Source organism: Flavobacterium sp. HSC-61S13 (assembly GCF_024171535.1).
In the GTDB taxonomy this organism is placed as follows: domain Bacteria; phylum Bacteroidota; class Bacteroidia; order Flavobacteriales; family Flavobacteriaceae; genus Flavobacterium.
Genome location: NZ_JALJZV010000002.1, coordinates 1 through 57671, shown reverse-complemented (window position 1 = coordinate 57671; position 57671 = coordinate 1). Strand labels below are relative to the sequence as shown.

General features: G+C 36.7%; 51 protein-coding genes and 1 pseudogene (1 of these 52 running past the window's edge). 38 read left to right on the top strand and 14 right to left on the bottom strand.

All coding sequences use genetic code 11. The annotated features are described in order from the left end of the window. From rplE to L1275_RS02465, 29 genes are all read left to right on the top strand, one after another. Positions 1-389, top strand: partial view of a 50S ribosomal protein L5 gene (gene rplE, locus L1275_RS02605; protein ID WP_219288072.1) — the 3' portion only. Its footprint begins 163 nt before the window's first position; 389 of the gene's 552 nt are visible here — the last part of the coding sequence; its start codon lies beyond the left edge, outside the window; the stop codon is at positions 387-389. Positions 390-392: 3 nt separating this feature from the next. After that, complete coding sequence (gene rpsN / locus L1275_RS02600) at positions 393-662, top strand: 30S ribosomal protein S14 (protein ID WP_219288070.1); 270 nt, start codon at positions 393-395, stop codon at positions 660-662. A gap of 21 nt (positions 663-683) precedes the next feature. Further along, positions 684-1082, top strand: a complete 399-nt coding sequence (gene rpsH, locus L1275_RS02595) for a 30S ribosomal protein S8 (protein WP_219288068.1) — start codon at positions 684-686, stop codon at positions 1080-1082. Between the two features lie 16 nt (positions 1083-1098). After that, positions 1099-1641: a 50S ribosomal protein L6 gene (gene rplF, locus L1275_RS02590; RefSeq protein ID WP_219288066.1), complete on the top strand. Its 543-nt coding sequence runs from the start codon at positions 1099-1101 to the stop codon at positions 1639-1641. Between the two features lie 11 nt (positions 1642-1652). After that, positions 1653-2003, top strand: a complete 351-nt coding sequence (gene rplR, locus L1275_RS02585) for a 50S ribosomal protein L18 (protein ID WP_253469372.1) — start codon at positions 1653-1655, stop codon at positions 2001-2003. A gap of 6 nt (positions 2004-2009) precedes the next feature. Further along, positions 2010-2534 carry a 30S ribosomal protein S5 gene (rpsE, locus tag L1275_RS02580; protein WP_219288062.1) on the top strand — a complete coding sequence of 175 codons (525 nt, stop codon included), beginning with the start codon at positions 2010-2012 and terminating at the stop codon, positions 2532-2534. An 11-nt stretch (positions 2535-2545) separates the two neighbouring features. Then, the gene (gene rpmD / locus L1275_RS02575; protein WP_219288060.1) at positions 2546-2728 is read left to right on the top strand and encodes a 50S ribosomal protein L30; all 183 of its coding nucleotides are present in this window, start codon (positions 2546-2548) and stop codon (positions 2726-2728) included. Between the two features lie 11 nt (positions 2729-2739). Beyond that, positions 2740-3192 carry a 50S ribosomal protein L15 gene (gene rplO / locus L1275_RS02570; RefSeq protein ID WP_219288058.1) on the top strand — a complete coding sequence of 151 codons (453 nt, stop codon included), beginning with the start codon at positions 2740-2742 and terminating at the stop codon, positions 3190-3192. A gap of 16 nt (positions 3193-3208) precedes the next feature. Next, positions 3209-4555 carry a preprotein translocase subunit SecY gene (gene secY / locus L1275_RS02565; RefSeq protein ID WP_253469370.1) on the top strand — a complete coding sequence of 449 codons (1347 nt, stop codon included), beginning with the start codon at positions 3209-3211 and terminating at the stop codon, positions 4553-4555. A gap of 7 nt (positions 4556-4562) precedes the next feature. Continuing rightward, the gene (infA, locus tag L1275_RS02560; protein WP_090677799.1) at positions 4563-4778 is read left to right on the top strand and encodes a translation initiation factor IF-1; all 216 of its coding nucleotides are present in this window, start codon (positions 4563-4565) and stop codon (positions 4776-4778) included. 12 nt (positions 4779-4790) lie between these two features. After that, positions 4791-4907 (top strand): 50S ribosomal protein L36, encoded by a 117-nt coding sequence (gene rpmJ, locus L1275_RS02555; protein ID WP_219288054.1) that lies wholly within the window; start codon positions 4791-4793, stop codon positions 4905-4907. 2 nt (positions 4908-4909) lie between these two features. Next, positions 4910-5284 (top strand): 30S ribosomal protein S13, encoded by a 375-nt coding sequence (rpsM, locus tag L1275_RS02550; RefSeq protein WP_253469368.1) that lies wholly within the window; start codon positions 4910-4912, stop codon positions 5282-5284. A gap of 8 nt (positions 5285-5292) precedes the next feature. Then, a complete protein-coding gene (rpsK, locus tag L1275_RS02545; RefSeq protein ID WP_253469366.1) occupies positions 5293-5676 on the top strand; it encodes a 30S ribosomal protein S11 in 384 nt (127 codons plus the stop codon). Between the two features lie 86 nt (positions 5677-5762). Next, the gene (gene rpsD, locus L1275_RS02540) at positions 5763-6368 is read left to right on the top strand and encodes a 30S ribosomal protein S4 (protein WP_219288050.1); all 606 of its coding nucleotides are present in this window, start codon (positions 5763-5765) and stop codon (positions 6366-6368) included. 25 nt (positions 6369-6393) lie between these two features. After that, positions 6394-7386, top strand: coding sequence for a DNA-directed RNA polymerase subunit alpha (locus L1275_RS02535; protein ID WP_253469364.1), 993 nt, complete (start codon positions 6394-6396; stop codon positions 7384-7386). Between the two features lie 31 nt (positions 7387-7417). Further along, positions 7418-7903 carry a 50S ribosomal protein L17 gene (gene rplQ, locus L1275_RS02530; protein ID WP_253469362.1) on the top strand — a complete coding sequence of 162 codons (486 nt, stop codon included), beginning with the start codon at positions 7418-7420 and terminating at the stop codon, positions 7901-7903. A gap of 129 nt (positions 7904-8032) precedes the next feature. Then, a complete protein-coding gene (gene carA / locus L1275_RS02525) occupies positions 8033-9151 on the top strand; it encodes a glutamine-hydrolyzing carbamoyl-phosphate synthase small subunit (RefSeq protein WP_253469360.1) in 1119 nt (372 codons plus the stop codon). A 204-nt stretch (positions 9152-9355) separates the two neighbouring features. Continuing rightward, positions 9356-10645 (top strand): phosphopyruvate hydratase, encoded by a 1290-nt coding sequence (gene eno / locus L1275_RS02520; protein WP_253469358.1) that lies wholly within the window; start codon positions 9356-9358, stop codon positions 10643-10645. 331 nt (positions 10646-10976) lie between these two features. Beyond that, positions 10977-12260 (top strand): citrate synthase, encoded by a 1284-nt coding sequence (locus L1275_RS02515; protein ID WP_253469356.1) that lies wholly within the window; start codon positions 10977-10979, stop codon positions 12258-12260. Between the two features lie 207 nt (positions 12261-12467). Beyond that, a complete protein-coding gene (locus tag L1275_RS02510; protein WP_253469354.1) occupies positions 12468-13382 on the top strand; it encodes a dimethylarginine dimethylaminohydrolase family protein in 915 nt (304 codons plus the stop codon). Between the two features lie 27 nt (positions 13383-13409). Beyond that, a complete protein-coding gene (gene ctlX / locus L1275_RS02505; RefSeq protein WP_253469353.1) occupies positions 13410-14345 on the top strand; it encodes a citrulline utilization hydrolase CtlX in 936 nt (311 codons plus the stop codon). A gap of 196 nt (positions 14346-14541) precedes the next feature. Then, positions 14542-16692, top strand: a complete 2151-nt coding sequence (locus L1275_RS02500; protein ID WP_253469351.1) for a TonB-dependent siderophore receptor — start codon at positions 14542-14544, stop codon at positions 16690-16692. Position 16693: 1 nt separating this feature from the next. Then, complete coding sequence (locus L1275_RS02495; protein WP_253469349.1) at positions 16694-18118, top strand: HmuY family protein; 1425 nt, start codon at positions 16694-16696, stop codon at positions 18116-18118. A gap of 385 nt (positions 18119-18503) precedes the next feature. After that, positions 18504-18965, top strand: a complete 462-nt coding sequence (locus L1275_RS02490) for a PH domain-containing protein (protein ID WP_253469347.1) — start codon at positions 18504-18506, stop codon at positions 18963-18965. A gap of 134 nt (positions 18966-19099) precedes the next feature. After that, positions 19100-20725, top strand: a complete 1626-nt coding sequence (locus tag L1275_RS02485) for a S41 family peptidase (protein WP_253469345.1) — start codon at positions 19100-19102, stop codon at positions 20723-20725. A gap of 501 nt (positions 20726-21226) precedes the next feature. After that, the gene (locus L1275_RS02480; RefSeq protein ID WP_253469343.1) at positions 21227-22348 is read left to right on the top strand and encodes a calcium:proton antiporter; all 1122 of its coding nucleotides are present in this window, start codon (positions 21227-21229) and stop codon (positions 22346-22348) included. 177 nt (positions 22349-22525) lie between these two features. Beyond that, positions 22526-24904 (top strand): hypothetical protein, encoded by a 2379-nt coding sequence (locus tag L1275_RS02475; RefSeq protein ID WP_253469341.1) that lies wholly within the window; start codon positions 22526-22528, stop codon positions 24902-24904. A 1-nt stretch (position 24905) separates the two neighbouring features. Further along, positions 24906-25721, top strand: a complete 816-nt coding sequence (locus L1275_RS02470) for a DNA alkylation repair protein (protein WP_253469339.1) — start codon at positions 24906-24908, stop codon at positions 25719-25721. Positions 25722-25891: 170 nt separating this feature from the next. Beyond that, on the top strand, positions 25892-26899 hold the full coding sequence (locus L1275_RS02465) for an LLM class flavin-dependent oxidoreductase (protein ID WP_253469337.1): 1008 nt from the start codon (positions 25892-25894) through the stop codon (positions 26897-26899). A gap of 313 nt (positions 26900-27212) precedes the next feature. On the opposite strand, the gene L1275_RS02460 is transcribed toward L1275_RS02465, so the two are convergent. After that, positions 27213-28418 (bottom strand): aromatic amino acid transport family protein, encoded by a 1206-nt coding sequence (locus L1275_RS02460; protein ID WP_253469335.1) that lies wholly within the window; start codon positions 28416-28418, stop codon positions 27213-27215. A gap of 176 nt (positions 28419-28594) precedes the next feature. Here L1275_RS02460 and L1275_RS02455 point away from each other — a divergent pair, with 176 nt between their 5' ends. Continuing rightward, positions 28595-29032, top strand: a complete 438-nt coding sequence (locus tag L1275_RS02455) for a Fur family transcriptional regulator (protein ID WP_371923415.1) — start codon at positions 28595-28597, stop codon at positions 29030-29032. A 114-nt stretch (positions 29033-29146) separates the two neighbouring features. Here the strand turns inward: L1275_RS02455 and L1275_RS02450 are convergent, their stop codons facing one another. Continuing rightward, positions 29147-30118 carry a YpdA family putative bacillithiol disulfide reductase gene (locus L1275_RS02450; protein ID WP_253469333.1) on the bottom strand — a complete coding sequence of 324 codons (972 nt, stop codon included), beginning with the start codon at positions 30116-30118 and terminating at the stop codon, positions 29147-29149. Positions 30119-30442: 324 nt separating this feature from the next. Here L1275_RS02450 and brnQ point away from each other — a divergent pair, with 324 nt between their 5' ends. Continuing rightward, positions 30443-31756: a branched-chain amino acid transport system II carrier protein gene (gene brnQ / locus L1275_RS02445; protein WP_253469331.1), complete on the top strand. Its 1314-nt coding sequence runs from the start codon at positions 30443-30445 to the stop codon at positions 31754-31756. Positions 31757-31871: 115 nt separating this feature from the next. Here the strand turns inward: brnQ and L1275_RS02440 are convergent, their stop codons facing one another. Both L1275_RS02440 and L1275_RS02435 read right to left on the bottom strand, forming a co-directional pair. Beyond that, entirely contained in the window at positions 31872-32813 is a 942-nt protein-coding gene (locus tag L1275_RS02440; protein WP_253469329.1) for an MBL fold metallo-hydrolase, read from the bottom strand. 51 nt (positions 32814-32864) lie between these two features. Further along, the gene (locus L1275_RS02435; protein WP_253469327.1) at positions 32865-33953 is read right to left on the bottom strand and encodes a lipase family protein; all 1089 of its coding nucleotides are present in this window, start codon (positions 33951-33953) and stop codon (positions 32865-32867) included. 837 nt (positions 33954-34790) lie between these two features. On the opposite strand from L1275_RS02435, the gene L1275_RS02430 reads away from it, so the two are divergent. From L1275_RS02430 to L1275_RS02420, 3 genes are all read left to right on the top strand, one after another. Further along, positions 34791-35132 carry a helix-turn-helix domain-containing protein gene (locus L1275_RS02430; RefSeq protein ID WP_256499777.1) on the top strand — a complete coding sequence of 114 codons (342 nt, stop codon included), beginning with the start codon at positions 34791-34793 and terminating at the stop codon, positions 35130-35132. Positions 35133-35171: 39 nt separating this feature from the next. Next, entirely contained in the window at positions 35172-35432 is a 261-nt protein-coding gene (locus tag L1275_RS02425) for a hypothetical protein (protein WP_253469323.1), read from the top strand. 215 nt (positions 35433-35647) lie between these two features. Further along, positions 35648-36454 (top strand): hypothetical protein, encoded by an 807-nt coding sequence (locus L1275_RS02420; RefSeq protein WP_253469321.1) that lies wholly within the window; start codon positions 35648-35650, stop codon positions 36452-36454. A 72-nt stretch (positions 36455-36526) separates the two neighbouring features. Here the strand turns inward: L1275_RS02420 and L1275_RS02415 are convergent, their stop codons facing one another. The 10 genes from L1275_RS02415 to L1275_RS02370 form a co-directional block, all read right to left on the bottom strand. Then, positions 36527-39343 carry a carboxypeptidase-like regulatory domain-containing protein gene (locus L1275_RS02415; protein WP_253469319.1) on the bottom strand — a complete coding sequence of 939 codons (2817 nt, stop codon included), beginning with the start codon at positions 39341-39343 and terminating at the stop codon, positions 36527-36529. Positions 39344-39348: 5 nt separating this feature from the next. Further along, positions 39349-40380, bottom strand: a complete 1032-nt coding sequence (locus L1275_RS02410) for a hypothetical protein (RefSeq protein WP_253469317.1) — start codon at positions 40378-40380, stop codon at positions 39349-39351. Next, positions 40373-41170, bottom strand: coding sequence for a molecular chaperone (locus tag L1275_RS02405; RefSeq protein WP_253469315.1), 798 nt, complete (start codon positions 41168-41170; stop codon positions 40373-40375). The genes L1275_RS02410 and L1275_RS02405 overlap by 8 nt, the downstream gene beginning before the upstream one ends. An 81-nt stretch (positions 41171-41251) precedes the next feature. Continuing rightward, the gene (locus L1275_RS02400) at positions 41252-41794 is read right to left on the bottom strand and encodes a hypothetical protein (RefSeq protein ID WP_253469314.1); all 543 of its coding nucleotides are present in this window, start codon (positions 41792-41794) and stop codon (positions 41252-41254) included. A 128-nt stretch (positions 41795-41922) separates the two neighbouring features. Next, positions 41923-42738, bottom strand: coding sequence for an AraC family transcriptional regulator (locus L1275_RS02395; protein WP_253469313.1), 816 nt, complete (start codon positions 42736-42738; stop codon positions 41923-41925). Between the two features lie 355 nt (positions 42739-43093). Then, positions 43094-43315 (bottom strand): hypothetical protein, encoded by a 222-nt coding sequence (locus L1275_RS02390; protein WP_253469312.1) that lies wholly within the window; start codon positions 43313-43315, stop codon positions 43094-43096. A gap of 136 nt (positions 43316-43451) precedes the next feature. Then, entirely contained in the window at positions 43452-49715 is a 6264-nt protein-coding gene (locus tag L1275_RS02385; protein WP_253469311.1) for a hypothetical protein, read from the bottom strand. Positions 49716-49721: 6 nt separating this feature from the next. Further along, positions 49722-50333 carry a phage tail protein gene (locus L1275_RS02380; RefSeq protein ID WP_253469310.1) on the bottom strand — a complete coding sequence of 204 codons (612 nt, stop codon included), beginning with the start codon at positions 50331-50333 and terminating at the stop codon, positions 49722-49724. Between the two features lie 50 nt (positions 50334-50383). After that, a complete protein-coding gene (locus tag L1275_RS02375) occupies positions 50384-50995 on the bottom strand; it encodes a phage tail protein (RefSeq protein WP_253469309.1) in 612 nt (203 codons plus the stop codon). Between the two features lie 25 nt (positions 50996-51020). After that, positions 51021-51545: a phage tail protein gene (locus L1275_RS02370; protein WP_253470017.1), complete on the bottom strand. Its 525-nt coding sequence runs from the start codon at positions 51543-51545 to the stop codon at positions 51021-51023. A gap of 416 nt (positions 51546-51961) precedes the next feature. Between L1275_RS02370 and L1275_RS02365 the strand changes: the two genes are divergently transcribed. From L1275_RS02365 to L1275_RS02350, 4 genes and pseudogenes are all read left to right on the top strand, one after another. Further along, positions 51962-53410 (top strand): LuxR C-terminal-related transcriptional regulator, encoded by a 1449-nt coding sequence (locus tag L1275_RS02365; protein WP_253469308.1) that lies wholly within the window; start codon positions 51962-51964, stop codon positions 53408-53410. Between the two features lie 753 nt (positions 53411-54163). Beyond that, positions 54164-55057: an AraC family transcriptional regulator gene (locus tag L1275_RS02360; RefSeq protein WP_253469307.1), complete on the top strand. Its 894-nt coding sequence runs from the start codon at positions 54164-54166 to the stop codon at positions 55055-55057. A gap of 373 nt (positions 55058-55430) precedes the next feature. After that, positions 55431-56123: an AraC family transcriptional regulator gene (locus L1275_RS02355; protein WP_253469306.1), complete on the top strand. Its 693-nt coding sequence runs from the start codon at positions 55431-55433 to the stop codon at positions 56121-56123. A gap of 679 nt (positions 56124-56802) precedes the next feature. Then, positions 56803-57671, top strand: a pseudogene (locus L1275_RS02350) (hypothetical protein); the annotation flags it as partial.

Here is a 57671-nt window from a genome sequence, read left to right as displayed (position 1 = left end):
ATGCAGTAGAAGAATTAACAAAGATTACGGGCCAAAAAGCAGTAGCTACAATCTCTAAGAAAGACGTTGCGGCGTTTAAATTGAGAAAGGGTATGCCAATTGGAGCAAAAGTAACTTTGCGAGGAGAAAGAATGTATGAGTTTTTAGACCGTTTGGTTACTTCTGCATTACCACGTGTTAGAGATTTCGCTGGAATCAAATCTGATGGATTTGACGGAAGAGGAAACTACAACTTGGGGGTTACTGAGCAAATCATTTTCCCAGAAATCAACATCGATAAAGTAAACAAAATCGCTGGTTTTGATATCACTTTTGTAACTTCTGCTGAAACAGATAAAGAAGCCAAATCATTACTAGCTGAATTAGGACTACCTTTTAAAAAGAATTAAGTTATGGCTAAAGAATCAATGAAGGCCCGTGAGGTTAAAAGACAAGCATTAGTAGATAAATATGCAACTAAAAGACAAGCTCTTTTAGACGCTGGTGACTATGAAGGGTTACAAAAATTGCCTAAAAATGCTTCTCCAGTTCGTTTACACAACAGATGTAAATTAACAGGAAGACCTAGAGGGTATATGCGTCAATTCGGACTTTCCCGTGTCACTTTTCGTGAAATGGCAAATAATGGATTGATACCTGGAGTAAAAAAGGCAAGTTGGTAATTAAGATTAAAGGTAAATAAAATGTACACAGATCCAATAGCAGATTTTCTTACAAGAATTAGAAACGCAGTACGTGCAAATCATAAAGTGGTTGAAATACCTGCTTCTAAATTCAAAAGAGAAATCACAAAAATATTATTCGATCAAGGATATATCTTAAGCTATAAATTCGATGACAGTTCTGTACAAGGAACCATCAAAATAGCTTTAAAATACGATAAAGACACGAAAGAGTCTGTTATCAGAGATATCCAAAGAATTAGTAAACCAGGTTTGCGTAAATATGCCTCATCAGCAGATCTTCCTAGAATCTTAAATGGTTTGGGAATTGCAATTGTTTCTACATCAAAAGGTTTGATGACTGGAAAACAAGCCAAGCAATTGAATGTAGGTGGTGAAGTAGTTTGTTACGTATACTAATATAAAAGACTTAGAAATGTCAAGAATAGGTAAAAATCCAATAACAATCCCAGCTGGTGTAACTGTAACGGTTAACGAAGACGTGGTTGTTGTAAAAGGAAAATTAGGCGAACTTTCTCAGAAAATAGTAGATATTTCAGTTAAAGTAGAAGACGGACAAGTAATCGTTACGCGTGATTCAGACGCTAAAGATCTAAGATCTAAACACGGTTTATATAGAAGTTTAATCAACAACATGATTGTTGGTGTATCAGAAGGTTTTACAAAATCACTTGAATTAGTAGGGGTAGGTTACCGTGCATCTAATCAAGGTCAGAAACTGGATTTAGCATTAGGTTTTTCTCACAACATCCTTTTGGAAGTTGCTGCAGAAGTAACTGTTGAAACCATTTCAGAAAAAGGTAAAAACCCTATTATTAAATTAACTTCTTCTGACAAACAACTTGTAGGACAAGTTGCTGCAAAGATTCGTTCTTTCCGTAAACCAGAACCTTACAAAGGAAAAGGTGTGAAATTTGTCGGAGAAGAACTAAGAAGAAAAGCAGGTAAATCAGCTTAAAAATTAAGACTATGTCATTAACAAAATCTGAAAGAAGACAAAGAATTAAATTCAGAATCAGAAAGATTGTAAGCGGTACTGCTGCTAAACCAAGACTTTCTGTATTCAGAAGTAATAAAGAAATCTATGCGCAAGTAATAGATGACGTAAACGGAGTGACTCTAGCTTCAGCTTCTTCAAGAGAAGCCGGGATAACAAGAGGCACCAATATTGAAACTGCTGCATCTGTAGGTAAACTTATCGCAGAGAAGGCTTCTAAAGCAGGTGTAGATGTTATTTCTTTTGATAGAAATGGTTATTTATACCACGGACGTGTGAAATCATTGGCTGAAGGCGCTAGAGAAGCTGGCTTAAAATTCTAATTAGTTATGTATCAAAATTATAAAAACGTAGAATTTGTAAAACCAAGTGGTCTTGATTTAAAAGATCGTTTGGTTAGTGTAAACCGTGTTACTAAAGTAACTAAAGGAGGAAGAGCTTTCGGTTTTTCAGCTGTAGTTGTTGTAGGTGACGAAAACGGTGTAGTGGGTCATGGTTTAGGTAAATCTAAAGACGTTTCTGAAGCAATCGCGAAAGCGGTAGAAGATGCTAAGAAAAACTTGGTGAGAATTCCTCTAAACGGTCAAACTATTCCTCACGAACAAAAAGGGAAATTTAGTGGAGCACGTGTATTTTTAATTCCAGCATCTAAAGGTACAGGAGTTATTGCAGGTGGATCTGTTAGAGCCGTTGTTGAGTCAGTAGGAATTGGAGACGTTTTGTCGAAATCACAAGGTTCTTCTAATCCACACAATGTGGTAAAAGCAACTTTTGACGCTTTATTACGTCTAAGAAGTGCTTCTACGGTTGCAAAACAAAGAGGGATTTCATTGGACAAAGTATTTAAAGGTTAATTTTGAGAGATATGTCAAAAATTAAAGTAAAACAAGTAAGAAGCCAAATCAATTGTCCTTTGTCACAGAAGAGAACATTGGAGGCTTTAGGACTTCGTAAGTTAAACCAAGTAGTGGAACATGAAGCTACAGGTGCGATCTTAGGAATGGTAAATAAAGTTCAACACTTAGTTTCTGTAGAGGAAATTAAATAATTTTGTAAAGTATGAATTTAAGTAATTTACAACCAGCGAACGGTTCAACCCACAATCAAAACAAACGAGTTGGTCGTGGGGAAGGTTCAGGAAAAGGAGGAACTTCTACAAGAGGACACAAGGGAGCTAAATCGCGTTCTGGTTATTCTAAGAAAATCGGTTTTGAAGGAGGGCAAATGCCACTTCAAAGACGTGTACCTAAATACGGTTTCAAAAACATCAATAGAGTAGAGTACCAAGCTATCAATTTAGATAGATTGCAAATCTTAGTTGATAATGGAAGCGTTACAGATACAGTAGACTTCTCACTTTTAGTGGATCTAGGATTGACTTCTAAAAATGGTTTAGTAAAGATTTTAGGTGGTGGAGAACTTAAAGTTAAATTGAAAGTATCTGCCCATAAATTTTCAGCATCAGCTAAAGAAGCTATCGAAGCTGCTGGCGGTGAAGTTGTAACTTTATAAAATCTTAATAAACAGGATGAAGAAGTTTATAGAAACATTAGCCAGTATTTGGAAAATTGAAGAGCTAAAAAATAAAATTTTAGTAACTCTAGGATTGTTAGTTGTGTATCGTTTCGGTACACAAATAACACTTCCGGGTATTGATGCAACGAAATTACAAGCTTTGTCGGCGCAGACTGACCAAGGAATCGGTTGGTTGATCAATGTTTTTACAGGTGGTGCATTCTCGCAAGCATCTGTATTTGCATTAGGTATTATGCCTTATATTTCTGCTTCCATCGTCGTTCAGTTGATGGGAATCGCAGTACCTTATTTGCAGAAATTGCAAAGTGATGGGGAAAGTGGTAGAAAAAAGATGAACCAGATCACCCGATGGTTAACCATCGGTATTACCTTGTTGCAAGGGCCTAGTTATATCTATAACTTGTATTTACAATTACCACCAGATGCCTTTTTACTAGGTTTCAATTCTTTCTCATTCTTGTTTTCTTCTGTAATTATATTGGTTACCGGGACTGTCTTTGCAATGTGGTTAGGAGAGAAAATTACAGATAAAGGTATCGGAAATGGAATCTCTTTGTTGATTATGGTCGGAATTATTGCAAGACTACCAATGTCTTTCATTCAAGAATTCCAATCGAGAATCACCGATAACAACGGGGGTCCAATGGTGTTAGTTATTGAAGTAATTATTTGGTTATTAATTATTATTGCTTGTATTTTACTAACTCTCGCAGTTAGAAGAATTCCAGTTCAATATGCTAGAAGAAGCACATCAGGCGATTACGATCAAACGATGTTAGGAGGAAACCGTCAGTGGATTCCACTTAAACTTAACGCTTCTGGTGTTATGCCGATTATTTTTGCACAAGCAATCATGTTTATTCCAGCTGCAGTAGCCGGTTTATCAACATCAGATACTGCACAATCCATCAGTTCTACATTTCATAATGTATTCGGATGGCAGTATAATTTACTTTTTGCACTATTAATCATTATTTTTACTTACTTTTACACCGCAATTACAGTACCTACTAATAAAATGGCTGATGATTTGAAGAGAAGTGGTGGTTTTATACCGGGTATTCGCCCAGGTGGAGAGACTGCAGACTTCTTAGACAAAATTATGTCATTGATTACTTTTCCGGGTTCTCTATTTCTTGCATTGATTGCTGTGTTCCCTTCAATCGTCGTGAGTTTATTAGGAGTTCAACAAGGATGGGCAATGTTCTATGGCGGAACATCGCTATTAATTTTAGTAAGTGTTGCTATTGATACGATTCAACAAGTTAATGCATACCTTTTAAATAAGCAGTATGACGGGTTGATGACAAGTGGTAAAAATAGAAAAGCAACCGCTTAATTTTTTTATGGCAAAACAATCAGCAATAGAACAAGACGGAGCAATCATTGAAGCATTGTCAAATGCAATGTTCCGCGTGGAGTTAGAAAATGGACATATTGTAATTGCTCATATCTCCGGTAAAATGCGTATGCATTATATCAAATTACTTCCTGGTGACAGGGTAAAATTAGAAATGAGTCCTTACGACTTGACTAAAGCAAGAATTACTTATAGATATTAAAGGCTATTAAAAATGAAAGTAAGAACATCAGTCAAAAAAAGAAGTGCCGAGTGCATTATAGTGCGTAGAAAAGGAGTACTTTACGTGATTAATAAAAAGAATCCTAGATTTAAACAAAGACAAGGATAGTTATGGCAAGAATCGCAGGGGTAGACATACCTAAACACAAAAGAGGAATTATAGCTTTGACCTACATCTTCGGAATTGGAAGCAGCAGAGCTAAAGAAATCTTAGAGAAAGCTCAAGTTAGCGAAGATAAAAAAGTTCAAGATTGGAATGATGATGAGATCGGAGCAATCCGTGAAGCAGTATCTTACTTCAAAATTGAAGGTGAACTTCGTTCAGAAGTTTCATTAAACATCAAACGTTTAATGGATATCGGATGCTACAGAGGAATTCGTCATAGAACTGGACTTCCTTTAAGAGGTCAAAGAACTAAGAACAACTCTAGAACAAGAAAAGGTAAAAGAAAAACTGTTGCCAACAAGAAAAAAGCAACTAAATAATAAATAATATGGCTAAAGCGAATACAAAAAAACGTAAAGTGCTTGTTGAATCAACAGGTGAAGCTCATATTAATGCAACTTTTAATAACATCATCATCTCGTTAACTAACAAGAAAGGTGAAGTTATTTCATGGTCGTCTGCAGGTAAAATGGGTTTCAGAGGTTCTAAAAAGAATACTCCGTACGCTGCCCAAATGGCTGCTGAAGATTGTGGTAAAGTTGCTTTAGAGGCTGGATTAAAAAAGGTAAAAGTTTACGTTAAAGGTCCTGGAAATGGTAGAGAATCTGCTATCAGATCACTTCATAATAATGGAATCGAAGTAACCGAGATAATCGATATTACTCCAATTCCTCATAATGGATGTCGTCCTCCTAAGAGAAGAAGAGTTTAATTTTATAGTATAACCCAAAGGTAGGAATAGATTATCGGAGGATGAGACCTGAATTCATAATCCCTACCTTTTTTTAATTTTTTGAAATGGCAAGATATACTGGTCCAAAAACAAAGATTGCTCGTAAATTTGGCGAAGCAATATTCGGAGATGACAAATCTTTTGAAAAAAGAAATTACCCTCCTGGGCAACATGGTTTAGCAAAAAAAAGAGGTAAGAAATCTGAATATGCTATCCAGTTGATGGAGAAACAAAAAGCTAAATACACTTACGGTATTCTAGAGAAACAATTCAGAGGGCTTTTCCAAAAGGCTTCTGCTGCTCGTGGAGTAACTGGTGAGGTATTAATTCAATTATGTGAATCAAGATTAGACAACGTAGTCTTCAGAATGGGTATCGCTCCTTCTAGAAGAGCTTCACGTCAAATCGTTTCACACAGACATATCACTGTAAACGGTGAATTGGTAAACATTCCTTCTTACCAATTAAAACCAGGTGATAAAGTTGCAGTTCGTGAAAAATCAAAATCTCTAGATGCTATAGAACGTTCGTTATCTAATTCTAGCGCTGTTTATGAATGGATTACTTGGAATAATGAAACAAAAGAAGGAACATTTGTATCTGTTCCTCAAAGACTTCAGATTCCTGAAAACATCAAAGAACAGTTAATCGTAGAGTTGTACAACAAATAATAATTGACATTCAGTCGAAACAAATATGGCAATATTTAATTTTCAGAAGCCCGATAAAGTTATCATGATTGATTCGACCGATTTTAAAGGTAAGTTTGAATTCAGACCTTTGGAACCGGGATACGGATTGACAGTTGGTAATGCACTAAGAAGAGTTCTTCTTTCATCCCTTGAAGGATATGCAATTACATCAGTTCGTATTGAAGGTGTTGATCATGAGTTTTCTAGCATTCCAGGTGTAGTTGAAGACGTTACTGAAATTATTCTTAACCTTAAACAAGTACGTTTCAAACGTCAAATTGAGGATATCGATAACGAAGCCGTTACCATTAACTTTTCAGGTAAAGAACAATTAACCGCAGGTGATTTCCAAAAATACATCTCAGGTTTCCAAGTTCTTAACCCGGATTTAATTATCTGTAATGTAGATAGTAAAATTACCATTAACATGGAATTGACTATTGAAAAAGGAAGAGGTTATGTTCCTGCAGAAGAAAACAGAAAACCAAATGCACCAATAGGTACGATCTTTACTGATTCTATTTATACTCCAATTAAGAATGTTAAGTATACGATTGAAAACTATCGTGTTGAACAAAAAACCGATTATGAAAAATTGGTTTTTGATATCATCACTGATGGTTCCATTCATCCTAAAGACGCATTAACAGAAGCAGCAAAAACACTGATTCATCACTTTATGCTGTTCTCTGATGAAAGAATCACTTTAGAGGCCGATGAAATTGCTCAAACTGAATCATATGATGAGGAATCATTACATATGAGACAGCTTCTTAAAACAAAATTGGTAGATTTAGATCTTTCAGTTAGAGCATTAAATTGTTTAAAAGCGGCTGAAGTGGATACATTAGGAGATTTGGTTTCTTATAACAAAAACGACTTAATGAAGTTCAGAAACTTTGGTAAGAAATCTCTTACAGAATTGGAAGAGCTCGTAGCTGTTAAAGGATTGAACTTCGGTATGGATCTTTCCAAATATAAATTAGATAAAGAATAAACTAGACTTTTAGTCTAAATTCTAGAAAGCAATGAGACACGGAAAAAAAATAAATCACTTAAGCAGAAAAACCGCACATAGAAAATCTATGTTGGCGAATATGGCTTGTTCATTGATAGAGCACAAACGCATTAATACTACCGTAGCTAAAGCAAAAGCGCTTAAACAATTTATCGAGCCTTTGGTAACTAAATCAAAAACTGATGATACTCATAATCGTCGTGTAGTTTTTTCTTACCTAAGAGATAAAGATGCAGTAACTGAACTTTTCAGAGAAGTTGCTCAAAAAGTTGGAGATCGTCCAGGTGGATATACTCGTATTATCAAGTTGGGTAACCGTCTTGGAGATAACGCTGATATGGCTATGATCGAACTAGTAGATTTCAATGAAATCTATAACGGAGGAAAAAGAGAAGCTAAAAAAGCAACTACTCGTAGAGGTAGAGCTAAAAAAGTAGCTGACGTTACAACTCCAGAAGCAGAAGCTACAGAAACTTCTACTGAAACTAATGAATAATACTTACAATTATAAAATTGTAGTTATATAATATTCTTTTAAAAGGACACACTTTCGAGTTTGTCCTTTTTTTTAGACCTATTTTTTAATTTATTTATTTTACATTTGCCAACTATACAACACATCACAATGGAATATAATAAAAGAAATAGCGCTGTTCTACTCTTAAATGATGGAACAGTTTTTTATGGTAAATCAATCGGTATTGAGGGAACTACTTTTGGTGAAATCTGCTTTAATACGGGAATGACTGGGTATCAAGAAATCTTTACCGATCCTTCTTACTTCGGACAAATCATGTTATCGACCAATGCTCATATCGGGAATTACGGTGTCAATCCAAATGAAGTTGATTCTGATGGTATCAAAATTTCAGGTTTGGTTTGTAAAAACTTTAGTTTTACCAATTCCAGACCAAACTCTAATGCTACCTTACTGGAGTATCTTACCGAAAATAAATTAGTAGCGATCTCCGATGTTGATACACGTGCATTGGCTAGTTATATTCGTGATAATGGGGCAATGAATGCAGTTATTTCAACGGATGGTAAAACTGTGGAGGAATTGAAAGAACTTCTTAAAACAGTGCCATCTATGAATGGACTGGAGTTAGCTTCGAAAGTGTCTACTAAAGAACCTTATTTCTTCGGAAATCCTGACGCTACCTATAAAGTGTCTGCTTTGGATTTAGGGATCAAAACCAATATTCTTAGATGTCTGGCTGAAAGAGATTGTTATATCAAAGTATATCCATACAATACTCCATTTGAAGATCTGGCACTTTTTAATCCAGATGGATACTTTCTGTCTAATGGACCTGGTGATCCAGAGCCTTTGCATGAAGTTAAAAAAGTGGTAGCACAAACTATTGATTCGGGTATTCCTGTTTTTGGTATTTGTTTGGGTCATCAATTGATTGCATTGTCACAGGGAGTTTCTACCTATAAAATGTTTAATGGTCACCGTGGGATCAATCATCCAGTTATGAATGTATTGACCAATAGAGGGGAGATTACTTCTCAAAACCATGGTTTTGCAGTAAATAAAGAAGAGGTTGAAAATCATGCAACGCTAGAGATTACACATTTACATTTGAATGACCAGACTGTTGCTGGGATACGAGTAAAAGATAAAGATGTTTTCTCGGTACAGTATCATCCAGAAGCCAGTCCAGGTCCTCATGATTCGCATTATTTATTTGATCAATTTGTCACTAATATGAAAAATAAAAAAGACGCTAAATCTTAAATTGTATAGCGTTTTTTATAAATAAATAGGGCTCCCTTTTTTAGGGGGCCTTTTTTATTGAAACAGTTCGCGGTCTACTGTTTACCAATCACTGCAAATAGTCTTTTTTTGATGTGAATATGATTTTAAAATTGTAAATATTTCGTAAATTTGTAGAAATATGCTTTTTAAGTCTAACTATACAACACACACACAAAATTAATCATGAGTACAATAGTAAAAATTCATGCACGTCAAATTTTAGATTCCCGAGGAAATCCAACAGTAGAAGTAGATGTAGTCACAGAAAATGGTGTTTTAGGTAGAGCAGCGGTTCCTTCAGGAGCGTCTACTGGAGAACATGAAGCCGTTGAATTGCGCGATGGTGGGAAAGCCTTTATGGGTAAAGGAGTATTGAATGCCGTAGGGAATGTTAACGAGTATATCGCAGCAAACCTTGTTGGGATGAATGTTTTTGAACAAAATGCTATTGATCAATTGTTAATTGATTTAGATGGTACTCCAAACAAAGCTAATTTAGGAGCAAATGCTATTTTAGGTGTTTCATTAGCGGTTGCTAAAGCGGCAGCTAATGAATTGGGATTGCCTTTGTATCGTTATGTGGGTGGTGTTTCTGCAAATACACTTCCTGTTCCGATGATGAATATCATCAACGGTGGTTCTCATTCGGATGCGCCTATCGCTTTTCAGGAGTTTATGATTATACCGGTTAAAGCAGCCAATTTTTCTCAGGCTATGCAGATGGGAACAGAGATTTTTCATCATTTAAAAATGGTTTTAAAAGATCGAAACCTGAGCACAGCTGTTGGAGATGAAGGTGGATTTGCACCGACTTTAGAAGGCACAGAAGATGCTTTGGATTGTATTAAACAAGCTACGGAAGCGGCAGGTTATACTTTCGGTGGTGATATCAAGATTGCCTTGGATTGTGCGGCATCGGAGTTTTATGTAAATGGTAAATATGATTATACCAAGTTCGAAGGGGCTCAAGGGAAAATTCGTACATCGGAAGAACAAGCTGATTATTTAGCGCTTTTGACTGAACAGTATCCAATCATATCTATCGAAGACGGTATGCAGGAAGATGATTGGGCAGGATGGAAATATCTGACGGATAAAATAGGACATAAAGTACAATTGGTCGGAGATGATTTATTTGTTACTAACGTTCGTAGATTAAAAAGGGGAATTGATGAAAACATCGCGAATTCTATTTTGGTTAAGGTAAACCAAATTGGAACGTTAACGGAAACTATAGCAGCTGTAAACATGGCGCATAATGCTGGATATACTTCGGTAATGTCACATCGTTCTGGAGAAACTGAAGATAATACGATTGCTGATTTAGCGGTAGCTTTAAACTGTGGTCAAATTAAAACGGGATCGGCTTCGCGTTCTGATCGTATGTCTAAATACAACCAATTATTGAGAATTGAGGAAGAACTGGCTGAAGTAGCCTATTATCCGCAGGAAAAAGCATTTAAAATAAGATAATATATAATTCAAAGAGTAACTAAGAGGCCCGATAAAATGATTATCGGGTTTTTTAGATTCATTAAGTTTCAAACTTGGGTGGTAATAATTGGCAAAAACTCAAAATTTATGCACCTAAAAAACACATATGTTAAAAAAAAAGTTTTATTATTGCTTATATGTTACTTGGCGTGATAAAATTAGAAAGTGCTTAAAATTGTTGAGAAATTAAAAAGATAATAATTAATTAACTTGTAATAAATAAGATTATTTGTTATCTTTCCTTTTATAAATTACACCTAATTTATTAAATTCGCAATCAGCAAAATAAAAAATAAAAAACAATAATAATATGTCAAAAACTGCAATATTAGAGCTTGATGGCAAGAGATATGAGTTCCCCATTTTCGTCGGATCTGAAAATGAGGTAGCCATTGATGTTGAGAAACTTCGTGCTCTTACAGGAGCGATTACATTAGATCCGGGATTCAAAAACTCAGGATCTTGCAAAAGTGAGATTACTTATTTAGATGGAGAAGAAGGAATTTTAAGATATAGAGGATATTCAATAGAAGATTTGTCAGCCAATTCTAATTTTCTAGAGGTATCTTATTTGGTGATTTTTGGAGAATTACCTACAGCAAAACAACTCAAGGATTTTGAAACAGATATTAGAAAATACACTTTAGTAAATGAAGAGATGAAAGGGATCCTTGATGGATTTCCAAAACATGCTCACCCGATGGGAGTATTGTCTTCATTGACTAGTGCATTAACTGCTTTTAATCCAAAAGTAGTCAATGTAGAAAGTGAAAAAGATATGTACGATGCAGTATGTAAAACTATGGGTAAATTCCTAGTTATTGCTACTTGGACATATAGAAAAACCAAAGGATATCCTTTAAACTATTACGACAATACTAAGGGTTATGTGGATAACTTCATGCGTTTGATGTTTGAATTACCAACAGAGCCTTATGAAATTGATCCGGTTATAAAAAACGCGATTGATAAATTGTTTATTCTTCATGCAGAACACGAACAAAACTGTTCGACTTCTACGGTAAGAATGGTTGGATCATCACATGCGGGATTATTTGCTTCTATTTCAGCGGGTGTTTCTGCGCTATGGGGGCCACTTCACGGTGGAGCTAATCAAGCTGTATTGGAAATGTTGGAGGAAATCCAAAATGATGGTGGAGATGCTGAAAAGTATTTGGACAAAGCAAAAGACAAAAACGATCCTTTCCGTTTGATGGGATTCGGACATAGAGTTTATAAAAACTTCGATCCACGTGCTAGAATTATTAAAAAAGCCGCAGACGAAGTATTGGCAAAATTAGGTGTTGATGACCCGATTCTTGCGATTGCTAAAAAATTAGAGGAGAGAGCTTTGGAAGATGAATATTTCAAATCGAGAAGTTTATATCCAAATGTTGATTTCTATTCCGGTATTATTTATAGAGCCTTGGGAATTCCAACGGAGATGTTTACAGTGATGTTTGCTATCGGTCGTTTACCAGGTTGGATAGCGCAGTGGAAAGAAATGAGAGTAAACAAAGAGCCTATTGCAAGACCGCGTCAGGTATATGTAGGAGAAACTTTGCGTTCTTATAAAAAAATGGATGATCGTTAATCGATACTATTACTATAAAAAAAAGCCATCCATCGGATGGCTTTTTTTATGATTTACTGATACGAAAGCGAGTTTATGCCTTCGTTTTTTTATGAATTTTACAAGTTTTCAAAATTCCAATCTGATTACTCGTAACTAATTACGGTTTAATGTTTACCGATTCCCGAGTTCGATTTACTTTTCTTATCTTTGCTAAAACAAAATGTTATGCTGAAACTAAACGTACAAAACGAAACATCCAGACTGCGGACAGTGGTCCTTGGAATTGCAACGAGCAATGGACCCACACCCTCAGTAGATGAAGCCTATGATCCAAAATCATTAGAGCATATCATTGCAGGAACTTATCCTGTAGAAAAAGACATGATTGTCGAGATGGAAGCTTTTGCTAAAGTTTTTGAAAAATACGAAGTAGAGGTTTTCAGACCGGAATTAATTACGGATTACAACCAAATTTTCGCTAGAGATATCGGATTTGTTATTGAAGATAAATTCATCAAGGCGAATATACTACCTGATCGCGCTCGCGAATTAGAAGCTATTCAATATGTTATTGATCAAATAGATCCCCGAAACGTTATATCAGCACCCGAAGCATTTCATATGGAAGGTGGCGATGTGATGCCTTGGAATGATTATATATTTGTAGGTACTTATAAGGGTAGTGACTATAAAGACTACATCACTGCGAGAACGAATATGGAAGGCGTACAATTTATTAGAGATTTATTTCCCAATAAAATTGTCAAAGAATTTGACTTAGTAAAGTCGAAAATAGAGGCGAGAGACAATGCTTTGCATTTGGATTGTTGCTTTCAACCGGTTGGAAAAGACAAGGGAATCATCTATAAAAGTGGATTTAGAGAAGAAGCAGATTATATGTTTTTAGTCAATTTGTTTGGAAAGGAAAACCTGTTTCATATCGATAGAGAGGAGATGTATAACATGAATTCCAATGTGTTTTCAATATCGCCGGAGGTGGTGGTTTCAGAGCGCAACTTTACGCGTTTAAACAATTGGTTGCGCAGTAAAGGATTTACCGTAGAGGAGATTCCATATGCGGAAATTGCTAAGCAGGAAGGATTGTTACGTTGTTCCACTTTGCCGTTGATTAGAGATTAAGTTTAAAAGATATTTATAGATAATAACATGAGCCAAACGACCAATACCATATTGATGATACGCCCAGTAGCTTTTCGTATGAATGAGCAAACAGCTGTAAATAATTATTATCAAAAAGTTTTAGATCACACCACTCCGGCGACGGTAAATGCGAAAGCTCAGGCGGAATTTGATGCCTTTGTTGCGAAATTGCAAGCTGTTGGAGTAGAAGTCATCGTGGTAAACGATACTTTAAGCCCAGATACACCGGATAGCGTTTTCCCAAACAACTGGATTTCTTTCCACGATAGTGGGGACGTTGTTTTATATCCGATGTTTGCTGAAAATCGCAGATTAGAGCGCAGAGAAGACATATTAGATATTTTAGAAGAGAAGGGATATCCTACTAAAGACATCATGGATTATACATCTGCAGAAGAAGATGGTATCTTTTTGGAGGGAACGGGAAGTTTATTGATCGATCGCGAAAATGAAAAAGTGTACTGTGCTTTATCGCCTAGAGCTGATGAAGAATTGGTGATTGAATTTTGCGAAGATTTTGAAATGGATCCCGTAATTTTCGAAGCTTACCAAACCGTTAACGGGGAGCGTAAATTAATTTATCACACCAATGTGATGATGTGTTTGGCGGAAACTTTTGCGGTTATTTGTTCGGATTGTATTGACGACAAGCAAGAACGTAAAATCGTTTTAAAACACTTGAAAGAATCCGGTAAAGAAATCATCACCATTACGGAAGAACAGGTAAACTCCTTCGCTGGAAATATGTTGCAGGTAAGAGGGGCCAATGACGAGCGTTTCTTAGTGATGAGTACTTCGGCTTACCAATCTTTAACGGCGCAACAAATTAAAGCGATCGAAAAGCATTGTAAAATCATTCACAGCAGTTTAGATACGATCGAAGCCTGTGGTGGAGGTAGTGCGCGCTGTATGATGGCAGAGGTTTTCTTGCCTAAAAAATAGAGCAAATCATTTATATTTGTTAAAAGCGGTGCGCAAGCTACCGCTTTTTTTAGTGTTGATAAGTCGGTTAAAAATTATCGAGAAAATAACTATTTAAAACTAGTATAAATAAAATTAATACATATATTTGCAATTAAGAATAAGTCTAAATAAGAAGACCGAAATACTGTCTTTAGAATAAACTTTAAGAAGAACTATGTTTATTAAAAATATAATTGCCACTGGATTTTTGACTGTACTGGGATTACAGGTTCATGCACAACAAAAAGACAGTATTTCTACTATAAATAACCCTTTGGGGGAGATTGTTATTTCTGGACAGTTTAGTCCTCAATCGGTTAATAAGTCGATCTATAACGTTACTGTGATCAGCAGAGAGATGATTGATAGACAGGGTGGAAATAACCTGGCTGATGTCTTAAATCAAACTTTAAACATCAATATTATTCCCAACGCATCTACAGGAAAGTCTGGAGTTAAGCTTTTTGGTTTGGATTCTCAATACTTTAAAATCTTAGTCGATAACATTCCTTTAATCAACGAGGAAGGATTTGGAACGGGCTCTGATTTGACGCAGATCAATTTGGACGATATCGCTCAAATTGAAATTGTAGAAGGTGCTATGGGGGTTGATTACGGTGCCAATGCCGTTACGGGAATTATCAATATCATCACCAAAAAGAGTTCTCAATACAAATGGGAGATTACCCCAAGTATTCAAGAAGAGAGCATAGGTAATGAGTACAACTTAAAAGATAAAGGACGTCATATACAATCTATTAAAGTAGGTCGTAAATTTTCGGATAACTTATTCGCCAGTGTTAGTTATACACACAATGATTTTAAGGGGTTTTGGGACGACCGTCAGGGGGAATATCACGCTTTAAATGATAATAAAAGAGGTTATAGTTGGTTGCCAAAAAACCAACACAATGTCAAAGGGTTGTTAAACTATTATAACGACCATTATAGGGTTTACTATAAGTTTGAGTTTTTTGATGAAACGATGAAGGATTTCAATTCCATTGTACATCCTAACCCAAATTCGGCTACAGGTACGGCAGATCCTTATTCAGATGACGCTATTCACAATCCTAGACGATTTTTCCATTTATTAAATGCTTCTGGTAGGGTTCGAGATGCTTTTAATTTTGATGTTTCCTTATCTTATCAAAAACAAGAGACAACTGTTGACGCTTATAGATACAAAATATTATATGATGAGAAGTATAGCGAAAGGGAATTTGTGACAGAGAGCAGAAATGGTTATTATTCTAAGGGATTGTTTAGTAATTTTATTAACAACGACAAAATTGATTTTCAGGCGGGTTATGAAGTATCTCAACATGAAGGTTTTTCGTCCTCTCTCGGTTCTTTGTCTACAGAAAAAAAAGATGTAAGTAAAACCTTAGGGAGTTATGATTTCTTTGCTTCATCAGAGATCAATCTAACTAATCGCTTTTCGCTACGTCCAGGATATCGTGCTATGACTTCGAACCTGCTACCTACTCAACATGCAGCGAGTTTGACGGCTAAATATCTATTTAACCAAGGTTATGAATTGCGTGGACATTTAGGCATGTCTCCTAGGTTACCTAACTTTGAAGAATTATACACCTATATGGTTGATGTAAACCATAATATTCAAGGAAATGCAGATTTGAATCCCGAGAAAGCTTGGAATACCTCTTTGAATTTAAAAAAGAATTTTATAATCGAAGAGTCTTTTGAAATGGAAAATAATTTATCCATTCGTGCACTTGTAGTTAATGATTTGATTGATTTGATACAAATGGATGAATCTCCTAAAGACTATAAGTATGAAAATTTAGAAAAATATCAGAATTATAGTTTTACCTATAATAATAATATGCGTGTAGGTAATTTAACAGCTGGGCTTGGTTTTACATATGCAGGTATGATTAAAGAAATGCATAAAGCTCCAAAAGGTGCTACGGATAAAATGTTGTTTTCTGGACAACTAAATGCCAATCTAAGCTATTTGCTTCCACAAACCAATACGAGTTTTTCTGTGTTCTTCAAATATAATGGACCAGAGTATAAATTTACCACTGCGAGCTCTTCAATTCCCGTAGATCCTTCTAAGCCGTTAGTGTATGTTAAGGGGAAACAAAGTCCATATTCTTTGTTAGATTTTACTGTACGTCAACCTTTCTTGGATAAAAAGTTTACGGCTACCATTGGTGTGCGTAACCTATTAAATGTGAAGGAAACTAAAACAACAATTAGTTCTGGAGAAGCGCATTCAGCAGCTGCACCAACTCAGTTGTTAGCTTATGGAACCAGTGTATTTGTGAAAATTCAATACTTTTTAAATTTTAAATAAGATGATTAAGTTTTATAAAATAGCCGTTTTATTAATGATATTGGCGATTGGTTTATCTAGCTGTGAAAAAGATCATGAGGGACAAAAGCGAATTTTTGTCGTGGCATTTTCCGATCCATTTACGAGCTATTCCAATATTAGCGATCAACGTGAAATTGGATTGGTTTTTTCAAAGAAAGCAGAATTTGATGGAGTGGTTACTATTAAAGTAAGTGATGAAAATGCAGCATACGGTATTGATTATAGTACTTTACCTGTAATAAATAATACTAATGAATTTCAATTACCCATTAAGGCGGGTTCTCAGGGTACGGAATTTGTTTTTAAAAATCTGATTTATCCCTTTGATCGGGAAGATAAAACCATACAATTTGAAATTGTAAAGATTGAATATCCCGAAGTTTCTTTTATTCAAGGAAATTCGCGTACGATGATTTCATTTGCAGCTTCTTTAGGAGGGGTAATGGCTCCGGAAGTAGGTGGTGCTAGTCAGCCCTTTCAAGTTTATGTTGAGTTGAGTAGCGGCAACGAGAAAAAAGTTGCTAGGAGTTCTTGGGATTTAGCCTTCGCCAGCGGAGCCGATCGGGTGAAGTTAAATGGTTCGATCTATATGGCAGCCAAGAAATTGAATACCAATGATATTGATCAGGTTAGCCAAAGTCAAGTTAGTGGTTTCTTTACTCAAGTAGCTGTGGGAACTTTTGATCCTACCAATGAAAATTATGTCGATTCACCTACCGGTGATATTACAAAAACGGCCATAGCAGAGATTAAAGAGAATGATGCTGATAACGCAGTTTATTTGGTTAATTTGGGGTTTGAACCCGGAAAACTAGTAAACCCCTCTGGTGCAGACGTAGCAGGAGATCATAGAGGGTGGAAAAAAATAAGAATTTTAAAACGTGATAAGGGTTATTTATTGCAATACGCCAATTTAGATGATACCACCCATAAAGAAATTCTGATTGCCAAGAATCAAGCATATAATTTTAGTTTTTATTCTTTAAAAACAAATTCTGAAGTATCGGTAGAACCAACTAAAGAAAATTGGGATTTGAATTTTACGGTATTTACCAACATCATTGCTGGTAGTGGTTCCTATGGATATTCTGACTTTGTCAGCAATAATACACTTGGACAGGTAAAGGTTTATCCAGTTATCGTTTCAGCAGCTAATGAAAAAGAGCTAGTTGAAAAATTAAACTATACTTATAAAAATGCTCAAGTTGATCCAAGTAAATTCTCGAATGATCAAAGAATTATTGGAGCCGATTGGAGAGATGTATTTACGGGGCAAGCCTTTAAAGACCGATTCTTTGTCTTAAAAGATGGGAAGGGGAATTATTACAAAATTAGAATGTTATCAATGTTAAATGAAAATGGGCAAAGAGGTTACCCTAAATTTGAGTATGAATTGATGTTATAAATTGATAAAGAGCTATAAATATCGGCAAAGAGGATGTTTCGAATACTAGTCGAACTCGAGCCGATTTTAAAATAAAAGTGAAAGTACAAATAAGCTTATTATTTGTTGTTCATTGAGTTGTTAGTTTATTTTTGTTTAAGGACTCCGCCATGCGGAGTCCTTTGTTTTTATAAGGTATTTTGATTGTTAGCATCCCTCTGCGCTTGCTTCTACCCAAGCGAATGTGCTTGTAACAACAGTCCGGTAAGGGGATTATAGAAGCCGATAAACAACGGCAATTCTTAAAATAAAAATGTTAAAATTTTTATTATGTTTTTTTATTCGTGTTTTATTGTTAATATTTGATTAATAATAAACACAGTTTGCGAAATATGCAAATAAACAGATGAAATCGACCACCTTAATCCGGAAATATCCCGCCAAAAAGGGTAAGTATTTGTATTTTATCGCGGTATCGCTTTTGTTACCGCTAATCTACATATGGTTACTGAGTTTTCAATTTAGAGAATTGATTCCTTTTAGCGCCATCTGTTTCATTCCTTTTCTATTGCTATTTTGGATTTACTGTACAACTTCCTATCAAATTGTTGATCAACAGATCTTTTATCGCTCTGCTTTTTTAAGAGGGGACCTTGATATCCATACCATTACAGTTATCGAACTAATACAACGGCCAAATCAAGGAATTCGTCCGGCTTTAGCTTCCAAGGGAATGATCATTCACTATCAGGATAGTCAAACGGTATTTTTGGCGCCGAGACAGCCCAAGAAATTTTTAAAAAACATTTTAAAAATAAATAATAGTATTACTGTAATTAGGAAGTCACGCGCTTTGCAAAGCGAATAAACCCAACCTTCTACCCTAATCCTAATTGCTAAACCAACGATATGGACATACTGCAATCATTTGCCTCACGAAATTCAACTGCCATGGCAATAAAATAGTACCCAATAAGCGTTAAAACAATAAACCACTTCTACATGAAATTAAGAATAATTTTTTTATTGACCATTATTGGTTCTGCTTCTTGGGCTCAAAATAATACTGAAAATACCGCCACCCTAATTCATATGTGGGGTTTTTTAAAGTACAACCATCCGATGGTGGCTAGTGGTGTGTTGGATTGGGATTCAGAGTTTATTCAAAAACTAAATAAAATTGAACAAAGCCCAAATGATAAAGTGACCAATGAAATATATTTGGATTGGTTGAGCAAGCTTAAAACACCTGCGCCTTGTCTGAGTTGTCCCAATGTAAAAGTGAGCGATTATTCGGGCAATGCAGCTACGGATTGGAACAATCATGTTGCACTTAGCGCAGAAGTAAAAAGTCAATTGAACTACATCTTAGAAAACCGGAACATCGGTAAAAATTACTATGTTCAATTTCATCAAAAAACCAAACTACCGTTATTTAATAACGAACGAAAGATCACGGCTGATGGTTTGCCCAATTCGCAACAGCGGCTTTTAGCTTTAGCGCGATATTGGAATGCTATACAATATTTTTATCCGTACAAACATTTAATGTCTTCCGATTGGAATCGTGTTTTAGTGGAAACCATTCCGCTTGTCCAAGCGGCATCCACGGAACTAGAATTTCAAGCGGTTCTGGTTAAAATGAACAAAGAACTCGCTAATAGTAATGCCTTTGTTGCGTCGGAATTAATCTTTGAAAAAATTGGAAGAAAGAAAGTACCGTTCAAAATCGAGAATATTCAAGACCGTTGGACTGTAGTGAAGTATGAAAATGATTCCTTAGCCAAACTAGGCGCTTTGCAACTCGGTGATGTGATTGTTCAGATTGATGGAGCAACGGTTGATCAATGGGTTACAGACAAGGAAACTTGGATTTCAGCATCCAATACACCAAGTTTAAAAAGTTCGCTAGGTGCAACGTTACTAAACGGTGAAAGCGATACGGTAAATCTACAGCTAATGCGACAAGGTGTAATAGTCGACCTGACACAAAAACGATTTGCTATAGCGGATTATTATTGGGACAGCGAATCCGAACAAAATCAATTGGCTTGGAAAATTATTGATGATAAAACAATATGGTTGCGCGTCAAGGACTTAGGTTTTGATCAAGTCAATACCTTTCAGACCGTTGCTACATCCAAGCGTAATTTGATCTTGGATTTACGCGATTATAAGGTGCCATCGGGTTTTAAATTGGCGGAATTTTTGGTTCCTCGTTCCAAAGCATTTGCCCAGATGATAGAGCCGAACACTTCTTATGTGGGAAAATTCGATAAGGTTGTCCGAAAAAATGAAATCCCAGCGGTGAAAAAGTTTTTTACCGGGAATACGTATGTGTTGATTGACGAGAAAACCAGAGGGCAAGCGGAATTATTAAGCTTGTTGTTTAAAGGGAGCGATAGAATTACCTTGATAGGTAAGGGCACCTCAGGTACGGTCGGATATACAACCAAACTCGTTTTGCTAGGCAGTATCGATGTCTTCTTTACCGGAGTTGGAGTTCAAAATGCAGAGGGTGGAGAGGTGCAACAAAAGGGGATCCAACCAGATATAAACTTGGAGATTCCTTTTGCTGATGAAACCCAAATTGCCGCCGATATTCTGCAGGTGGTGCAAAAGCCATAAGGCATTCTCTGGAATTTTAATGAACGACTTAACCACACAACTAGAAACAACTTGGCTGATAGGGAGCACTTGTAATTTACAATACCTCTTTTTAGTGAGTAAGTCGTAACTGTCGATCGGGAAGTCTCGAATTCTATCAGATATAAAAAGCACTGATTTTGTAATTACAGGTCAAAATCAAATTTCTCATGGGTTTATGTCAAGTAGGCTATTCTATTCGATTTTGAAAACCTATTTTGTTTTCGGAATCATTAGTCGTTGATTGAAAAATAATTACAGTCTTTATAAGAGTTTATAAAGAGTATTCCTAAAATGTATTTTTTTTATTAAATAGCTTGCTTATTTTATTCTTCAAATTAGGAATAATGCTTTAAAAAGTTAAATTTACGTCGTTTTATATTAAAATTTGAAATGGAATAGGATATAAATGCTGGTTTTCTAGTAAATAATGTTATTTTTGTTTTTTTACAACATATCATCCTTTTAACCTAACTCATTTATATGCAGACAAAAAACTTTTTATGTAGGAATTTCAAAATTGACTTACCAATTTGGTCGATTTTATTCCCCATCCTAGCCTTATTTTTAATTAGTATTAAGGGATTTTTCCCAGATTCAAACTTGTTTTTGATCGCCTTAGGGTCCGTATTAATATGCGCTGTTTTAGCAGCGGTACACCATGCCGAGGTAGTTGCCCATAAGGTGGGAGAACCTTTCGGAACTATTATTTTAGCCTTGGCGATTACGGTTATTGAGGTTTCTCTAATCGTGTCGATTATGCTTTCAGAGGGTAACGATCAACCTTCCTATCTAGCAAGAGATACCGTGTTTGCTGCCATCATGATTATACTTACCGGAATTATTGGACTGTGTTTACTAGTTGGTGGTGTTCGCTTTCGCGAGCAGAACTTTATTAAACAAGGGGTTAGTACGGCCTTAATCACCTTGATTGCTATTGCTGTTCTTACCTTGGTTTTACCAAATTATACCACCACATTAGCCGGGAATAGTTATTCCAATAGCCAATTGATTTTTGTCGCTATTATATCACTGATCTTGTATGGAGGTTTTATTTCCGTACAAACGATCAGACACCGAAATTACTTTTTACCTGAAGAAACAGCTGCGACAACGGATTCTTCGGAGCTCCATGTTGCACCACCTAATACCATTACTACGGTTTTAGCCTTGGTATTGCTTTTAATCGCCTTAGTGGCTGTAGTATTGTTGTCTAAAACCTTATCGCCAACCATTGAAGCATTTGTTATAGAAATAGGGGCTCCAAAATCGTTAGTGGGGATTATTATTGCGACAGTGATTTTATTACCAGAAGGTCTAGCGGCATATAAAGCGGCACGAAAAGACCGTTTGCAAACCAGTCTTAATTTAGCATTGGGATCTGCCTTGGCATCCATTGGATTGACCATTCCTGCAGTAGCTGTAGTATCATATTTTACAGGGATGACCGTAGGTTTAGGTATTGATGCCAAATCAACCTTATTACTGGGATTGTCACTGTTCACGGTTTACTTATCCTTAAACTCGGGTCGAACCAATATTCAGCAGGGAATTGTGTTGTTGGTTTTGTTTGCGACCTACTTATTTACTACTGTAGTGCCTTAGTAAAATTACTGAGAAACAGTGTTAAAAACAGAAGAATAAAAATTAAAAACAGGCAGTATGCCTGTTTTTTTTATGTTTTTTTTTAAAAAAGTATCATGTAAAATTTATATATTACCTTTATACTTGATTTTTTTTTCACGTAGTTTTTTATAAACATTTAAAAACGAATTAACCATTATGAGTGAGGTACAACTCAAACTAGCAGAGGTTAAAGATTTATATAGTCAGCTTCAATTTTTAGAAGAGGATACACAAGTGTCTGATGAGGAAAAGATATTGATTTTTAATCAAAATCAACTCCTATCGGAACAGATACTCGTTGCCATAGAAGAGGTGTTGTCCAATGATGCAAAGCAGTTAGAAGCTTTGTTTTGGAAGGTTAAAATATTTAATGGACCCTATTTTAATGATGTTTCGGTGATGTTGAATACCACCGAACAAATTTTAGACAGTACAACAGATCGCGAACAAAAAGTAGAAGCATACGATTGGAAGGCTTGGATATACTCGGAGAAATTGGAAATGAAGGACCGCGCAATTGTAGCTTTAGAAGACAAATTAATCGAGATCTCCCAAGTTCAAAACAAGCGTTCCTTTCAAGATACTGAATTTGGAGATACCTATTATCGTTTAGCAACGATTTATGAACAGTTGGACAAGGAAGAAACCGCCGCAGATTATTATTTGCTGTCGCATCAACATACGCCAAATCATTTTTATCAAAGTTATCACGGCGGTAGGCTCTTGCTAAAGCAACACCGATTCGATGAGGCTTTTTTACTGCTAGATGCTTATAAATCGTACTATCCTGGCGAGGCTACCATCGTTTTTGCAAAAGAAATACAAGAATTATTTGATCGTGGTTTGTTACACAAACATTGGAATCTGTTTCGATTGTTTTTTAATATTGGAATGGAATTCTATACAGAATTTGGTGTCGCTACAGTAAAGGAATGGGGGCAGAAGTTTTTGCCTTTAATCCTAAACGAGATCGATCAAAATCCTTCGAATCAAATAGCCTGGAGAATGTACGGGAGTCATTATTTGTTGATTGAAAAAAACAGCAAAAAAGCCTATGAAGGTTATACACAGTATTATCACATCATACAAAAGATCTCGGATTCATTAGCCAGTACCTATATAGTGCTTTGTGAAAAACTAAAGATTTCTTTAGATCACTTTGATTATCCCATCGAATTAGATGGCTTAGATGGCTATGCCATACATGTAGCATTATTGGAAAAGGCTACAGATTTAGCCGAACACGGTGAAAATGAGAAAGCCATATATTTTTATGAGCTCTCCGAGTTTTATGGAAGGAAAGCTTATGTGGCCTATGATGATTATTTCACTCACGGTATCGGCTCTTCTAGTAATAATAGTCCTCATGAATTTGCCCTATTGTGCAATAATCTAGGAGTAGTCATTAAGACCTTGATCGAATTAAAGGTAGACGAAGAGTTGGATATGGATCAAGCAAAATTCGCTATTGCCCTACATAAAAGGGGGTATGAGTTAGCTCCATTTTGGGAAAACTTAGCCAGCGGAATTGCTGTTTGTAAACTTGCCAACGATTTCGAACAGTTGGAAGCTTTTTCAATACAGTTGCTAACTTATTATGAGACTTATTCCGTCTATTGGTTTAACGTGCAGTTAAATCGCTTAAGGGCATTTTTAAGTAAAGGTGATTTTGATCGGGCTGAAAGTTTCTATTATGAACTTAAAAACGGTTTTGAAGCCAGTGATGATGAAGATGAGGATAAAGTAAGTGAAATGATCGATATCGCATTGGAATTCATTACTTTCATCAGATATGAAAACAAGCAATATCAGAAAGCTATTGATTTGGCGAATGAATTTTTTGATACGCCTATTTACACTAAAATGCAGGAAGAGAAAGCTTTTTTGTATTGGTGGTATAATTTGGGGTGGGCTTATTACAAATTAGGTGAACTAGATACCGCACAGAAATACTTTCTTAAAATGAAGGAGGAGTATGGGGATACCGAGCAATTTCAGTCGGCTTTAAAAGACCTGCCCAGTGAATTTGATTTGGAATCGGGCAGTGTAAAGTCTAAAAAGATTAAAGATTTTTACAGACAGCGACAAGAAAAGGTTTTTGATTTTGCGATTACGGATAAAACTAAAAACCACGAAGCGCATTTGAAGCAAATTATCGACTTGTTCGTCGATCAGGAGGATCCCGAAGCAGAAGCTTGGATTGAAGAGAATATTCACGTGCATTTGATTGGAAAAACACAACGTGAAGCTCCCGATACGCAAACGTGGGATTCGATGTTGGATTTTTATTTCTTAGAACAGAATGTCACCATCCGTTTTAATTTGGTTGAATGGACGGAAACTAAAAAGGGTTTCTTTGGATTTGGAACTCAAGAAAAGAAACGCAGTAAGATGTATGTGTTGTTTTATCATTTTAAGGAAGATGAAGAACATATTTTGCCGATTGACTTTGATTTGGAATCGGAATATTATCAGAGAAAAGCACAATATTTGTGGAATCAATGGGCTACTAACGCACTTAATTTAAAAGAATAAAATGACTACAGTTGAATTATTAAATCGCAAAGGAGCGACCAAAGGTAATTTGATTCCGGATGCGGTTTTGCAAATGCTGAATCAAGGCGAGATTGAAACAGTCAATTTGATCGAATGGTCAGCTATAGATCACAAACAGTTGATTAATAATGTTTTTCCACAATTGGGATTAGGCGCAGAAGTGCCGCAATTGATAAATGTATTGGATGGTATAGATAAACCATCTGTGATGAAGTGCGTAGCTGCGGTAGGAAATTATTTATCGGCATACGGTATTAGAAACAACAATTCGGAGCAACTGTATTCCTTATTTAGTACGCATAAATCAGATTCTATACGCTGTTATGCCTGTTATATCATTGCTTTAAATAACGATTTAACCCTTGTAGAACGCTTGGAGCTCGCGAGGCCACTAATTGCCGATGCGAATTTTGGTGTGCGAGAAATTGTATGGATGGCATTGCGTCCAGAGTTGGTTAAGCAACTTGAAGAAATAATTGTCTATTTACAACGTTGGACAACAGATCCAGATGAGAGGATACGCAGGTTTATCACTGAAGTCACTCGTCCTAAAGGAGTTTGGACTCAAACGATAACTGCCTTAAAAAACAACCCTGAACTAGCATTGCCGCTTTTGGAAGCTTTAAAAAGCGATGAGTCTTTGTATGTTCAAAACAGTGTTGCTAATTGGCTCAATGATGCGAGTAAGTCGCAACCGGAATTCGTAAGCTCACTTTGCATGCGTTGGGCAAACGATTCGAATTCCAAGGCCACCCAATACATTGTAAAAAGAGCTATGCGTACCTTAAATAAGTAGGCTGCATTTTAACTTTTTTAGGTATATAAAATTCGTGTAAAGTCGAGTTTGTTGCCGTTTTGATATCTTTTAGAATTGGGGTTATAGATAAGGTTAATGCTGGGGTCGAGCAAGCTCAAATCCAAGAAATTTCGTACCTTTAAGTATTGAATAACTCAGCTTTTAATTTCATGAAAAGATATAAACCACTAGGAGATATTCCCGTTTCGGTTTTGGAACTGGCCGTAATCGGAGTAGATATCACCACTAAAGAAACTTTAAATAATAGTTTGAATTTGGCGCAACATGTTGAGGCCTTAGGGTATCGGCGTTTTTGGGTAGCCGAGCATCACAACATGCCTTATATAGCCAGTTCTGCCACGGCTGTTTTAATAGGGTATTTGGCTCAGGGAACCACTACTTTGCGCGTCGGTTCCGGAGGTATTATGTTGCCTAATCACGCGCCTTTAGTTATAGCGGAGCAATTCGGAACGCTCGAATCACTTTATCCAAATCGAATTGACTTGGGCTTGGGAAGAGCACCGGGTACCGATGGATTGACGGCTATGGCTTTACGACGTACTCACGATTTATCGGCCAACTACTTTCCAGAGCAAGTTGCGGAATTACAAGGTTTTTTCTCTAAAAATAATGCCGATGCGAAGGTACGTGCTTTTCCAGGTGACGGACTCGAAGTGCCGCTTTGGATTTTGGGATCGAGTACAGATAGCGCTCATTTAGCAGCAAAATTAGGATTGCCATATGCTTTTGCCAGTCACTTTGCGCCCGAACAAATTCAAATGGCATCGCAAATATATAAAAGTGAATTTCAGCCTTCGGACAAATGGGAGGAACCCTATTTCATGGCTTGTGTTAATGCCATGATTGCTGATACGGAAGAGGAAGCCAACCGATTAGCCACTTCTTTATACAATATGTTTTTGGGTATTATCCGTAACGATCGCAGACCGATGCAGAAACCCGTAGATTCTATGGATGGACTTTGGAGTGAACAGGAGGAAAATATGGTCTATCAAAAGTTGGCCTGTACTTTTATTGGTACCAAAGACAGTGTGAAACCCGATCTTCAAAGGTTTTGCGACGTTTTAGAAATCGATGAATTGATGATAACGAGCCCTATATATGATCATCAAGCACGATTAAAGAGTTTTAGCCTGTTTAAACAAGCGGTGTCTTAAGATTTGCGCAGATACGCAGATACGCCGATGTGCCTATACTTGAGTGTGCGTATTCGCGTATGTACGCATGTGCCTATAGGCTTTTAGTTGCTGATACGCCGATGTGCCTTTACTTGGGTGTGCGAATTCTCGTATCTGCGAATGTGCCTATAGGCTTTTAGGTGCTGATACGCAGAAGTTCCTATACTAGAGTATGCGTATTCGCGTATGTGCGCATGTACATATAGGCTTTAAATGCTGATACGTAGTTGTGCCTATACTTGGGTGTGCGTATTCGCGTATCTGCGAATGGGCACATAGACACATAAGCATCTTAGCCTACATTAGGGATTTTACCTGCTGCAATCAAAACTTGTGTGCCCAAAATAATTAGGGATAGTAAAGCAATTCCCGAAAAACTGATTTTCATACCCATTGATATTTTTTCATTAGCCTGCTTTTTGGCTTTAATCAGCATCCATACAGGTAAGATCAATGACAATACAACCAATGAAATAGAAGCATAACTCAAGGCGAGTATAAAGCCCTCTGGGTAAAATAAGGCAAAGCCCAATGCGGGTAAAAACGTTAGGGCTATGGCGGAATAGGAGTTGCTGATCCATCGGGTACTTTTGCCTAAATCCTTAATATAATCATATAGGGCGAGAGCCACACCGAGGAATGAAGTCAGTATAGCTGCTGCTGCAAATACATTGACGGCTATGTTGGTTACTCGAGCATTGGATATTTCTCTAATCGCCAGTATTAATCCTTCTAGGCCAACGTTAGTTTGTAAAATCGACATAAATATCCCGTTGTCAATACTTCCTAAAACGGACAATTCCCAAATTAAATAAATGACTAAAGGAATTAAACTTCCAACAATCATGACGAAACGCAATTGCTTGTAATCGCCTTTCAAGTAGTTCACCAAACTTGGGATGACCACATGAAATCCGAATGAAGTGAAAATAACCGGTACAGCGGAGAAAATCAAGGCGCGTTCAACGGGCAATGTCATGAGGTTTTCTATTTTTACAAACGGAAGTAATGCCACAATAACGATCACTAAAAAAATCAGCTTAATAGTAAAAATCCATTTGGTTGTAAAGTCGACTAATTTCGTACCTAACGATACGATACCACCAAATAAAAATGTAAATAACAAAGCCGATAGGGTCGGAGATAAAGTGATTCCGAGCCACAGCTTTAGATTGGTACTGATAATGGCTCCTCCACCTGTGATATAGGCAGAAATCAGGGCGTACATCAAAGTGAGCATACTCAAAGCGGTAATAAAGGATCCGGTTTTGCCTAAGTATTTCTTAGTGATGGTATTTAAACCGGCATCGTGCGGGTTGTATTTGTATATTTTCACAAAAAGCAAGGCGGTATAACACATCGCTAACCAGATTAAAAATAAAACGATACTGATACCACCGAAACCAACACCAGCTGATATGATTGGCATGGCAAGCATACCACCTCCGATGGCTGTTCCTGCTACGATTAAAATACTTCCAATAATTTTGCTACTCACGAGGATTAATTGTAATTTGATATGAATATTTGACTTATAAAAAATAAAGGTACTTTTTTTAAATTAAGAATGAAGTCTAAGCCTACTTAAAATAGAGAAATAATCAAATAGATTAGCCATTACAGGCTTAATAGTAGTTTTGCAGAGTGAATTTTAATAATTAAAATCAACCGAGTGTGAATAATAATAAATTACAGTTAGAGGCTGAATTGATATCAAAAAAAATTAACCCTACAGCCATGCGTATCTTAGTTTACGAATATTTAAAAACTCAAGCGGAGGCTGTGACTTTGGCTGATATTGAAAATAGTTTCGAGCAATCGGATCGTGTGACTCTTTATAGGACTTTAAAAACATTTGAACAAAAGGGGTTAATTCACAAAATAAGCACGGGTATAGGAACTCAATATGCTTTATGTGATGTGGATTGTTCTGAAGACAAACATCGAGATACTCACGTACATTTTATATGCAATCAATGTAAAAAAACGATTTGTTTAACCCACGTCCAGATTCCAAAGATTGTGATTCCTCCGGGCTTCCAGTTTGATGAATATGAGGTCCTTGCCAAGGGCATCTGTGAAGGATGTATGACAAATTCCAAGCCGATCTAATCCAGTGCAAATATAGATTTGGATTGAAGAGGTTAAGTCGGATAAAGTCTTAGGTCAATAGTAGCTGCCATTGCTTTGGTGGCGGTCTTTATTTTATTCAGTGCTTTAGGTTTATTACAAGGTGTTTCGACTGATGTGTTCTACTATTTTAACCGCGTGAATTCGGGAGTTTTCAATAAACCATTCATGAGTGTCTAGACCACCACAAACCACGCCTGCCAAATACAACTGTTCGATATTGGTTTCCATAGTTTCAGGATTGTAAACGGGGATTTTGCGATTATCATCGCTAAAGGCGATACCGATGCGTTCTAAGAATTCGATATTAGGACGATATCCTATCAAAGCCAGTACAAAATCATTCGCTATCGTTACGGAGGCTTCTGGTGTTTCGAGGATAACGGTCGTAGGGGTGACTTCCTTTAGTTGGCTATTGTAATATACTTGAATAGATCCCTCGGCTATTCGGTTTTCGATATCTGGACGCACCCAGTATTTTACATGACTGCCAATGGTTTGATCTCGGATCACTAAGCTTACTGATGCGCCTTTGCGATAGCACTCCAAAGCAGCATCAACCGATGAATTGCTCCCACCGACAACAACGACTTTTTGGCGAGCAAAATAATGAGGATCTTTATAATAGTGATTGACCTTAGGCAGATCTTCTCCGGGGATGTTCAATAAGTTTGGGATATCGTAAAAACCCGTTGCCACAATAACATGATGTGCCTGATACAGACTTTTAGTGGTTTGTATATTAAATGAATTCTCAATTTTGGATACAGTAAGAACCTCTTCAAAAAGGTTTACACGAACTGCTCTCGATTGAACGATACGTCTATAATACTCTAGAGCCTCATTGCGCTTAGGCCTATTTTCAGTACTGGTAAAAGGTATTTGATCGAGTTCTAGTAATTCAGATGACGAAAAAAACTGCATATGGATCGGGTAGTTGTATAGGGAATTAACCAGACAACCCTTTTCAAGAATTAAATAGTTTAGATTTTTTTTCTTGGCTTCTAGCGCACAAGCAATGCCAATTGGACCGGCTCCAATTATAATGATATCGTAAGGGATTTGCATAAATAGATTGTTGATTTAAAACCCTATAGAATCAAAAATCGTTCCCATAATACTTGTGTAGAAATTATTCAGCTGTGTATATATTGGATTAATCCGGCAGAATTTGTGGTATTTACAAGCTAAATTCCGAGATAAGGTTATATTTGTAAGCGGAACAATATTAATTATGGTGTAAAATCACGCTATAAATTGAATTTGCTGCAATACAAATTGGCTACAATACGCTAGTATTGAGGTATGCTGTATGGATAAAATAAATATAATGACTTAGATTGAAAAACAGCGTCTACTGTTTTTTTGAGGTGTCTATAAATACAATTTTAAATGAGATCAAAAAGGATTATCGATTCCATAACTATTGGATTTGCTCTATTTGCTATGTTTTTTGGCGCAGGGAATTTAATACTACCGCCTACATTGGGTTTAAACGCTGGTGAAAACTGGTTGGCTTCTATTTCAGGATTTAGTTTAACAGCGATTTTGGCCCCTTTTTTAGGGATTTTAGCCGTTTTGTTCTCTGGAGAAACCTTTACGGATTTGGGTTCGAGAATCAATAAGTACTTTGCCGTTATTTTGGCGATAGTAATCATGTTGAGTATTGGGCCATTGGTCGCTATTCCGCGTACTGCTGCAACGACATTTGAAGTGGGTGTTGTGGCGCTAGCTCCAAATTTTAGCCCGATTATTTCTTCTATTATTTTCTTTGCAATAACACTAGTATTGTCAATATCCCCTTCCAAAGTAGTCGATATCATCGGTAAGTTTTTAACCCCGTTGCTTTTAGTGTTGCTAAGTATCTTGGTGGTGGTTGGAATATGGAATCCTCTGAGTACCGATTTAGAGACGAGTACATCCTCTGGTCAAGCTTTTTTGGATGGATTCCGAGAGGGGTATCAAACCATGGACGTATTGGCTTCGGTAATTTTTGCGAGTATTATCATTTTGGCAGCAAAAGCGAAAGGATATGTGTCGGCTAGTGAAAAAACCAAGATTACGATGGCCGCGGGATTGATTGCTATGTTTTGTTTGCTGTTTATTTACGGGGGCTTAGTCTATTTGGGAGCAACTTCAGGCTATGATGCTACAGAAGAGTATAGACGTGCAGACTTGTTGTTGTATATCTCTCAACATGTTTTGGGCAAAAGCGGTACAGCGGCCTTGTCGTTGTGTATTGCCTTGGCTTGTTTGACGACGGCTATTGCATTAACCTGTGCCGTTGGAACCTTTTTTAGCGGTTTGACCAAAGGTAAATTGAGTTACAAAGTTGTGGTAATTGCAACTTGCGTGTCTTCAAGTATATTAGCTGTTAGGGGAGTAGATGAAATCATTGATTATGCATTTACGTTTTTAGCGGTTGTATATCCAATTACCTTAGCTATGGTGTTGTATGTGGTTTTATTTGGAAAAATAATTTTCCGTAGAGCGCCTTTTATCGGTGCTGTTGGTGCTACTACGGTTATTGCCTTGCTAGAATTCTCTGAGCGTTTTGGTTTTCAGAAAGAAAACATCGGTATTTTTAAATCCTGGATTCCTTTACATCAATATGAATTAGCTTGGGTAGTGCCATCGTTGATTTCCTTTGGTGTTTTCTATTTGGTAGATTTGTGGTTATTTCCGCAAGGAACTAAAAACGCCTAAAGATTATTGTAAAATACGGAATTCATGTTTTTTGTATCAAGGTACTACTCCCCGTTAAGGGGAGTAGATCTTCAGTATGGAGTATACTTAGTAAAGTTTTCACTAGGTAATGGACTTATAATACCATTTTTTGACCTTGGATAGGGAAAATAAAATCGAGTTGTAAGGGGTTGTTTTCGTGCAGTTCCTTTTTAATTATTTCGATTTGATCGCCACCAGGTTTTAAATGCGTAATAATTATTTTAAAATTTTTAAGTCGACCTTGTCCTGTGGATTTTTCCAATTTTATCAGTTCTTCAACTAATAGTTTAGGGGTTAAGTGACCGTATAGGGCAGTTTCTGGTTGCTTGTTGGGAAACGAAACCTCTATCATAATCGCTTTTAGTTTGTTTTCTTTAATCAGTGGCGCAATATGTTGCCACAGTATGGCTAAGTTCTCGGACTTCTCAATCCTGTCTGCACCGGTATCTCCTAAATATAAAATAGCCTCATCTGCGCTGTTTTGAACTAAAACGGCCGCGCTTTTACTAAAAGTGCCGTGGCTCAATTCAAATCCAGTAACGCGTAAGGAAGTATTTTCGACCTGTTGTAACTTATTTTTTTCTAATCGCTGATAACTGTATTTGTTCAATATAGGACTTTCCCCTTCATTAGCGAAGTTTGACCAAGAGGCGTTCGTGAAATAATTGTTTTTCAAAACGTCGATTACATAGGGGAACGCATAGATGTTTTTTTTGCTGTCTTCTGGTGAATTGATAATCAAACCCGATAAATGATCCAAATGACCATGGGAGATAAAATACCCTTTGATATAGGATTTTAAAACGGTTTCGTCAGTTACATCAAAAGTATTTTTGGAAATGGCTACACGAATACCAGCACGTATTGTACCGGCATCAAGGGATAGAAATTCGTTTTTGTCTTTTTCACCGATCAAATAAGCAGAGAGGTTGCTTTCATCTCCACCGCCATAAACTCCCAAAGGAATTAGGTCAAAAGATTGAGCCCAAAGTAAGTTTTGTGAACAAAGTAATAGTGTTAATAAAATCTTTCGCATGTTTTTTTTTCAAAGTTATTACAATTCAAGCAATTCTTACTGATGAGGTACTTATTTCTGTTTTAAATACAATTGCTGAGCCAAATACAAATAAGCGCGGTAGTCGTGATTGGTAAATGACTTTTCTGGGTCCTGAGGAAATAATTTGTAGTAACCTTCATCGGGAATCAATACGCGTATGGCTCCCGTTCGTACATAATTGTTGCTCGGAAAATACTGGGGTTCATGCAACTCGGGCAATTGTTTTTGAATTAATTTGAAAACATTTTTCCCCAATAATTTCTCCATTTTACGCTGACTTTTTTTGGTGGGTTTATCGATTTGATTGTAAAAATGCCGTAACACCAATTTTTTAGCCAGGCCTTGTTCTGCAATTAGACCTTGAATAAGAGGAAAGGGGTTGAGGGGATTGAAGTCTTGGGTGGTCTGTATGGAGAAGGGCATTTCTGGAACCCAGTCTAAGGGATTGACAACGCTAAAAGCCCAGCCATCTTGCGTTGATTTTTCAAATTCGTAGGCATAAAAGAGATTCCCCGGTTTGGGCGAAGCGGAGGCATAGGTCTTAAATTGAATGTCCTTCGCTAGCTTTCCACTTGTTTGAAACTGTCTTAATTCGGAGGTTATTAAAAAGCTAATCGGACCACCTTGGCTGTGTCCTGCGATATAAAAATCACGAATTCCCTGTTGATAACACGAATCGATTTTGGATTTTATATCGGGCAATAAAAAAGCGGTGCTGATCATCCAGCCTGCGTGCACAGCGGCATTCGGATCCGTTGAAAGCTGATACGGAAATTGAAGATCATTAGAAAGTGTTAATACACCAGATGCCGGTATCATCGCCTCATAAGTGTTAGATAACCAACTAAGCGAAGATTGTACCGAACCGCGTATCGTGATGGCGGCCTGATTTTTATCGTTTATCCATAAAGACCATTGATTGTCGAAGCCTATTTCCTTAGACTGATAAGCGAGTTTATATAAATCAGGTATTGGAACAATATCGGCAGTTTTGGACTCGTTTTTTTGAGCTAGCAAGCTGAGTAAATCGAAAAATTCCTTGGCATCAAAACCAGGAGTTATGTGTTGAGCACTAAGGAGATTGGTGCTCAATAGTAGGATAAGAAAATATTTTTTCATAGGTAAAACTTCATTACGTCAGATAAATATATGACAAAATCAACGTTTTTTAGGGGTATCACACAGAGATCTGTGGATAAATACAGCTGGTAGCTTATTTATATTAAACTATGTTTATTTGTAGTGTCAATTTCAGCAGTAAAACGGTATATTGTTTGTAAATAACATCAAATTATCACAATTAAATAAATAAAAACTACACATCCTGTGTTAAAAATAATATAAAACACAAAAGTGTAAAAATATTATTGTATATTTTGGCAGTTTTTACAGAAAAACTGTTTTATTTGTATAATAAAATTTAGTATAGAACTTACGGAATTATAATTTTTACTTGAGAATTATACAAGTTCCTTGCTAGCTGATTTTATTTATTAAAATGGTTTTATTAAGTATTCGTTCCCCAAACTGTTTTTTTGTGGAAGTTACATTTGAGGTCTTTTTATAAGATAAATGTTTTTAATTGAACTTCTTCGGACTGATTTGAAATAGCCATTCCATGTTTTTTTGTGCTGTTTTCTGTTTTTTGATCGAAAAAAACTAAAATAGATGTGACTTTTTGTGATTTAGGGGTCTAATAGAGAAGAATACCTATAAGATTTGTAATTGCTTTTTTTTAAAAACTGCTGTAAAAAATAATTGGTATATTTTTTGAATAATACATATAAGAGTGCACAATTTTACTAATCGTATAGGTGTTTTTAAAAAATTAGTTTGATTTTTTTTGTAGCAAGGTAAATACAGTTTTACGTTCAATTTAAAGCAAATAAAATTTATGGGTGTGAGGGCTTCGATTTTTATCAGGAGTTAGTGTTTAACACAAATTGAGAATACAAAATGCTAGATACAAATATTATTTTAAAAAGACTTAAATCGCTTTTAAATGTTAAAACTGACTTACAGTTGTCTAAAATTTTAAAAGTTAAACCCAATACTATTTCCTCTTGGAAAAAGAGAAACAGTATGCAATTTGAATCTGTTATTGATGTCTGTGAAGTGCATCATATAGATTTGAATGACTTGTTATATGGTGTAAATAAATTAAGACCGCAATATAATGCAGTAGAGGGAAAAGACAAAATCGGAGTTAGAATGATTACTTCTGATTTACAGTTTCAATATGTACTTGAGGCTAAAAAAATCCTACCCACCTTATACTCTTACCATTTTCCTTTTTGAGATCAATGTGAGGTGGCATTTCAGGTGATTAGTGAAAACATGACTCCAACGGTTCGTGTGAGTAGTTTTGTAATCTGTCAAAAGGCAAATATAGCCAACATGACAGAAGGTACAATCTATGTATTAGTGGATGACCACAAGGGAATATTTGTGCATCGCTTTAAAACCGTGCTCAATGATGACGAGTTGCTGTTTACAAACGATAACTCGTTTTTCAACGATAAGATTTATCGTAAGGACAGAATTGGCGAATTGTGGGAGGTTAAAGGAGCCTTTCTGGCTAATTTACCCTCCTTATAGAAGAGATAGATCAAAATTATTAAAAAAAGCTGAAACTGTTAATTTCAGCTTTTTTTGTAGCAAAGATTTCTTTGTTTTTCTGCAAATAGGATGGGGTTTGAAATTTGATGATTTTCATTTTTGGGGCATATAAAAATACTTTTGTGTATTTTTTGCTAATAAGTTTTTTAAAACGGATAATTGATTAAATTCGGTTCTTGTAAAAATTTGTTAAAATGAGGTTTATTTTTAGTGTTATAATAGGTGTATTTGGTTTATTCGTAGCTCAGGCACAATGTAAGGAAACCATTTCAGGTGACTTTCAGACGAAAGAATTTAGTACTCCATGTCCAGTTTACAATTTTGCGTTTCAAGGTGAAAAAACCAGTGACTGGATGTCGGCAAAAGGTCCTTTGGACATCCTAATGGTCGAAGCTGAAATTCTGCCGGTTAAGGATGATTTAGAAAAATATATAAAGGATTATGTTGGAGATGCCTTTTTTTCTAAAATGCAGTTTAAATCCGTTGATATCAGCAATTATGACAGTATTGTAAAATTTGACGGACGGTATCCTCCCGTAGATATGTATGCTTGTAAAGCCAAATATTTTTTTTATTACTATTACCTTCCCAGACCCGATATTAAATATTGTATCGGCATTGCAATCGACGACAATAAAAGAATAATTTCAGGATTTAATTTTCCCGATGCAGCGCATTATCTGCCTGAAGATCCTATACTCGATTACTGTAAAGTCATGGAGATTGTTAAACAAACCGGAACGAGTATCGAACCTATCGAGTCGGTTTCCTTTGATTTCGATGTCGAGAAACAACAGTTTCTTTGGTGGATTAAACAAAAGATTGTCCATCCAAAAGAAGGGAGGAACGAACGAAATGAAATCAGTATTGAGGCGGCAGATTCCAAACAAGTTGTCTCCTATATGAAAGTAATATTACTCGATGCTCATGGCAATCCCGTTAAAAAGAAAGAAGAGGAAATAAAGAAAACCCCTTTAAAAAAAATAAGAGCTATGCGATAAGGTGTTTTACGCGTAATTCGTGTAAAACCGAATAATCGTGTTTTCGAATATAGCACGCAGCAGTATTAGAACTTATTGTCCGAAGCGTTTGATTTCTATTTTTCGTTCTTTAACCTTTAAAATAAGCGGGTCAATAATCTGTGATTTACCTTTGCTGACAATAATAATTCGTGATTCTTCTTCGGTATATACGTTCTTCGGTAATTGCGAAATATCGATTTGAAGCTGATACGTCCCGATCGGTAAATAGGCGATAAATTCACCTTGATCATTGGTTTTAAAAGTGAAAATTTGACTTTGCTGGTTTGTGAGTGTTACGGCTAGACCGGATTTAATACCACTGACTTCATATTGGAGCTTAGCATCGTAAATATATTCAAATTTGCCTCGAATGTTTCCGGTTTCCTGTAGTGGTATTGCGAGTTCTGTGGACTTGGAAACCAAGTTTAAATCGTATTCTTTTGCCATCCAGTTTTTACCTTTAACCGATATATGGTAAGCTCCATAAGGTACAGCGCGGTATCTTACCATACCGTCTTTTTGGGCAACAAAAGCAGATTGGTTGATCATGATTATACGATCGACTGCGGGCTCGTCTCCTTCATCATAAACGCCATTGGTGTTGCGATCGTAATAACAAAAGATCTGTATGTTTCCTTTTTTTGTATTTGTCGTTGTAGCGCTGTTTGGCAAAGCTTGTGTAATCCCTGCTTGCAAAAAAGTATTATGAGTTTGGAACGATTTGTTTTGATAGTGGTATTGATTTAACGAAACAAAGAAGCTGGTTTTTTTAAAAGCTTTCCATTCTGTCATTCCTGCTAACATATAGCTTTTTCCTGAAAACGAATCATAATTATAAAGGCCGTTGAGTTGAATGGTCAAACGATCATTCCAGAATGATTTTCGATAACTTGGCATGACTGAAAAACGATTGATTTTTTCATCCGAGTCAAATGAATTATACAAACCCTCTGCCAACATAAAATTGCCCTCTTGAATAAAAGCACTTAGCTGAAAACCTTGATAGCTCCAGGATAATTGCGTTTTATGGATAAACTTGTTTTCCGTTGAAAACGGATACTGGGCGATACCTTGAAAAAGGGATAAAAATACCTGATGTTGATGGTTTTTACTGCTCCAACTTGCCGTTTCGTTGATGGAGGTCGATCGATAACTCAGATTTTGATAGGTTGAAGTATTTAAAGTCAGGTAGCGTCCATTTTCAAAATTGACTTGTGGAATAAAACTCAATCTAAATTGGGCGGGCAAAGAAAAATTAATCCCGAGTTCTGCTCTAAAATTTTCGGAATTGTTTTTGTAATATATTAATGGATCGATAAAGTCTGGATTGTAATTATAAAAATTTACACCGACCCACATCATACTTCGTTCAAAGTTTTTTGTGATGCGTTCATCTAACAGCAAAGCTCCTTTTCGAATTCCTGGATAATACCCACTACTGTAAAAATTAGTACTGCTAAAATGATAAGTACCCGTTTTACCTTGCAGGTTGGCGCCAATTGCTATGGAAGGTTTGTACGGTAGGTTGTAATTTGTGAGGGAGGCTCCCGTTAATCCTTGTCCAAATCTAAAGTCGTACTTCCAATTGGAATTTGCGGTCCAAACCAAGTTATTCATCAGCAAATAACTGTCAATACCATAACTTCTATCGAATATAAACGAACTGAACAAGGTTGTTTTTTCAGACAAGCTGAATTTGTTTTTAGCAAAACCGGCAATGCCTTGTGTGCTCCAAGGCGAGGTGCTGATCAGGTTGTATGATTTATCCATAAAACCCAATTGTAATTCCTTAGTTCGTTCGTCGTTTGCGGTATAAACTTTCACTCCTCGGCCCGATAGATTTATCTCAAGATCATTCTCTTGTAGGTTTCCCAGTTGTATGCCTTTTCCATTGGCTTCATACTGAATCCAGGTGTTGGTAAATAACGGCAGTTCTGACGTTTTATTCCATTGTGTACCATCTAGGCTAATAGCTAATTTTCCCTTGTTTAGTTGTATTTCGTTTTTGCCGTAAATGGAGTATGATGGATTATTTCCAGTAAGATCTCGTGCACTTAAAGTAATTTTATTGTCGTTCCAAAAGTCGTTGGAATATCCGTTGTTTGTCGGATTGATATAACGCCGATCTCCTGAGGCATTTTGTACGATAGTAATGGCATTACCGATAAAGTCATTGTTTTGATCTAAAGCGGCTACATTGACGGTGAAGTATTCCAAAGACATTAATTCCTGATCGATGATTTTGCTAAACCGCACTATAGTGTCTGAAAAGGGTTTTAGTTCTATTTCTTTGTTTAAGAGCGTGTTCTGAAATTGCATTTTCGGAAAAGACGCCGTTAATTTAATTTTTTCTATTTGATTCCCGTTGTTGTACACTCGAGTATTAACGCGGATGGAATCGCCGATTTGGCGCATCATCAATTGTGCGTCATCGGATAAGATGCGCAGCTGCCTTTTTGATGATATAGTAATTAGTGTCGTAGCACTTTGGATCACTTGGTTGTTTGAATCAAGTAACCTATAGGTTACGGATGAATTACCAGCTGCATGTAGTTTGTCTACCCAGATTTTTATCGGTAAAAACGAAGAAGCACCTGCCTCCAATGTGATGGATATTGGACCGGGATTTACACGGTTCAAATGGATATCAGAGTCGACGGTTAACGTCCCTGTAAAACGGGTGTCAGTAGTGTTCTTTAAGGAGGTAACCAACGATAATAAAGTTTCGTTTGAAGCGACGATTTCATTATCTGTTTTTAGGGTTATTCCACTTAAATTGGACGATTGCCCGCAGGTCAAGGCATAGATTCCAAAGAATAATACAGTCCATGCAATCTTAGAGGAGCGCGCTTTTAGCAGTGCAAACATAGGTGTTATTGTGGCGTTAATGTATAGATTAACGTAGTGCTATAAGTATCTGGCTTTACTTCTAAGAGGCGTTGATCTCTGGCTTTTGTCCAGTACTTTAAATCGAAATACCGTGCTTGCTTTGCAGCAGCAGGACTTTGGTAAAGTGTCTGGTAATAACTGCTTAATTCCAAGTTGCCCAATGTTCCACTTGTTTTGCTATCAATCAAAGAAAGTTGAATAACACTGATTGGAAGCTCGGACCTACTTGCGGTGAGTTGATTACTCGTCGAGCGAACTTGTATCGAATAGGGTGTCGAAGAAATCACTTTTAAGGCATTATTATATTGCACTTTTACACCGTTGACGTAGTCAGCTAGTGTATTGAATTCGAGAAAACTATTTCTGGAATTGATGGAGGTCTCTATGCTATAGGTGTTTTCTATCGGTGGATTGTCAGAAGGTACTATCTGCAAATTATAATTGTTGATGGTGCCCTGGTGTACAATTCCTCCAGCTGCATTTTTTAACGTGATGACACAATGGAAAGGGTAGGATTGCCAACTTTTTAATTCTTGTAAATAAGCTCCTCCCTGTATGATAATGTCATAAACAATTTTAATTTGGTTATAGGTGCCTGCAGGTGTTTTTAGTTTTAACGGAGAGTTCTGAATCAAATTGACATCAGATAACTGCATGATAATTGGATTCGGATCAGCTCCTATTGAAGTGATCGATGGTGTCACACCCTGAATACTGCCTTCTATATGATTGATGCGCATGGCGATTTTGTCAAAAGGAAATGTTTTGCCCTCCGAGTTTCTAATCGGACTGCTAACTCTAGCAGTCAGCGTCCAGTTTTCTAAATTGGAATTGCCATTCAAATTAACTTGCACCGTGGTCCAATTCGATGCTGTAACACCATTATAACTGTTAACACTGATATAACCATCAGAATAGGTGTTGATGTCGATCTGTGCTTGTACGCCAATTGTAAATAAAAAGTGGGAGAATATAATATACCACCCAACTTTAGTAGAAAAGCTGCTGTTATTCATGAGTAAAGCTTAATTCGGCCATTTTGATAGTTGCATTTTCACCATAATTCAACATCGAAGTAGCGATGTATTTCCCCTTTTCAAGTCCAGCTGGTAAGGTGATCACAACCTTTCTTTGATCTTTCGGAATGGTATAAAATACCGTATCGGGAAGACTTATTTTTTTTCCGGTTTCTTGATTGATTAATTCGCAAGTTAAGGTACCGTCGGCCCAGATATTTCCAGTGTTGTCAAAGTCTAATATAAGATTCTCTTTGTCGTAAGCAAAATTTTGAATTTCCAATTCGGGTAATCTCGCCCCAGGAAAACGCTGGTATATTTTAATACCCGTACGAACTGATACTTTAATATTGGTACCGTGTTCGTTAACGGCATCCTCGGGATTGATTTGAGTGATATACAGCATTGCTGTATGAACGGGAATGGTTGTGCTGAGATTGTTGGGAATCGAAACAATCAATTCCATCTCATAACTTTCGCCCGGTGCTAAGGAAAAAAAAGACTGCGGCGCTATCGAAATCCAGTTCGCACACGAATTGTCTCTCGTTCCAGCATCATAAATCACATTATTGCCCAACTCGTCATAACTCCAGTCGTTTAATGAAACGGCTAAGTCTAAACGCGAGGTTTTGCTCGGGTTGCTAACCAATACTTTTTTGCTTTCACTTTGCCCGACCGCTACCGTAAAATAGTTTCTTGGAGGACTTACCGACAAGCCCGACTGTGCGTATAGGTTGCTACAAATAATAAGCAATACCGCCAATATGGAAAACCTTTGAGATAAAATCATAAGACTAAGGTATAATAAAAAGAGCAATTAGAAATACTATTCCTAATTGCTCTTTTCTATAAATAATAACGGGATCTTTTATTATTGAGCTTCAATAGTATAAGTTACAGTAGTAGTATATACCGTTGGGCTTTCCACGTTGAAATATTTGTTAACATACTTTCCTCCACCTGCAGCGGCATAGTTGATGTTAAAACTTTTGTCGATTCCTCCAGTAGTATTCGTGATTAACGTCTTAGGCGTAGTGGATAAACTTACAGCACTTAAAGTAGAACCAGCAAGTGGTGTTGTTGTACTTAAAGTTGGTGTAATTACGATATCTGTTGCATCAATTTTTTCACTGATTCCAGTATGTGCACTACCTAAAGTTGGTGAAGCAGATTTTACTTTTACTGCAAAGCCACCGGTGCTATAAATACTGATGTGATCCACCTGATCTAATTTTACTCCGTTAGAATAATTTTCTTTCGTAGCGTAATTCAAATCAACGATTTTTTGTGCAGGGTTGATCAAAATAGTTTGAATTGGGCGCAAAGTAACTTTTAAAGTTACATCTTGTGCAAAAGCTTGATTATTAAAAGCTACTGTAGCTAATAATAGGCATAATAGAAGTGTTTTTTTCATTTTTTGTCGTTTTTATGTTGCTCCGTGGTGTGTGATTTGAAGCGATGCAAATGTAATGCGACTTTTTAAAAACGACTGATGAAAAAATACAATTAGAATATGATAAAAATCATTTTTTTTAAGGTGTTTTAAAAGTATTTAGCACGAAAATCCGAAGGAGATTCTTGGGTGTAATTCTTAAAAAAAGAACTAAAATTAGTCTCTTGACTGAAGCCCAATTCGATGCAAATCTCCTTAACGGACAGGTCTGTATTGACCAATAAAGTTTTAGATTTTTCGATCAAAATATCAATCAATAGGGACTTGGCTGTCTTTCCAAACACTTTTTCTGTAGCTTTATCTAAACTGCGTTTTGTGATGTTTAAACGATCGGCATAATAACCAACATTCTTTTCATCATTGATTTTTTCTAAGGCCATTTTTTTGAAATGGGTCGCTATTTTAAACTCAGAAATGGCATGGATCGGTTCTTGTATTGCGGTATCGTTTTTCTCTAAACCGTTTAATAAGATGCGTTCGACTATATTATGTGCAATATTTCTTTTAACCGGATTGACTAATGAAAGCTCTTCGGGATCCTGTAAATATCTAAAATAAGCGTTTTTAAAGACAGAGATTTTATCGATGAAATTTTCAGCAATATAGTATCTGTCATTATTCACAAATAGCGGGTTGTTTTCCAATTGGTGATTTTCTATCTCCGTACGACTATAAAAAATACTGTTGAATATCAGCAAATAAGCATGTTTGTTTTTCTTGTCTATAAAATGATGTAGTTGGTTTGGCCCAATAAATAAAAAATGATTCTCAGGAATGGTGATGAGGGTATTATTGATGACGTGATTATATACCTGTTTTCCCGTCCAAAATATCGAATAACACGGCCAACGTTGAGGTTGTACCACCTCGGGATATTTTGCTATTAACGTATCTAGACTTAACAAACAAATATTTTTTAACTGGCTGATAAATTCAGGATGGGGGATATGGATGGACATAGTTAAGCAAAACGCCGTTAATTGACGTTGTTAAGATTTTGTGATTATAAGGTATTTTCATGCAAATATATTTTATTTAAATGATATTTTGTTAAATCTGTATGTATTGGTAACGTTTTTTTTAAATATACCGTATGGTTTGTCAGGGTGTTAAGAACTGTTTTTTACAGTTAATTAGTCACTTAATTCTAAAATTGAGATAATTTTTAGTATTTTATTTCGAATTATACTCTTAAGTAGTATAAAATCCTAAAAAAAAACCTTAGACGTTTTAGGTCTAAGGTTTTTGTAAAAAAGGTACTTAATATTCCGATCTGCGTGGTTTCTTTTTCTTCTGAGATTGCTTATAAAACCAGAATGCGGCGATTACCACGGCTAAGACGATAAAATGAGGGATATAATCATCAATAGGTACTGGTGGTTCATCGGGTTCTCCGTTTGGATTACCCGGTTGTGCATAAGCGCTTAGAGTAGTAGCTATGACAATTGCAGGGAGCAGTAAGCTGTTTAGATATTTTTTCATATTTATTATTGGTTTTAAATGAATAGCTGTGGGTTGTTTATCGGGTCAATTTTTTAGTTAAGCCTTGCCGCGTTCTGCTGGTCTGGTTCTTGATTTTAAAACCCGTTGCTCGTCAGAGCAACGGGATAAAGTGACTCTAATTTTTTACTTTTTTGTATAAAGTTTGGTTCCCCATCGTTTGGAGTTTGATAAGCAGTATTTGCTGGTTGTTGATCACCGGTAAGACATAATTTTTAGCATCGATTTTTGTCGATTTAAACAGTCGTTTTCCCAGCATATCATAGACTTCGATATGTTGTATATCAAAACCAATACTCTCGATTTGGAAGACATCTCCTTTTTTATAGGCCAACCAATCGCTAACTTCTTTGTCTTTAGGTTGATCGATGGCGAGTTTCGGCGACGCGTACACAATCTCAAAACGCTGGTTAAACACACCACTTTCACTGCTAAAAGCGTAGTCGCCTAAAGTAAGGTCGTGTTCGGTATTCAATAGCTTATCCAATAAAATGATACGTTGATTTTGTTGGAACAATCCATCAACATGATTGATTTTTACACTGAAATTCCCTGCTTCAACAGCTTTAAATCCAAGAGCTACTTTGTCTGTATCGGTAAAAGGTAAGCCTTTACCTTGAATGACATAAGCGGTTTGGTCTTGATCAATCAAAGTGTATAGAGCCGTTCCTTCATGACCAAATAGCTTAGCGTCTTTTCCGTGGTCAAAAGCGCTAGAGGCACCATCGAGATAACCGACCAATATTTGGTTGTACAATTCTTTGGTTTTATCGTCCTTAAGGTCAATCCAATATCTGTGACGCTCTACAAAAGCGGGTTTCATCATCGCTCCGGCAGTATTCACACGCATGCTATTGTTGAATTCAATAGTGCTAGCTAGAGTCTCTAGTATAAAACCTTGTCCTTTTTGTACTATTCCTGTTGGAATCACACCATTACCAGAACTCGTTGAGCCGGTGCTGTTGTAGCTGGCATAATTATTCCCAGTATAAGCTCCGTTGACATACGGATAGGAATTGGTATAGAAATAGGCCGTCGCGTTATAATCGGTTACGATAGCAGATAAATCTAAGGCAGATGGATACGGATTACCAATAGAGGTAAAGTCTGCTGCATACGTGTTTACCGATATCGGTCCGTTGTTTAACACCCCTTTAAATTTCCCTGTATAACTTAACGCGTTTGGTAGGGAGTTGTAGTAGGTGTTTGGTGCTCTAAATAAATAACCATAACCCACTTCCATGGTTGAACTGCTGGAAAGCGTGCTGTTATCAATCGGAGATTGATTGACTAATTGAACGCTTCCTTTATAAGTAAAGATTCTATTCTTTACCGTTTCAGGTGAAAATCCAAATACATTTTGTCCACTTACAGGTGACGACCATAAAGTATAGTCTAACCATTTCATCGGTGTACTGTTGCTAATTACTGTTGCGATACCCGAATTGGCAACGTTTTCAATTTGCAATAAGTTGGCTTTGTCCTCGATAATCAAGTCAGCGCCTACTTCAATGTCTACGCGGTGATTAACGGTTAAGGTATGTCCAGATTTGATGGTAACCTTGGCTTTGTTTTCTACGGATATTGAACAAGCTGTTAAGTTTGCTGTAGAATTGAAATCAGCTTCGAAAACCGCTCTATATTGCAAGGAGTTTGGACTTCCATTACTCCATGCTGTGCCGTTCCATACTGTGGTCAGCGCATAGGAAGCGATGGTTATCTCCTTAACAGTTGTACATTCATTAGCATCTGTGATGGTCACGGTATACTGTCCAGCTGCTAGATTTGAGGCCGTGGCTTCAGAGCCACCACTAGGTGCCCAGAAATAGGTGTAACCCGGTGATCCTCCACTAACGAGTACGGTAGCCGAGCCGTTGGCTTCGCCCAGACAACTTACATCGACTTGTGATGCTGTAACCGTCAATGCACTGCGTTGAGATATATCGACACTGGTGCTAGTAGTACAACCTTTGTAGTCCGTAACAATTACTGTATAGGTAGCTGCTGTTAAGTCAGTGATGGTTGGTGTTGTAGCACCATTGGACCATAAGTAAGTATAAGGCGCTGTTCCTCCAATTGAGTTTACGGTCGCAGTACCTGTGGCTGTGCCATAACAAACGATGTCGGTTTGTGTCGTAGATGGAATTAACAGCGAAGGTTCTGTAATGGTAAATGATGTACTACGAGTACAACCCTTCGCATCAGTGATTTCCACCTCGTAAGTACCGGCACTTAGTCCTGTAGCCGTTGGTGTAGTCGCGTTATTTGACCATAAATAAGTATATGGAGTGGTTCCGCCAGTCATGGTAACCGTAGCCGATCCGTTTGATCCACCATAACAGCTCACATTAACTTGTTTTTCTAAAAGCGTTAAGGGTATAGAGCCTTCAATGGTAAAGCTTCTAGTGATACTACATAGATTGGAATCAGTTATAGTCACGGTATAATTACCTGCGGTGAGACCTGTCGCAGTAGCGGCAGTTCCGCCTGTAGGATACCAGGAATAGGTGTAAATTCCCGTTCCTCCTGTAGCAGTGACTGTAGCAGTTCCGTCAGACAGGGCATTGCAACTGACGTTAGTTTGCGAACTCGTCGCATCGAAAGTCTGGGGCTCTGTAATATTAAAACTTCTCGTGATTTGACAATTGTTGGCGTCCGTGATGGTTACTGTATAATTTCCAGCAGTTAATTCGGTCGCATTGGCGCTAGTTCCACCTGAAGGAGACCAGGAATAACTGTATGTTCCAGTTCCACCAGAAACACTTACGTTAGCTGATCCGGTTGCAGCACCAGCACAACTAATATTAACCTGACTTCCAGACGTAGCCAAAGGTGAAGGCTGCGTAATGGTCATGTTAACCGTGATAGAACATCCGCTTGCATCGGTAATCACTACATTGTAATCACCTGCAGTTAAATTAGAGATGCTTGGTGTGCTTGCGCCAGTATTCCATAAATAGGTATACGGAGCAGTACCACCACTAGGTGTTACAGCAGCAACGCCGTTGTTGTTTTCACTACAACTAACCATTGTTAAAGTCGAACTAGCCTCTAAAGGCGCTAGGGGTTGCTTTATAAGAAAGGAGGCCGTTTTTGTACATCCATTACCATCGGAAATGGTTACATGGTAGTTTCCTACATTCAAATTGGAAATTTTTGACGTGGTTGCTCCATTAGACCACTGGTAGCTATAAGGCAATCTACCTCCGCTAACCGATACTTCTGCAGTTCCGTTTGCCGCTGCATAGCAATTGATATTAGTGCTGGATTCGGTAACTAAAAGCGGCTCAGGTTCGGTGATGCTAACCGATTTAGTAGTTGTACAAGAATTACTATCCGTAATGGTTACGGTGTAAGTGCCTGCTCTCAGTCCTGTAGCTGTCTGTAGATTTCCTCCAACTGGAGCCCAAGAGTAACTATAAGGCGGTGTACCTCCGGTGACATTTATAGTTCCTGAACCGTTAGAACCTCCGTTGCAACTAACATTGGTGTGGGTTTCTGTTACTGCCAGGGCAGTTGGTTGGGTCAGCATTATGGTTTTGGTAACGGTACAGCTATTGAAATCGGTGATCTCGACACTGTATTGTCCTGCTGCTAGTCCAGAAATAGTTTGTGAGCTTGCGCCATTAGACCATAAATAGGTATATGGTGCTGTTCCTCCTGTTGGGGTTACTGATGCAATACCTGTAACTCCATTAAAACAAGCTAAATTGGTTTGACTAGTAGATGCATTTAAAACCGTAGGCTGCGTGATAGTGAAAGTTCTAGATATTTGACATCCATTGGCATCGGTTGCCGTTACGGTATGGAAACCAACAGTCAAACCTGTAGCGGTATCGCTAGTTGATGAGCTGTTGTTCCAAGTATAGGTGTAAGGGCTTATTCCTCCTGAAACTACAACGGTTGCCGTTCCGTTAGAACCACCATTACAACTTACGGGTCTAAAACTTCCGGTTGTTGTCATAGCGCTCAACGGCTGTGTTAGGGTAATAGTTGTAGTAGCTGTTCCGCCAATAGCATCAGTAACGATCACTGTATAGCTGCCCGAACCTAAACTGGATCTCGTAGCAGTTGTTGATGATCCGTCTAGCCATTGATAGGTGTATGGAGCAATTCCTCCAACAACGGTTGTAGTAAGAGCTCCTGTAAGCGTACCATGACACTGGATATGGGTTGGGTTTAGAGTAACTGCCAATGGAATAAGTGGGATTTGAAGCTCATAAGCGCCCAAGTCAATATTCGCCTCGCTCAAACGAGCAAAATTCCCTAAATCTCGATCGTTTTGCAGGTTACCACCGGCTGTTGTATAGTAAATATTATTACCCTTATCTCTAGCAGGGCTGGCCATTTTTAAACTAAAATCGTTGTTTGCCGCATTAGTAAACTGTGGGTCGACATTCCAATTGCCTGTGAGCACATTTTTTGTGATATTGTTAAGCGCTATAAAATTGACAGAAGTGTCTAATCCTGGCCCCGTGGTATTATCCCAAATGATGCTGTTGTAGATTTGAGTAGCCGGTACAGATGATGCCATCGTACCTTGAAAGGCTGTTGTACCTCCAGAGGTGTTTTTAGTGATCACCGTGTTGGTGATTACTGTGGTAGATGCGTTACTATTTAATACAGCATACAAACTGGATACCGTATTGTTATAGATCGCACTGTTGATGATATTAACAGTAGAAGTGTCAATAGAAAAACCTGCAATGTTAGTGGCAGTATTATTTCGAACCTTACCGTTCTTAAAGGTAAAGGAACTGTCCTTAATATAAGCTGCTGCTCCGGTTCCTTTGTTTTTTTCAAAGACGACGTCCAGGAGTTTCACATTGGAAAATACAGCATGCATTCCAGCTCCTGCAGTTCTAAAAATATTCCTTGTGTTTATTGCCACAGCTCCTGTTGTTCCAGTATTTCCTCCGCTAATGGTAAAGCCATCCATGGTAAAAGTGGAATTCACTGCAGTAACCACGTGATAGGTGTTTTCTGTATGATTATCAAAGCTTTCCGCAAGATCATTACCTAGTAAATCACCGCTCAATATCGTTTTATTACTATTCCAAATTCTGTCGTTTACCGTGTTTTCTGTTCCGACAAATCCTCCAAATAGGTTGATGTTGTTTTCAATGTAAAACGTTTGATCTCTAGAAGTAGTTGGCACGTTACTTAAGTCTAAGTCGGTTAATTTGTATTGGGGGAAATAGGTGCCTGCGGCAACCCAGATTTGAAGTGGATTTTGTGCAGTCCAAAGATTTTTGCTAGCATTATCTCGTGCCCATGCTAAGGCATCGGACAATTCCCCTATCGCATTATTCCAACTATCACCAGTACCGTTTGAACCTTTTTTTACAAACAGTACTTTATTGCTGTTCGGTGCAAAATTGAAGTCTTTTATGGAACGAATGCGGTAATTTCCCAAGTCACTGAAGTACAGCTGTGAGTTGGCATATAATAGCCCGCTTGGGCCCTTAAGGTTGGCCAGTTCTGGGGATCCATTATCTCCAGAAAAGCCTTTAGTTCCCGTACCGGCATAGGTGGTATGTACACCGCCGGCCGTAATTTTGCGAACAACGTGTTTTCCTCCTGCACTCACATAGATGTTGTTTAGCGGATCTACCGTTACTCCGTTACATCCTCCCAAACCGTTGCCAGTAATGTTGGTTGTACCGTCTCCAGCTACATTGGAAAGCTGACCGTTGTTCAAATTCACTTTGCGGATGCGTCTATTGCCCATGTCGGCTATGTAAAGATCCGTGTCTTTGATAAATAAAGCAGTAGGGGAATTTAACGCAGCGGTTGCTGCTTGATTGTCCGCAATGTTAAATCCCGCTATGCCTGTACCGACATAGGTTGTATGAATGCCTGTTGCAGTGATTTTCTGTATCGTATTTTTTTGACCGGTGCTGACATAGATATTTTGATTGCTGTCTACAGCTACTGAAACGCATCCACCGAGTCCATTAGTTGTGGTGTTTTCCGTGCCATCTCCGGCTACCGTAGTAATGATATTGGTTGCCAAATCAACTTTTCGAATGCGTCGATTGCCTTGGTCGGCAATATACAAGTTGTTATTCTGTATAGTAACACTTGATGGTGCATTAAGCGTGGCTGCATTAGCGAGCCCAGTATCACCACTATAACCGGCAATTCCTGTACCTGCAAATACCGTTTTTTGCTGAGTGGGAGTAATTTTTAAAATGACGTGGCTACCAGCCGTTGCCAAATAAAAATTCCCATCAGTGTCTTGGGTAATACTAGTTGCAGATCCTGTAGACTGATTGGTTATAGCGGTATTTCCATCACCCCAAACCGTATTGATTTTATACTGCGCTTGCAGTAGAAAAGGCAATAATAATCCTAAAATTAAATAGTATATTTTTTTCATAATCGATTAATTATAGGAGGGATAATATCCTTGTACGGCAATTATATAACTAAGTGCGATATAAGGTTGCAAGTTATTGATCGGTGTTCCGGAGGCAGGGGAACTAACCGTTTGCGGGCTTAGTGGTGTTGTAGGCATAGCGGTCGAATAACTCGCATCTACCTCGTTCAAATCAAGTGTTTTTCCTGTTGCCAAACTGTTTCCTGCTGCGATGTTGGTGTCTCCAGGACCGTTATATACTTTTAACGTGTGATTGTGATAGGGAAGGTTGGATTGAACTAGGGTGATGGTTTCTGTACCTTCAACCGAGCCTTTAACATAGGTGATTCCAGAAGAAGCATCTGTTCCTGAGCCTGTAGCAATACGCCCTCGTAAATCTGGTAAGGCAAAGGTTGTTTGTCCGTTGCCTCCATAAATAGTACCTAATAAGCTGAACAGCGCCTGGTTTTGAGCGATCGACAAAATCTGGCCGTTGCATTCGAGCCAACCTTTAGGGATAAAATTTATTGGGGAGATTTTAATCTCTCCGAGGATAGGATAATCTTGAGCTTGCGACATCCACGGACAACTGAAAAAAGCCAGTAGAGAGCATAGTGCGGGGAGTAGTATTTTTTTCATATTTAAAAAAATAAGGTAGTTATTTTAAATCGATTGCTATATTTTATGAGTTAATTCTTAGAGGGATATATGCCATTTAGAGCAATAATATAGGTTAACGTTAAAGACGGTTGGGTATTTGAAATGGGGGTGTTTCCACCGGCAATGGAAATGGTTAAGGGGTGGAGTTCCGCATTGGGGGGTTGCGTGGAAAACGGAAATTGTACCGAGTTCAAATCAAGTGATTGTGCGATTGCAATAACAGCTCCTGTAGCCGTATCAACATTACCTGTGCCACTATATATATTAAAATAATGAAAATGGGAGGGCAAATCATTTGCAGTAAGGGTAATAGTTCTAGCGCCAGTTGTAGTCCCAGGAAGATAGTTTTTAGTTAGACCCGGTCCTTGTCCTGTACCGACAGGAACATTTCCGTTCAGATTGGGCAAAGCAAAATTCGTTGTCCCATTACCGCCATAAGCATTACCAATGATGCTATACAGGGTCGAGTATTGGGCAATAGGCAAGATAGCTCCATTACAAAGTGCCCAACCAGCAGGAGCACTATGACCGTTAAATATTTTTATTTCTCCAATATAATTATCCTGAGCGAAGCCTTTTAAAGAACTTAATAAGAACAGCGATAAACTATATAATGCGAGGTGGAGTAGATTTTTTTTCATAAATATAGATGATGAGAAGTGAAGATTATGGATGACTTGGGTACACACCATATAGTGCAATGATATGTGTAATTCCGATAGAAGGCTGGGTGTTTTCCATAACTGAATTTCCACCAGCTGCTGAGATGCTTGAAGCATTGAGAAGCGTGTTTGGTGCATGGTTTGTGTAACCTTTGATCGTACTGTTTAAATCTAGGGTTCGGTTTCGGGCCAGTGCATTATTTTGTGCATTCACAACATTGCCGACAGCATCAGATATACTGATTAGATGCGAATGAGGGGGAAGATTGAAGGTATTTATAATAAAGCGCTCCGTGCCACCACTTTGTCCCAGTTGGTAATTGCTTAAGGTAGGACCTTGACCTCTTCCAATCACTACGCGGCCTCTTAAATCTGGAAGATTAAATGTATTTATTCCATCTCCGCCATAAGTCGTACCAAGTAGTGTATACAAAGCACTATTTTCTGAAATATCTAATGACTGACCATTACAAATAGCCCAATCAACCGGTGGGTAATTTCCTGCAAAAAGTCGAATTTCACCCAGCATTGGCTGCGCAAAACTTTTGATCGAAAAAGCTAAAAAGAGAAATAGTGTCCCTTTAAAGTGGAGGAGTAGTTTTTGTTTCATAAAGTGTAGAAGTGTTAATTGCGTTTTAGTCTGTATTTAGTGACGAGATGCATCAAATTTAGAACTTATTACTTTTTTTGAACCTATACTTTAGGCTAGTTTTTTATTTTTTGTGGGACAGTTTTTTTGTTAAATTGTTGTTTTTCAGTGAAGTGATTTTTCATTTGTCTACTTTTTATTACTAAAGTGTTCAGCTATTGTGAAGAAAAAAGAAATTTTAAAAATGATTTGGATGGACGGATATTTAAATTTATTTAAGTTAATTTTTAGAAGTTTTAATTCACTAAATTTGCATTGTTCGCATTTAGCGAGATTTTAACTAAAAAAGAAACCTATTGAGTTTTATTCGAACCCTAGTAACCACTGTATTAGTTTTGGCTCTTTCTTTTGTAGTAAATGCACAGGAGAAGGTCGAACAATTGGATCTTAGTTATTTTAATCAATTCAAGTTTGAAGAACTGAATAAGGAACAAAATACCTTCGAAGCGAAAGCATTGGAAAATGATTATTTTTGGATAAAATGTGTGATTCCTTCGGATTTACTAGGCAAATCGTTGACCTTGCAAATTTCCAGTATGTATTTTGACGAAATACTCCTCTACGCACAAAATGATAGTGGCGCTTTTAAACTCGTCGGACGTTCTGGAAACAACTTCCGCGACGTTCACGATAAGCCGACAAGGTTTAATCAAATTGAGTTTAGTACAGATTATCCGGTAATATTCCTGAAAAACAAAGTCAGCCGTTATGCAGGAGTTGATTTACAAATCAAGGAAACAGAGCAACTCTATCAAGATGAGCGTTGGGATTTTTTTAAACTCGGAGGGTATTACGGTTTAGCAGTCATGTCCGTGATTTTTAATTTGGTATTTTATGTCATTTTTAAGGACAAGCGATTTATCTCCTACTGCTTTTTACTAAGCTTTATTTTTTTACAGTTTTTATACGAAGATGGACTACTGATTTTTTTAACAACGAATAGCTGGATCCTCAAAAATTTCGTGGTACTTTTTTCTTGGTTAACCGCTGCGATGGCCTGTGTGTTTACCTACCATTTTTTAAATATCAAAGCCACAGATTCCTACTTTGTTAAAGTAGCGGGCATCTTAGTTGCGATTACTTTAGTCGTTACGCTTATCTATTTTTTTACAGATAACATCGTTTTTTTACTGTTGGCAAACGGTTTTAATGTTTTGGTGGCTTTATGGTGTTGTTATATAGGGATTAAGTTATTCAAAACAAATGTACTTGCTCGTTTTATGATCGCCACTTTGGGGATTGTATTACTGTTTGGTATAGGTTATAATTTACAGCAAATGTCGATTTCACCTATTTTTAATTTTTTCACCAGAGATACTTTTAGATTAGCTAGTGCCTTCGAAATCATAAGTATTAGTTTTGCAATTATTTACGATGTCAAAAAGATTAAAACTCAGAATTTTAATTATCGAAATGAAATCCAGAATTATGTCAAACAATTAGAAGTACTCAATTTTGAACAAATCGATTCTGGTTTAAAACCACCAAAGAGTATCTTTATAGACGGACAGTTCATGGATTCTGTTCTTGATAAACTCAAGCAAACCCATTTTTTAACTGAAAGAGAGTTACAGGTTTTGAAGTTTATTACAGATGGGTACTCCAACCAGCAGATCGCGGAAAAATTATTTGTATCGGTCAGTACGGTCAAATATCACGTGAGTAATTTGTATTTTAAATTAGAAATTAAAAACAGAAGTCAAGCGGTTAAATTCATGCATCAATATGCCAATCCTTCTTCCTGAAAATCCCTTCGTTAAGGGAGTTAAATGGCTGTAGTATCGATACGATCCCAAGCATAGAGATTGTGAGGCCAAATGATCCTAGATTGTTTTGGTCAGACTGTCGTTATTTCTCGAATAGTTTAGTGGTTTAAAAAATACGAACTGTCTTGGGTATCGATGTTCTTACAGTCCTGAATTACTACTAGGATACTGTATTATTCGGCAAATTTAATTCATTCTAAGGTTTTGTGATATTCGGAATAATGAAATGATAACCACATAAATCTAACTTTTTTTTTGTTTTATGCATTGATATTTGTCTTGATATTTATGAATTATAGAACTTGTTGTTTTTTTTATTTCGATAATTTAACCCAAATCAGGTTTTGTGTGCGTAACAATTGTAACGCTTTAGGGGTTTTAAAGTTTGTTTTATGTTCAAATAGCGGTTTTTGGCACATTTTAGTTAATTGAAACAAAGGGGATAACGGTAAAATTATAAAAATTTAATTTTAGTAATAGTAGGGGACATTGGCTTTTATGTTACAGTATAAGGTGTTCAATTACAGCGTTTTGTCGTTTTATTGGGTGGTACATTTATAAAGGTTCAGACTGTAACGCTTTTGTAACATCGGAATTATTTTAAAAGTACTGTACTGAAGTTTAGAAACTTGATTAAAAAGTAGGGATATATTAGACTTATGATTTTGTTGTGCTGGGAAATCCTGTTCACAAAGAGATCAATTCGTCAATGTTAACCTAATTTGCTTATTAATGAAAACCGTTCAAAATTATGTTGTTCCAATCATGGTCTGCATAGTGCTTATCGTGTCAAGTTTGTATTTTAAAAATCTCGATTTAACCCCTGAAAGTTTCTTTGGACTGATTTATGGCTCTTTTTTTTATTTACTTTGCCAACAATTTTTTATAGAAAAACAAGGTGTTAATTGGATCCTCTTTTATGGAGCTATTGGCTTGACTTATAGCATCAACTATTTGTTTGGCCTTAATCTTAGTGATGTTTTTTCTATAGTAATTGTCGTGTTTTACTCCTATCAGTTATTCAGGCAGTATAGAAGTTGTGCTAGTAAGGCCAATGCTGATATCTTTAAATACTTATTAAGCTTTAATGTAGTTGTTATAGGTTCATACAGTATATTGATCCTAGATTCTTATTTTAATTGGGGCATGGGAATTCCTATTTCTGTGTTGTTGTATGTGCTTTTACTTACTGCACTACTCTTGTTGATTGCCTCATCATTTTACCATACTTCTTCCGATCACAGTATTGCAGCATCGTCAGACTCAAGCAAGGAAAAAGAGTTTGAAGAGATTGTTGAAGTTTTACAAACACATTTTGAAAAATCGGAATGTTATTTAAACTGTAATTTGAGTATACAGCAACTAGCTGAGGTACTTAATCTATCGAGGATCGAGATTTCAAATGCGTTAAATCAAGGGTTAAAAGTTAATTTCTATCAATATATAGCTGCGTACCGAATCGAGTATGCAAAAAAACGAATCATCGAAAACGAGAATTACACTATTGAAGGACTTTCTATAGAATGCGGTTTCAATTCAAAAACATCTTTTAACAAACATTTTAAATCCAATGTCGGAAAAACTCCTTCGTCGTATAAATGTTTTAAAAACTTAGAACATGTATGATATAGTTTTTGAAATGATCTTGTTTATACTTTTCATTTCAGGGTTTTTAAACATTTTTCTGGTAAGCGTTATATCTAAACTAAATTACACTACCTCTATTTGGAACTCTATAAGTTTTTTTATAGTAGTTGTTGGATACAGCGGATTGATGATTTTGATGATGAGATTAAATATGAACTCATTTATCTTAAGGGGAGTGCCTTTCGCACTTTGGTTTTGCCCGTTATTTTTATTCGCTATTCGTGATGATTTTAAAAGATTTTATAAAATAAAGTTTTTGTATTTTATTCCTGCAATCTTTTTTATGAAATTATTTATTTTGATAAATTTAAATTTGTCGCATAATGAAATGCTCAAAAATGTCTATTTTATAATGCTTCATAGTACAACGGTTATCGTCATGGGTTGTCTCTTCTTTTATGGTTTTGTGTGTATCTTAAAAGGATTAATCGTCGATACAAAATTAAAGTATCTCGTTTTTCTAAGTATTTTATATTGGGTGGTGTATACCAGCTTTTTTGTTAGTTTTCTGATTTTAGATTTGGATTTTGAATTTGAGGCAACATGGTGGAATTTAATTTCATACCTCTTTTTATTGATTGTTGTTATCTTTTTGACCATTGAGAATATAAAACAGTTTAAGCAAAGTACCAATTACATCAAAAATAAAGAAATAGCCATTCCAGTTAAATATACGAAGTCAAAAAAAAATATAGATGATTTAAATAGTTATAAATATCATGTAGATAAATTATTACAGCAAGAAGTCTATTTAATACACGATTTGAATTTAGATGATTTGAGTCATCAACTCAAAATCCCTAAACATTATTTGACACAAGTTTTTAGTTTTCTCTACAAGTCCAATTTTAAACAAATCATCAACAGACATCGTATTCTATACGCAGCTAAGCTGATTAATGAAGATTGCAACAAGGAGCGTATCAACGATATCGCATATTCTAGCGGTTTCAATTCGAAAACATCCTTTTACAGGGCTTTCAAAAATGAATTTAATTGTACTCCATTAGAATTTAAAAAGAAAAATCCCGGGAACCTTCGTTAATTCAGTTTGTTTATTTAGATAGACGATATACCAAAAAAGCAGGAAAGCTCTAAGTGCTGTTCCTGCTTTTTTTGTTCATACACAATTGCGCCATATACTTTTCAGTATTTCATGTGGTTTTACGAATGTTTAGAAGTTTTAAATCAATCTTTTTTTAATACCAGCAAATAGGTTTGGCATTTTTCATCCAATTCTAGTCTATATATTATCAAAACTTCAAGGAAGAATTAGCATGAGTTTCTTGATCAAACAAACTTAATAAAAAAGCATTTTTCAGACTTTTTTATGCTGTCGAAAAATGCTGATAATTCATGGATAACATATTTGAATTTTTTTAATATCAATAAACTGAGCCAAATCAGATTCAATGCTGATTATTATTTACTGAAATATTTATATTACTGATTTTGTGGTAGTTGTGTTTATTTTATTGTGCTCTGAGCGTGTAGTTTCAAAAAATTGGAGGACACAACTCCCTGTTTTTTTGAGACTTTTTTTGTAAAAAATAAACACAAATTTGTTCTATTAATTGAGGTGTATACCCTGATGTATCATCGAAAATTTTTAAACAAATAGAACTTTTTATTATGAAATCGCCTTTGTCAAAAAGGTTGTTGGAAACAAACACCACTGTAGAAAAGTGATTCCATATGTCCTTAATGTAAAATAATATCTACAAATGAAAAAAAATCTACTCTCGATTGCTTTCTTAATGGGAGCAGGAGCAATGTATGCTCAGGTTGGTATTGGTACTACGGAACCAAATAAATCAACTCAATTAGAAATTGTATCAAAAGATCGAGGGGTATTAATCCCCCAGGTCGCTTTGAATGGAACCGGAGATGTAACCAGTATTAGCAACGGCAATGTGAATAGTTTGTTGGTATTTAATATTAATAAAGTAGGTGATGTTGTTCCTGGATATTATTATTGGATGGTGGACAGATGGGTACGCCTTCAATCTTCTGAAGATGTTGTTCCAACACCTTTTTCTCTAACGGCATTGAATTATGATCCAGTGACTAATACTTTAAGCTATACTAATGGTTTGGGGACAGTTATAGATTATATTTTGAAGAATACTACAAATACAAGCCTGACTTTTGCCAACGGAAATTTAAAATTGACGGATAGCTATGGAAATTCTGTAGATGTAGATATTTCATCGATAGATACCAACAATATAAACTCTAGTTTAGTGGTCGTTGGTAATGATTTGGTATTGACCGATAACAAAGGTATTCAGGTAAAAATCCCACTTAGTTCAATTGATAAGAACACAACGAATGCTTCTTTGGCTTTGACAAATGGTGATTTGATTTTGATCGATACAGACGGTAAAGCATTAAATGTAAACCTTTCTTCTATTGACACCAATACGACCAACAGTACTTTGACCGTTGCCGATGACAAATTGATTTTGACCGATAGTGATGGTAATATGGTAGACGTTTTGTTAAACACGATCGATACCAACAACATCAACGCGACTTTAGCTGTAGTGGGAACGAATTTAGTTTTGACGGACAACAAAGGAGTGGCGGTTCA

Bases quoted from the DNA above. Each gene is read 5' to 3' on its own strand.
- rpsN (WP_219288070.1), top strand. From the start codon at position 393: ATGGCTAAAGAATCAATGAAGGCCCGTGAGGTTAAAAGACAAGCATTA.
- rpsH (WP_219288068.1), top strand. From the start codon at position 684: ATGTACACAGATCCAATAGCAGATTTTCTTACAAGAATTAGAAACGCA.
- rplF (WP_219288066.1), top strand. From the start codon at position 1,099: ATGTCAAGAATAGGTAAAAATCCAATAACAATCCCAGCTGGTGTAACT.
- rplR (WP_253469372.1), top strand. From the start codon at position 1,653: ATGTCATTAACAAAATCTGAAAGAAGACAAAGAATTAAATTCAGAATC.
- rpsE (WP_219288062.1), top strand. From the start codon at position 2,010: ATGTATCAAAATTATAAAAACGTAGAATTTGTAAAACCAAGTGGTCTT.
- rpmD (WP_219288060.1), top strand. From the start codon at position 2,546: ATGTCAAAAATTAAAGTAAAACAAGTAAGAAGCCAAATCAATTGTCCT.
- rplO (WP_219288058.1), top strand. From the start codon at position 2,740: ATGAATTTAAGTAATTTACAACCAGCGAACGGTTCAACCCACAATCAA.
- secY (WP_253469370.1), top strand. From the start codon at position 3,209: ATGAAGAAGTTTATAGAAACATTAGCCAGTATTTGGAAAATTGAAGAG.
- infA (WP_090677799.1), top strand. From the start codon at position 4,563: ATGGCAAAACAATCAGCAATAGAACAAGACGGAGCAATCATTGAAGCA.
- rpmJ (WP_219288054.1), top strand. From the start codon at position 4,791: ATGAAAGTAAGAACATCAGTCAAAAAAAGAAGTGCCGAGTGCATTATA.
- rpsM (WP_253469368.1), top strand. From the start codon at position 4,910: ATGGCAAGAATCGCAGGGGTAGACATACCTAAACACAAAAGAGGAATT.
- rpsK (WP_253469366.1), top strand. From the start codon at position 5,293: ATGGCTAAAGCGAATACAAAAAAACGTAAAGTGCTTGTTGAATCAACA.
- rpsD (WP_219288050.1), top strand. From the start codon at position 5,763: ATGGCAAGATATACTGGTCCAAAAACAAAGATTGCTCGTAAATTTGGC.
- L1275_RS02535 (WP_253469364.1), top strand. From the start codon at position 6,394: ATGGCAATATTTAATTTTCAGAAGCCCGATAAAGTTATCATGATTGAT.
- rplQ (WP_253469362.1), top strand. From the start codon at position 7,418: ATGAGACACGGAAAAAAAATAAATCACTTAAGCAGAAAAACCGCACAT.
- carA (WP_253469360.1), top strand. From the start codon at position 8,033: ATGGAATATAATAAAAGAAATAGCGCTGTTCTACTCTTAAATGATGGA.
- eno (WP_253469358.1), top strand. From the start codon at position 9,356: ATGAGTACAATAGTAAAAATTCATGCACGTCAAATTTTAGATTCCCGA.
- L1275_RS02515 (WP_253469356.1), top strand. From the start codon at position 10,977: ATGTCAAAAACTGCAATATTAGAGCTTGATGGCAAGAGATATGAGTTC.
- L1275_RS02510 (WP_253469354.1), top strand. From the start codon at position 12,468: ATGCTGAAACTAAACGTACAAAACGAAACATCCAGACTGCGGACAGTG.
- ctlX (WP_253469353.1), top strand. From the start codon at position 13,410: ATGAGCCAAACGACCAATACCATATTGATGATACGCCCAGTAGCTTTT.
- L1275_RS02500 (WP_253469351.1), top strand. From the start codon at position 14,542: ATGTTTATTAAAAATATAATTGCCACTGGATTTTTGACTGTACTGGGA.
- L1275_RS02495 (WP_253469349.1), top strand. From the start codon at position 16,694: ATGATTAAGTTTTATAAAATAGCCGTTTTATTAATGATATTGGCGATT.
- L1275_RS02490 (WP_253469347.1), top strand. From the start codon at position 18,504: ATGAAATCGACCACCTTAATCCGGAAATATCCCGCCAAAAAGGGTAAG.
- L1275_RS02485 (WP_253469345.1), top strand. From the start codon at position 19,100: ATGAAATTAAGAATAATTTTTTTATTGACCATTATTGGTTCTGCTTCT.
- L1275_RS02480 (WP_253469343.1), top strand. From the start codon at position 21,227: ATGCAGACAAAAAACTTTTTATGTAGGAATTTCAAAATTGACTTACCA.
- L1275_RS02475 (WP_253469341.1), top strand. From the start codon at position 22,526: ATGAGTGAGGTACAACTCAAACTAGCAGAGGTTAAAGATTTATATAGT.
- L1275_RS02470 (WP_253469339.1), top strand. From the start codon at position 24,906: ATGACTACAGTTGAATTATTAAATCGCAAAGGAGCGACCAAAGGTAAT.
- L1275_RS02465 (WP_253469337.1), top strand. From the start codon at position 25,892: ATGAAAAGATATAAACCACTAGGAGATATTCCCGTTTCGGTTTTGGAA.
- L1275_RS02450 (WP_253469333.1), bottom strand. From the start codon at position 30,118: ATGCAAATCCCTTACGATATCATTATAATTGGAGCCGGTCCAATTGGC.
- brnQ (WP_253469331.1), top strand. From the start codon at position 30,443: ATGAGATCAAAAAGGATTATCGATTCCATAACTATTGGATTTGCTCTA.
- L1275_RS02440 (WP_253469329.1), bottom strand. From the start codon at position 32,813: ATGCGAAAGATTTTATTAACACTATTACTTTGTTCACAAAACTTACTT.
- L1275_RS02435 (WP_253469327.1), bottom strand. From the start codon at position 33,953: ATGAAAAAATATTTTCTTATCCTACTATTGAGCACCAATCTCCTTAGT.
- L1275_RS02430 (WP_256499777.1), top strand. From the start codon at position 34,791: ATGCTAGATACAAATATTATTTTAAAAAGACTTAAATCGCTTTTAAAT.
- L1275_RS02425 (WP_253469323.1), top strand. From the start codon at position 35,172: ATGACTCCAACGGTTCGTGTGAGTAGTTTTGTAATCTGTCAAAAGGCA.
- L1275_RS02420 (WP_253469321.1), top strand. From the start codon at position 35,648: ATGAGGTTTATTTTTAGTGTTATAATAGGTGTATTTGGTTTATTCGTA.
- L1275_RS02415 (WP_253469319.1), bottom strand. From the start codon at position 39,343: ATGTTTGCACTGCTAAAAGCGCGCTCCTCTAAGATTGCATGGACTGTA.
- L1275_RS02410 (WP_253469317.1), bottom strand. From the start codon at position 40,380: ATGAATAACAGCAGCTTTTCTACTAAAGTTGGGTGGTATATTATATTC.
- L1275_RS02405 (WP_253469315.1), bottom strand. From the start codon at position 41,170: ATGATTTTATCTCAAAGGTTTTCCATATTGGCGGTATTGCTTATTATT.
- L1275_RS02400 (WP_253469314.1), bottom strand. From the start codon at position 41,794: ATGAAAAAAACACTTCTATTATGCCTATTATTAGCTACAGTAGCTTTT.
- L1275_RS02390 (WP_253469312.1), bottom strand. From the start codon at position 43,315: ATGAAAAAATATCTAAACAGCTTACTGCTCCCTGCAATTGTCATAGCT.
- L1275_RS02385 (WP_253469311.1), bottom strand. From the start codon at position 49,715: ATGAAAAAAATATACTATTTAATTTTAGGATTATTATTGCCTTTTCTA.
- L1275_RS02380 (WP_253469310.1), bottom strand. From the start codon at position 50,333: ATGAAAAAAATACTACTCCCCGCACTATGCTCTCTACTGGCTTTTTTC.
- L1275_RS02375 (WP_253469309.1), bottom strand. From the start codon at position 50,995: ATGAAAAAAAATCTACTCCACCTCGCATTATATAGTTTATCGCTGTTC.
- L1275_RS02370 (WP_253470017.1), bottom strand. From the start codon at position 51,545: ATGCTGGGTGAAATTCGACTTTTTGCAGGAAATTACCCACCGGTTGAT.
- L1275_RS02360 (WP_253469307.1), top strand. From the start codon at position 54,164: ATGAAAACCGTTCAAAATTATGTTGTTCCAATCATGGTCTGCATAGTG.
- L1275_RS02355 (WP_253469306.1), top strand. From the start codon at position 55,431: ATGCTTCATAGTACAACGGTTATCGTCATGGGTTGTCTCTTCTTTTAT.